Origin of the sequence: Flavobacterium shii (assembly GCF_025847235.1) — a bacterium.
Taxonomy (GTDB): domain Bacteria; phylum Bacteroidota; class Bacteroidia; order Flavobacteriales; family Flavobacteriaceae; genus Flavobacterium; species Flavobacterium shii.
The window spans coordinates 1-57,671 of sequence record NZ_JAOZEW010000019.1 but is presented as its reverse complement, the minus strand read 5'-3'; the positions used below and the strand labels follow the sequence as shown (position 1 = coordinate 57,671).

Sequence of the window (57,671 nt, the reverse complement as noted above, 5' to 3'; positions counted from 1 at the left end):
AGCATCTTTGCTAGTAATTCGCATATTCTATTTACAAATTATAGACGATTCTTTTAAATTAAAATCAGAGAATAACGCTATCAAGGTTAAATACGACTATCCCGAAAGAGGCTACATTTATGATAGATATGGAAAATTATTGGTTGCCAATCAGGCTTCTTATGATATCATGGTAATCCCTAGAGAAATAAAAAACATTGATACATTAGAGTTTTGCCAACTTTTAAATGTCACTAAGGAAGACTTTATAAAAAAAATCGAAAAGGCTAAAATATACAGCCCTCGATTACCATCTGTTTTTTTAGCACAATTAAACAAAAGCGAATTTGCAGCTTTCCAGGAGAAAATCAGAAAATTCGAAGGTTTCTATTTCCAAAAAAGATCATTACGTGATTACGAAGTCGATTATGGCGCTAATATTTTTGGTTTCATCACTCAGGTAAATGAAAAACTTGTAGCCAAAAATCCGTATTACAACAGCGGAGATTTAATTGGAAGACAAGGTGTTGAAGAAAGCTACGAAGATGTTTTACGCGGTATAAAAGGTGTAAAATACATTCAAAAAGACAAATACAACAGAGAAATTGGTTCTTATAAAGACGGAAAATACGATACGATTGCCGTACAAGGAGAAGACATCAACCTAACAATTGATGCCGAACTCCAAAAATACGGAGAAGAATTAATGATCAACAAAAGAGGTGGTATTGTTGCATTAGAGCCAAAAACAGGGGAAATCCTTGCTTTGATAACTGCACCATCTTATGATCCGGGAATATTAGTGGGGAGACAACGCTCAAAAAACTATACTTTATTATATCATGATTCGATTGCAAAACCATTGTATGACCGTGGTTTATTGGCCGAATATCCTCCGGGATCTCCGTTTAAAATCGTTACAGGACTTGTAGGATTACAAGAAGGTGTTATAAACGAGCAAACTACTTTCATGTGTCATCATGGCTTTAGTTACGGTAGAGGTCGCTTTATGAAATGTCACGGTTTTGGACCACACCAATTACATAACGGAATTTACAATTCTTGTAACACATACTTTGCCAATGTTTACATGTTGACTATTAACAAATATAATAATCCTGCATATGCTGTTGATGTATGGAGCAAACATGTAAAAAGCTTTGGACTAGGTCAATTTATGGGATATGATTTACCTACAGGTAAAAGAGGAAACATTCCAGACTCTAAAACATACAAGAAAATATATCCAAATGGCGGCTGGAGAAGTACGACTATTATTTCGAACTCTATTGGACAAGGGGAGGTTTTAATGACCCCTATCCAATTGGCGAATATGATGGCTACTGTTGCGAACCAAGGATATTATTTCACGCCTCATATCATTAAAAAAATTGAAGGTCAAAAAATAGACCCAAAATTCACTACAAAACACGAAACAACAATAGACAAAAAATATTATCCTCCTATGATTAGCGGATTATTTGATGTTTATAACAAAGGAACTGCCAGCAGACTTCGTGTTGAGGGTATCGACATTTGTGGGAAAACGGGAACTGCAGAGAATTTTGCTAAAATTAACGGAAAAAGAACACAGCTTAAAGATCACTCTATATTTGTTGCATTTGCACCAAAAGACAATCCTAAAATTGCGATAGCTATAATGATTGAGAATGGGGGATTTGGAGCTACAATTGCAGGTCCAATCGCAAGTTTAATGATTGAAAAATACCTTCGTAAAAAAATCACACGAAATGATTTAGAAATTCGTATTTTAAATACAAGCCTAAGAGATCAATATGCAAAATTAGGAGGAATGGCTGCAGCCAGTTTAATCGAAACCACTCCTAAAGATTCTGTTATGAGAGCTAAAATGATCAAAACCAAAGAGGTTATTAAACCTGTAAAAATAGATACAACCCAAGAAAATTAATAAAGAGATTCATTTCAAATGAAAAATCAAAGTATAAAAAATAATATTGACTGGATAAGTGTAATCATCTATATCACATTAGTGATACTGGGTTGGTTAAACATATACTCTTCTTCTCTATCTTCTACAGATGGTACATATGAGAAACAGTTCATTTTTATTTTACTAACAATACCTTTAATCTTTATTCTATTATTTGTTGATGGTAAATTCTATGAAAAATACGCCAGCATAATATTTGGCGTAGCATTATTATTATTGGCTGGTTTATTTTTATTCGGAAAAACTATCGCAGGACAACGTTGTTGGTACGCAATAGGAAGCTTTACGATACAACCTTCAGAATTTGCAAAAGCTGCCACAGCACTTGCATTAGCAAAATATTTAAGTGACACACAAATAAACTTAAAAGATGTAAATCGTCAGGTACAGGCATTAGCAATTGTCTTTTTACCTGTAATATTAATCCTCCCCCAACCCGATCCCGGAAGTGCCTTAATATATAGCATCTTCTTAATTGTATTATATCGTGAAGGTCTTCCGTCCTGGTATATATGGACTGGCTTTATAGCAATATTATTATTTGTACTAACTCTAGTTTTGGAGCCTGTTTATGTGATTCTTTTGGCACTATTAGTACTTATAGGGCTCCATTTTAAAGGCAGAGCTGTAGATCGAAATATAATCCTAAGCGGTATACTATTGGTATTGATATCAGGATTTGTACTATCTGTAGATTATGTATTTGATAATGTATTCAAGCAACATCACCGTGATCGTTTTAATATTTTACTAGGAAAAACAGTCGACATGAAAGGTATTGGATACAATACCAACCAATCTGAAATCGCTATTGGATCTGGAGGATGGATAGGGAAAGGCTTCCTTGAAGGCACACAAACCAAAGGAGGATTCGTACCGGAACAACATACAGATTATATCTTTACTACTGTAGGCGAAGAATGGGGATTTGCAGGATCACTCGTTGTCATTGCCTTATTTGTTGGCTTATTCCTAAGAGTTATATACTTGGCAGAAAGACAAAAAACAAAATTCAGTCGCGTATATGGATATTGTGTTGCTGGTATTTTATTTATACACTTTTTTGTAAATATCGCAATGGTTATTGGTATTTTCCCAACTATTGGAGTTCCACTTCCGTTCTTTTCATATGGAGGTTCCGGTTTATGGGGATTCACTATTCTGTTATTTATTTTCCTAAAAATGGATGCCAATAAAGTAAACGAATGGTAGCCAAATTAGGTTTAAACTAGAAAGCCCAAGATTTATAATCAGCACTTTTTTCTAAATTATTTTCTATTTTATCGTCTAAGGCAGGAAAGAAATCTATTCCGGTCAATTTCTCTATGCTATCAACAGAAACAACAAATTCATACAAAGGTTTATCACTTTTTTCATTTGGAACCAAAAAAGCGATCATTTTATATTCCCCATTCCCATTAGATTGATCAAGTAATACTTTATAGAAATACTTTGGAACCAATACTTTTTCTTTACCTATAGTCTTCTTAGAATCCGTAAGCACCCCACCAGTTACAACATAAAGACCATCATATTTCACAGCCCAATAACGCACTTTTTGCTCAAGCCTATTCCAAACGCCATCATTAAAATCATGGATTTGTGGTGAAATATTCGAAGTTAAGAAAGTATCATCATAAGCGCTTTTTGTAAATTCCATATCACCAGCTGGACAAAGATGCCCTTTATCATAACCGGATTGTTTATAATTACGCCAATCTGCAGAACCAGTAGTTACTTTAGGATCTGTGATAAAATAAGGTCTTTTAAAGCTATTATTCTTTACATAATCCTTTTTCAATTCATAAGCAACCCATTCCGCCTGTTCGTACTTCTCATTATAAGAAAGCGTGTAATAATCATGTTTCACGATTTGATTTGTAGTTGACGATGGTAAGTAATCAAACTCCGTTTTATCATCGCTAAATTGCGTTGATATACCATTTACAATGTCATTTGAATTCGCGACAGCAACTAAATCCTTTTTACACGAAAAAAGCGAAAAAACAGCCAAAAACATTAATACAACCTTATTTATAATCTTCATAAAATCATTCTTTAAATCTAACATTCGTTATATCAAACTCAATTTCAAAGTTAACAAAACGATTCCAATAAAAAATGCCCCAATGACTCGAGAAGAATCATTGGAGCATTTTAATTAATAAACTAAACTTTATAAGATATTACAATTTAGATGCTAATTTATCTTTCTTAGTTTTGCTATTTACAGGAGATTGACCTGCAACATTTTTTGATTGTAAATCATCTAATACATTTATAGCTTCTTCTACATAAATATCTTTTGATAATGCTTCATGCCAACTTTTTCTCTTCTCTTTTAAAGAAGGATCTTTCTCCATTTCTGCAACTTCATAGGGCAATGAATTAAATTGCAAATTATTTTTATAATCAGTAATTGGCTTATATTTTTTTGCCTCAGCCTCTACCTCTGTCTGAGTTTTCTTGAAATCAACAATATTCAAACTATACGTATTCTCTTTACTCTTAGTATCAATCCATTTTGCATTATCTTCTATTAATTGAAATTGAGGATTTTGTGCAATACGCATTCTACTGTTGGAAATGGCTTGATTAAAATTAGAATTATTATTCCAAACACTATAGTCAGCTGGATCTATCTTATCCCAAGGCATAGCGTTATCGATATCACGTTCTCCCATTTTTAAATAAGCATAACGATCTGGTGCAACAATATCACTTCGTACACCTTCTAATTGTGTAGAACCACCATTAATTCTATAAAACTTTTGGGTAGTAATTTTCAAAGCTCCTAAATCCCCAAAATCGCTGCTACGAACAAACTGATTCAAATCAATAACATTTTGAACAGTACCTTTTCCATAAGTTTGTTTACTTCCTATGATAATACCTCTTTTATAATCCTGAATTGCTGCTGCAAGGATTTCCGAAGCCGAAGCAGAGAAACCGTTAACCATGATTACTAAAGGACCATCCCATTCGATCTTCTTATCACGATCAAAAAGAACTTCTTTCTTTTTACCTGCAGATTTAATCTGTACAATAGGACCTTGCTCAATAAATAAACCAGCAATATCAACAACTGTAGATAAAGATCCACCTCCATCATCACGAACATCAAGGATAATACCATTGATATTTTCTTTCTTAAGTCTTTCTACTTCTAAGGCAATATCTTTTCCTGCATCTCTACCATCTTTATTTTCAAAATCGATATAAAATTTAGGCAAATAAATCACTCCATATTTCAATCCGTTTTTATTAACGATACTTGACTTAGCGTAAGTTTCTTCAATCTCAACGATATCTCTAATAATAGAAACTACTTTAATCGTTCCGTCTACTTTTTTAACTGTAAGTCGAACTTCTGTTCCTTTATGTCCTTTGATCTTTTTAACAACATCATCGATACGCATACCAACAACATCAACAGGCTCATCACTTCCCTGACCTACTTTTATAATTAAGTCTCCAGCTTCCAACTCTTTACCTCTCCAAGCTGGTCCACCAGAAATAAGTTCAGAAATTTCAGTAAAATCACTTTTCTTTTGCAAACGTGCTCCAATACCTTCGAGTTTACCGCTGATATTAACATCAAAACGTTCTTTTTCTTCTGGTGCAAAATAACTTGTATGTGGGTCAAAACGTGACATAATACAATTTACATAAACTGAAAACCAATCACTTCTGTTTAAATCTTTAACAAACCCAAAATATTCATCTAATGATTTAAGGGAATTATCTCTTGTTTCTTTTTCTAAAACATCAAAACTTTTCTCTTTATATTCAGCATCTTTTGTTTTCTTTTCTTTCTCAATATTCTCTTTGGTTACAAGAGAAGAAAGAGTAGACAATTTAATTTGTTTCCTCCATTTTTCAGCAAGTTCAGCCGGTGTTTTAGCATAAGGTGTATGCTCATAATCCGTGCTAAAAGTTTCATTTAATTTATAGTTAAATGGATGAGCCAAAATAAGTTTATATCTCTTTTTACCTTCTTCCATTCTTTTCATCAAACGTGCATAAGTAAGATTGAAAAAAGTCAAATCTTTATTTACAAATTGATCGTCTAATTGCAATTCATATCTCGCGAATTCATCAATATCCGATTGCAGAAAAAATCTTTTGGATGGATCCAGTGCTTCAATATAATCTTTGTAAACCCCCTTGGAGAACTCATCATTCATAGGTGGAGGATTATAATGGCCTTTCTCGATTACAAAAGCGAGTAATTCCAAAAGCATCTTATCTTTGTTCGGGTCTGGGTCTATTCCTTTATCGCTATTAATTTTAAATGCAAACAATGTAGCAGATAAACAAATAACGGCCAGGATAATTTTATAATTTCGTTTCATAAATTTAATAATAGCATTCATCAATTTTTTAATCTAATTTACGTTAAAAACTATGCCAACAAAATGCGCCTCGCATAATTTTTTGTTAAAGATATAAAATAGTTTTTCTTTGGATTAATTTAAAGGTGCAAGTTAGCAAATTTAAGACTTTTTGTTACTATTTTAAGAAATTCAGTTACTACATTTGCTAATAAAAACCCTACATACCGATTTTTCCATTATATTTTAAACAAAATGAATTCAAAAAAACCTTTGATCTTAGTAACCAACGACGACGGTGTCTCAGCACCTGGAATTAGAGCTTTAATTAGTGTAATGGCAGAACTTGGTGAAGTTGTGGTAGTTGCACCAGATAAACCACAAAGCGCAATGGGACATGCAATAACAATAAACAGTACTTTGTACCTAAATAAACTATCTAAAGATGGCGACCCAATTACAGAATATAGTTGTTCGGGAACTCCGGTAGATTGCGTAAAACTTGCTGTAAACGAAATCTTAAAACGCAAACCAGATTTATGCGTTTCGGGTGTAAATCACGGTTCGAACTCATCAATAAATGTTATTTATTCGGGAACTATGAGTGCAGCCGTTGAAGCTGGAATCGAAGGAATCCCTGCCATAGGTTTCTCTCTATTAGATTTTGATTGGAATGCAGATTTTGAAAGCATAAAATCGTTTATCAAAAAAATAACACTTGAAACATTAGAGAATAAATTACCCGAAGGTGTCGTTCTTAACGTAAACTTTCCTAAACTTAAAGAAGATGAAATCAAGGGAATAAAAGTTTGCCGCCAAGCAAAAGCACAATGGGTTGAGAAATTTGACAAGAGAAAAACTCCTTCGGGAAAAGATTACTATTGGCTTTCGGGCGAATTTGTGAATCAGGATAAAGGCGAAGACACTGATGAATGGGCGCTGGAAAATGGTTATATATCGGTAGTACCAGTTCAATTTGACTTAACTGCACATCATACAATGCAACAACTTAACAACTGGAAATGGAATGAATAATACAAGAAACAAAAAAGATTTACTTATAGGTTTTGTCATCGGACTTATGGCTTCAATATTAGGAAGCTATCTTTTCGTAAGGTTATTTACTGATTTTGATCTTTCAAATGGATTAGAAAGCATAAAAATCATAAAGAATTATGGTTATCTGGGAAAAATAATCACACTAGGATCTATTCTGGATTTGGTAGCTTTTGGAATATTTTTAAAACAAAATAAAGAATTTAGAGCTCGAGGAGTTGTTTTGGCAGTTATTGTATTAGCCATTCTTACTTTATTTATTTAATTTATCTTTGCAGATATAAAGGAATTTTGTCATTCTTAAATTTGGATGACACTTTAAATAATTTCCATTCTCAAAAACAAAAACATGAAATATTACATCATTGCAGGAGAGGCTTCAGGCGATTTACATGGTTCAAATTTGATGAAAGCGCTATATAAAGAAGACCCTAAAGCCGATATTCGCTTTTGGGGTGGAGATTTAATGCAAAAAACTGGCGGTACATTGGTAAAACATTATCGCGAATTGGCTTTTATGGGATTTATCGAAGTTATTTTTAACTTAAAAACGATCCTGAGCAATATTTCTTTTTGCAAAAAAGACATTACACAATTCAAACCCGATGTATTAATTTTCATAGACTACCCAGGTTTTAATATGCGTATTGCAAAATGGGCGAAAGCATTAGGCTATAAAACACACTACTATATTTCTCCTCAAATCTGGGCTTGGAAAGAAAATAGAATCACAGATATTAAACATGATATCGATAAAATGTTTGTCATATTACCTTTTGAAAAAAGCTTCTATGAAGACAAACATAATTATCCTGTAGAGTTCGTTGGACATCCACTTATTGATGCAATCCATAATCAACCTCCATTTGACGAAACTATCTTTCGAAAAGAAAATAACCTAAGCGACAAACCTATTATTGCGATCTTGCCAGGTAGTCGCAAACAAGAAATTACCAAAATGTTATCGGTAATGTTAAGTATTGTAAATGATTTTAAAGAATATCAGTTTGTAATTGCTGGCGCACCGAGTCAGGATTATTCTTTTTATCAACATTTCATAACCAATGACAACATAAAATTTGTATCGAACAAAACGTATGCATTACTACAATCATCGACAGCGGCTTTAGTGACTTCGGGTACTGCAACTCTCGAAACAGCACTTTTTAAAATTCCAGAGGTTGTTTGCTACAAAGGAAGTTGGGCATCATATCAAATAGCAAAACGAATTATTACGCTTAAATATATTTCTTTGATTAACTTAATAATGGATAAAGAAGTAGTTACCGAACTTATCCAAGATGATTGTTCACCAAAAAGAATTGCCGAAGAGTTAAATAAAATCCTTGAACCTAATTATCGCAAAACTCTTTTACACAACTATGATTTGCTGGAAGAAAAACTAGGCGGAATTGGTGCAAGCGAAAAAACAGCAAAATTAATCGTAGCCAACTTAAAGTAAACAATTCATAGGTTTAAAAAACATTATCTTGAAAAACACGATCTCTTTCATAGCACTAATATTGTTATTTGCATCTTGTAAATCAACATCTTCTATTACGACCACAAAAAAGGAAGAGAGTAAAAAATCTGTTGTTAAAGATTTAATTTACACCGCATCCGAAAGTCTTGGAGTACGTTATAAAGCCGGAGGAACCACAAACCATGGCTATGATTGTTCTGGCTTGGTATTTACAACATTCAATTCTGAAAATATTAAATTACCCAGAACCTCATTTGAGCAATCGAAAATTGGATATGTTATCAATCGTAATAAAGCACAAAAAGGAGATTTAATATTTTTTAAAACCAACAGAAGCTCTCAAATAAATCACGTTGGCTTAATAGTCGAAATAAATGATGAAGAAATAAAATTCATACATTCCTCTACTTCCAAAGGTGTAATTATCTCCTCAACCAAAGAGCCCTACTACCGTGATTCATACGCACAGATTAATCGGATAGTTGAATAATAAATTCATTTACCTTTGTAAAAATTTAAACCTTTTACAAAGGTAGCCACACATAGAACTCTCTTTATTTTATTCCAAGGTTTTATTCTTTTAAGACGGTTAAAACTAAAACATAAATAAGGTTATTTCTTACAAAATAATTATATCTTAGCTACATGAAAGTACTAAGATTCCCTCTAGTAAGAATAACAATTGGCTTTATTGCAGGGCTTTTATTAGCTTATTACCTCATTCTATCGGCAGAGCTTGTATTTATATCCCTTGGTATAACATCACTCTTATTTATAAGCACTTATTATTTCGCTATAAGAAATCCGAAGAAAACAACCTACTTTGGCATAACAACATATTTATTGGCATGCTCAATTGGTATGCTAACACAAACACTCCATACCGAATCGTTTCAAAAGAATAATTATACCAATTACAAAAATGTTTACAACAAACCACAATTAATAGATTTTATAATTAGCGAAAAATTAAAAACTAATAATTACAGTGATCGATATATAGCCACGATAAATCAAATCGATGAAAAAATAGTATCTGGTAAGATAATAGTAAATGTTCGAAAAGATAGTACAGTATTAAATCTTGAAATAGGAAATTGCGTTCGCGTAAAAGGGCTTTTAATAAAGAACTTACCACCCAAAAATCCCAATCAGTTTGATTACAGCAAATATTTAAACAACAAACACATCTACGCACAATTATACACGGAGAATAATCAAATAACAATTAGTCCTGAACTTGAGAAAAGTATCTGGTATTATGCAGCCAGAATACGAACAAAGATTATACGCAATTTAGAACAAAATCATTTCAACAAAACAGAAATGAATGTCGCTCTTGCTTTAATTTTAGGACAACAACAAGACATTTCTCCCGAGATTATCAAAGATTATCAATATGCCGGTGTAACACATATTCTATCGGTTTCTGGATTACATGTGGGTTATATATTAATCTTTATTACATATATTCTAAAACCAATTCCTAACACTAAACGAGGCTCAACGATAAAACTCATTGCAATAATACTCTCTTTATTTTCATTTGCAGTAATTTCCGGATTCTCTCCTTCTGTCTTGAGATCTGTAACAATGTTTTCATTTGTAGCGCTGGGAAATCATTTAAGACGAAGCGTAAATATTTATCACACTTTACTTGTTTCTATATTATTGTTGCTGCTTTTTGAACCTGCCTTTTTATTTGATGTAGGATTTCAACTAAGTTATTTGGCATTATTTTTTATCATATGGCTTCAACCAGTATTAAAAGCAATGTGGTCTCCAAAACAGAAGTTTACAATTGCAATTTGGAACGCATTAACAGTGTCATTTGCGGCTCAAATTGGCACTTTACCCCTTTGCTTATACTATTTCCACCAATTCCCGGTATTGTTCTTTGTAGCCAATATAGTCATCATACCATTTTTGAGTATTATCATGATCTTAGGAATTATAGTAATGGTTCTGGCAGCATTTGATATTGTTCCAATGTTTTTGGTGCAAATATTAGAGATAAGTATTTACTACTTAAACAAAATTATAAATGCAATTGCCTCCTTTGAGAGTTTTGTTATTCGGGATATTTCGTTCAATACATACTTATTAATCAGTTCTTATTTATTAATAATAACTGCAATTATATGGCTTAAAAAACCAAATTTCACTAAACTAGCTTTAACATTAATTTCAATAATGCTATTACAAATAACTTTTATAGCAAACAGAAAAAATACTGAGCAGCAAATAGAATGGATTGTTTATAATGTATCCAAAAATAGTATGATTACCGAACGCTCCGGCAAAGACGTGATACTTTTTGCAACGGATACAACATCAAACATGATAAAGAATAACTACGCATTGACGTCCTACTTGGTTGGTAATTTTGCTAGTTTAAAAAATAAAGAAAGACTGAAGAATCTAACCTATTTTAATGGCAAAAAAATCATGATAATAGACAGTTCGGGTATTTATTCAAAGAAAGTAAAACCAGACATTTTGCTAATAACCCAATCTCCGAAAATAAATTTTGAAAGATTATTAAAAAACACTCAACCAAAATTAGTTCTAACAGACGGAACAAACTATAAATCGATTCAACACTATTGGAAACAAACATGTGTAAATGAAAAAATCCCTTTTCATTCGACCAATGAAAAGGGATTTTATAAGCTAAATTAGAACAGATCTTAAAAATCACTCGGATGTAAAATAGCATTCGACTCGGTAATCCAAGCCTTTACTCCACCTGATTTATAAGCCATTTTTCCCAATGCCTGAAAAGTAGTTTTGTTTTTTCTAATTACAGCATTTGCAAAACATATTTCGGGTAAATCCTGAACTCCAAATGCGTTTTTAAGTTTCAGATTTTGTTCTTTATCACTGTCTGAAGCTTGACTATCGGACAAATCTAATTTTACCAAAATAACATTATCTCTTGACCAAAGCGCAAAATCTAAAGTTTTCATTATTTCGTTTTGCAGATTATCAGCCAGGTTATTTGCAGTAAACATAATCAGCATTGGTTTTTTCGATTGATTACTAATTTCAATAGCATCATTTATGTTTGTTTTCCAAATTAAGTTTTGCGCTTGCGTTGAAATAAATCCTAAGAAAAACAGAGATACAAGTAATTTTTTCATCATATTAATTTTGGTTTTGGTTAGTATAGCCTGACGAAATTAACATTTAATTTTAATTATCCAAATTATTTTATAACTTATAATAAGTTTTATGTTTTTTTATAACTTATATTTTATCAATACAGCAAAAACAAATATTTACATACAAAAAAAGAAAAAGAAATACCTTATAAATGAACTGCCCCCAAATAGTTAGACACTATCTGGGGGCATTTTTATGGAAAGAAAAGTCAAGTACAATTATGATTTTAAACTTCGCTGTGTAGAAGAAGTTTTAAAAAGGAATCGGTCAATTTGTTTAGTAGCGAAAGAGAATGATATTCGAACTTCTAATCTGAGCAGATGGATTGCATTTTATAGAAAGTTAGGTAAGGAAGGTCTTTTACCTAGAAAAAATCAATCTTATAGTGTTGATTTTAAGCAAAATGTATTAGATACAATTAAAAATAAGTCTTTATCTTTGGAAGAAGCCTGTATTGAATTTAATGTCCCCAGTGATTCTATTATTATTCAATGGCAAAAAAAGTACAAAGAACAGGGTACTTTGGGCTTAGAACTTAAACCTAAAGGAAGACCTAGATCTATGAACTTCAAAAGAACCAAAAAGAAAACCACCAAACCTCTGTCTAGAGAAGAAGAGCTTTTACTAGAGATAGAATCATTGCGATGCGAAAATGCTCTATTAAAAAAGTTCAATGCCTTAGTTCAAGCCGAAGAAATCAAGAATATAAAGCGCAAGCCATAATAGAATTAAGGCATCAATATGCTTTAGCAAGTTTGCTAAAGCATACAAATATGGCAAGAAGTAGTTATTATTACTATGAGAAAAAACATCAAGTAGTTGATAAATACAAGTATATTAAATTACTTATCGAAGAGATTTATCATCGACATAAAGGTCGATTTGGTTATAGGCGTATTACCTTAGAAATTAGAAATAAAGGTATATTAATCAACCATAAGACGGTGTTCAGTCTTATGAAACTTTTAGGTTTAAAAAGTTTAATTAGGGTAAAGAAATATAAATCATACAAAGGAGAACTAGGTAAAATAGCTCCAAATGTGCTAAAACGTAATTTTAAGACTGAAATGCCTAATGAAAAATGGGCAACAGACGTTACCGAATTTAAGGTGTCAGGAAAAAAATTATACCTGTCGCCAATAATTGATTTGTTCAATGGAGAAATTATCAGTTACGATTTATCAGAAAGCCCGAACTTTAATCAAATTCTATCTATGCTTAAAAAGTCTTTTGAAAAAATACCAGATAAAACTAATTTAATACTGCACTCGGACCAAGGGTGGCAATACCAAATGAAACAATACCGGCATCTACTAAAGCAGAAAGGAATTAAACAAAGTATGTCTAGAAAAGGAAATTGTCTAGACAATGCTATTATTGAAAACTTCTTTGGAATATTAAAATCAAAACTGTTTTATCTTAAAAAATACAGCTCTATCAATCAATTAAAACAGGAAATAATCGAATATATAAATTATTACAACAATGACAGAATAAAACTTAATCTAAAAGGAATGAGCCCGATACAATATCGAGCTCATTATTATCAAATTTAATTATAAATTCGTCCAAACTTTTGGGTGCAGTCCAAAACGACAAGAAGCTCTTTCCGTATAAACGAAAAGAGCTTCTTTATTTGTAAATAGTTAAACTATTTAAAACATTTAATTATTTCTTAACCGGATTAACAATCCCGTCTGCAACTGTAAGCCATGCCGATGGTCCACCTGCTACATAACCTGTAGTACCTAGTCCTTGAAAATTAACTTTCCCATCCTTACTTTCAGCTTTAGTAAAATAAACCGTTGGAAAACCTTGAATTCCAAAAACCTGTTGCAACTCATTATTCTGAGCTTTTACCTCAGGAGTTTGCGGCGTTCTTCTTGGAAAATCTAACTCCACCAAAACAACATTATCTTTTGCCCATTTATTAAACTCAGGTGTTTTTAAAACTTCACTTTGTAAACGAATACACCATCCACACCAATCGCTACCAGTAAAGAACAACAACATAGGCTTTTTCTCTTTATTACTCACAGCAATGGCTTCTTTTACATCTGTATACCACTTTAGCTCTTGCGCTTGAACCGCAAAAGAACCTAATACTAATAACAATGTAATAAATATCTTTTTCATCTTGTTTTATTTTTTTTCAAATTTAAGCAAAAACGGCTATAAAATATTTTCTATTTTACTTCTTGCATTAATTTTTTAATCAATGGAGTGCTCACTATTAAAACAATACCTGCAATAAGCGAATAAATTGCCAATTGATAATACCCATCTGTATAAGCAATTAACTTAGACATTAATGTAGTTCCTGTATTTGCATTCGACATTTCTGACCCAAGTTTACCGGCTGCAAATTGTCCAAAAGCACTAGATAAAAACCACAATCCCATCATCATTCCAAAAAGTCTTTTAGGAGACAGCTTAGTAATAACCGACATTCCGATTGGACCAATACATAATTCACCAATTGTGTAAACTAAATACCCTAGAGCAAAAACATTAAGAGAACTCAAACCGTTTGCATCAATAAAAAAACGAGCACTGTAAAATATAAAGAATCCTGCCGCAAGAAGAATAAATGAAAATCCAAATTTCACAACTGTATTAGGCTCTATTTTTCTTTTATAAAGGAATATCCACAACAAACCAATTAGAGGGCTAAAAATAATTACGTATAAGGAGTTTATACTATTATTAACTACGTTAGGATCAATATTGAAGAACAATAAATTACTAGATAAGTTATCTTTTGCAAACAATGACAATGACCCACCAGATTGCTCAGAGATAGCCATAAACATAAAATATCCAAAGATAAATATAAACGCAGCTAATAATTTATACTGCTGCTTACGATCTTTAATTCTCAACAACTCGTATAAGAAATACAAAAGAGCAACTGCACCAATTGTATACATGAAATATTCTGTGAAATCAGAATTTATAACCATTACGTAAATAAGCGGAATCGCTAATAATGAACCTACGTAAACTCCGATTTCATACGTATTACGCTTTTTAGGAGTATATTTTTCTAAAGGAGAATTACCAATAGGTGCTAAATGTTTTTTTGTTAAAAGAAAAGTAATCACACCAATAATCATCACTATAGCAGCCGAAAGAAAACACAGGCTCCAAGAATAATTTTTACCTAAGTAAATAGGAATTGCACCACCCAACATTCCACCGATATTGATACCTGCATAAAACATTCCGTATCCAGCATCTCTACGCCCATCATTTTCATGATATAATTCACCAACCATTGAAGAAACGTTTGGCTTAAAAAAACCAGTTCCAATAATAGACAACGTAATACCATAATAGAAAAAATCATGTGGAGAAGCAGCTATTATAAGGTTTCCAATGATCATGACAATACCTCCAAAAAGTAATGATTTTTTAAATCCCAAAATTTTATCGGCAAAAATACCTCCAATAAAGGTAAAAGCATATACAAATGCCTGTATGGCTCCATATTGCAAATTGGCCTTACCTTCCAGTAGTCCTAATTGGTCGACCATAAAAAATGCCAAAACACCTCTCATTCCGTAAAAGCAAAAACGCTCCCACATCTCTACTAAAAACAAATACCACAATTGCTTTGGGTACTTACCTTTAAAATTTTGTATTTGATCTAAAGTAATACTCTGTTCCATTTATATATAAATAATTAATTGATTCCTTTTTCTTTCATCACTTTATTGAGTTGTTTTACCAAAGCAAACATCAATACGGTTGCAAACATTAACAACGCAAAATTTACCCAAAAAAAGTTGACTTTATTATCGTAAGTATCCCACATACTAGCCAAAACTCCACTAAGTTTATTTCCTATCGAAGTTGATAAAAACCAACCTCCCATCATTAAGGAAGTAATATTAACAGGACTCAATTTGGACACAACCGATAATCCCATCGGACTTAAAAATAATTCTCCTATTGTTATGATTCCGTAATTTGCAACAAGCCACCAGGCACTAACTTTCTCTGTACCGTTCCCTCCTATTTTCACAGCAGCAATCATAATCAAGACTGACAATGCCGAAATCAATAAACCAAAAGCTATTTTCGTAGGAGTTGATGGTTCTTTTTTTCTCGATCGCAAAAAAGAAAAGAAAGCAACAATTAAAGGCGTTAATATAATTACCCAGGCCGGATTAATAGACTGACTTAAGTTTGTAGCCCAAAGATGTACTTTGGCTCCTTCGGCAGGTAATTTATCCGGAGCAACGTTTCTAAAATACAACGGATAGTTAACTTCTTTTTCTACAACACCATTCACTTTTTGTAAACGAAATTGATCATCATAAACCTCTATCGGCCCTTTTACATACTCAACTTCTTTTGCCAGTTTTAATTTACCTACAACCTGTCCGGATGTTCCGACAACTTCTCTATCTGTATAACGATCTGCCCATGTAGTAAGTGCCGAGCCGTTGAGTTTAAAGACTGCCCAAAATAAAATAACTACTCCAAAAATAGCCAACAAAGCGCCTATTGGTCGTTTATCTTCTATTTTGGCCTTAAAGTAAAGCGATCCATAAAAGAAAATTATCGGAATACAAGCAAAGATAAAAGCATCTGTACTATCCGAACCAAAAATATAACTATCCGGATTAGCATCTGAAGTTACCCCTTTTATCAACCAACCAATCGCTCCAAAAACAAAAGATGGCAATAAAATAAACAATGCAATTTTATAAAATGGCATATCTCCTTCTTGCACTCCCTTCTTTTGATCGTACCCTACATAATGTTTTGTACCCAGTAAAAATACAATAACACCTATAAGCATACCCACACCTGCAGACATAAAAGCCCAATGCCATCCTAAAAGGATTTGCAATGCAGCACCAAAGAAATTACAGATAAAAGCACCTACATTAATTCCCATATAGAAAATATTGTAGCCTTCGTCTTTTTTATCCTTATACTTTTCTTCTGAATAAAAACTACCCAATAATGTAGAAATGTTCGGTTTAAAAAAACCATTACCTACAATTACCAAAGTCATAGCAATATAGAGCGTCGTAAGATCATGAACACCCATTAAGAAGTAACCAATACTCATTAAAATTCCACCAAAAACAATAGATTTTCTATATCCCAAATACCTATCGGCAATTAATCCACCGATGAAAGGCGTAAGAAAAACCAAAGCGATAAAAGTTCCGTATAAATCGGCAGCTTCTTTTTCGGTCATTGCAAAACCAGACTCTACATCTTTTAAATACAATGTAAAAATCCCAATCATTAAATAAAAACCGAAACGCTCCCACATTTCAGATAAAAACAAAAAAGGAAGTGCTTTCGGATGTTTTTTCCACATAACTGCAAACTATTTAAAATTAAAATTACCTACAAGTCTAAACCTGTAGGTAATTTTTAATGTAATTTTTTTATTTTTTATCTAACTCCATGCATCATTCTCTTTAAAACTGGAGTCAAAGCAAACAAGACTAATGCTGCCAAACCAGTTAATATAACAAAGACCATGAAAAACTCATATAAGTTATGAATTACAAATCCTACAAATTTAGGATAAGAAACTGTGACAATATTCTTCTCTTTAATAACTTCTAACTCTTTCACTGTAAATGTTGTGTCTTTTGCAGTGAAATTATTTACAAATTTTATATTAGTTTTTGCTGCTAATTCTTTCTGACTCTTTATCTCAGCAATAGTTTCAATCTTTTTTTCTACATCTAAATTAAATTCTTTAGATTTTTCTTTATCAATTTTTGCTATCTGCAATTTTGCCAATGCAAATAATTCTGCTCCATTTGCAACAGTTTTATTCTCCAAGATTGATTCCAGATCAATATTTACCTTTTCGGCTGCTTTATATTTATCACCTGTAGGAGGTAAAATTGACCCCAAAGTTCCACCTAAAGCATAACCTGAAGCATTTGACAAAAAGAAAACACCAAATAATAAAGAAGCAAAACGTTTTGGAGATAATTTACCCACCAATGATAATCCTATTGGAGACAAACACAACTCTGCACAAGTGTTTAAAAAGTACAATAAAATAAGCCACTTAACCAACAATAAACCTGAAGTTCCGATATATGAAACCTGAGTAGCAATCATAAAGAAACTCACAGTAATCATTACTAAACCTATGGCTAATTTCACAGGCGATATTGGTTCTTTGCTTTTTGCTCTTAAATAATCCCACAATACACTAAAAGGAACAGCTAGAACGACAACAAATAAACCGTTGAAAATCTGAACCATTGAAGGAGGCATTTGCCATCCAAAGAAATTTCTGTCGGTTTGATTATTAGCAATAAAAGTTAATGAAGATCCAGCCTGCTCGAAAGCAGCCCAAAAGAAGATTATAAAAAACGAAACTATATAAATAACAAAAATACGATCTCTTTCGATTTTTGTTAAAGAGGAATCAGATATAATTAATCCTGCCAAAGCTAATCCACTCGAATATATCAAAGTATAAATTAAATTCTGCCCCACTACATAGTGAAAAAAGAAACCTAAAATCACAAAAGCAATTCCAGCACCAATTAAAGCTTTATTAGAAAAACTAGCTTTTTGAGCTTCTCCTTCTTCAAAATCTTCAGCTACATTTTTAGATGGCAATCCTCCTAATGGTCTTCCTTCCGGAGACACTACATATTTATTTTTCAAAATATAAAAAAGAAGTGTTCCTAAAAGCATTGCTACCGAAGCTGCCAAGAATCCCCATTTAAATGCATGAATATCTCTAACACCACCTCTATCAACAACATCTCCTAATAATGGACAAATAGACTGACCTAAAAAAGCCCCAATATTAATCCCCATGTAAAAGATAGTAAAAGCTGTATCTAGTTTTGTTTTTTCTTGTTTAGGATACAAACTTCCTACCATACTAGAAATATTTGGCTTAAAGAAACCGTTACCAAAAACGATAACTCCCAATCCGCAATACATTATAATTGTAGCAAACTTCAAATCAGAACCAAAAACGCTGGCACTTGTAAAAAGCAATAATTGCCCGACTGCCATCATTAAACCTCCAAGAAGAATACAGTTTCTGTTCCCGAAAAAACGATCTGCAATAAATCCGCCTAGCATTGGTGTAAGGTAACAAAGACCTAGAAAACCTCCATAAATTAATGAAGCATCTTCTTCCTTCATTAATAATGAATTTACAAGAAATAAAGTCAACAAGGCACGCATGCCATAAAAATTGAATCTCTCCCACATCTCCGTTCCAAACAATACCCAAAGCCCTTTTGGATGCGCCGTTTTTACTTGTGTTTCTTCCATATTATTCATTTATTTTATTTAGGTTTAATTAGATTTTAATTATAGGTTCTCTTTGATAAAGTTAGTCATTTTCTTATAAAGCTGAATCCTTGTTTTTCCTCCATAAATACCATGATCTTTATCTGGATAAATTTGAGAATCAAATTGCTTATCAGCCTGAATCAAAGCCTCCATCATTTGCATTGAGTTTTGCACATGTACATTATCATCCGCAGATCCATGAATCAAAAGAAATTTCCCTTTTAATTTCCCAACATGATTAATTGGAGAGTTATCATCATAACCACTTGGATTCTCCTGAGGAGTTTGCATATATCTTTCAGTATATACACTATCGTAAAAACGCCAGTTTGTAACTGGGGCTACTGCAATTGCCATTTTAAAAACATCATTACCTTGAAAAATACAGTTCGAAGCCATAAAACCTCCGTAACTCCATCCCCAAATTCCAATTCTAGAAGCATCAACATAAGGATACGCACCAATTACTTTGGCAGCATCAATTTGATCTTCTACTTCGTATTTCCCTAATTGCAATTGAGTTACTTTCTTAAAATCAGCACCTTTAAAACCAGTTCCTCTACCATCGACACAAGCAACAATATATCCTTGTTGTGTTAGCATATCGAACCAATATTCATTAGAACTACCCCATTGATTCACCACTTGCTGAGAACCAGGACCAGAGTACTGAATCATAAAAACTGGATACTTTTTAGCAGGATCGAAATTTTTAGGTTTTAAAATCCAGGCATTCAATTCGTTTCCTTTAGCAGTTTTTAAAACAAAAAACTCCTTTGTTGGCAAATCATATCCTTTTAGTTTTGTGGCTAAGGCATCATTATTTTCTATTACCTGTAATTCTTTTCCTGTTTTGGCGTCATTAAGAGTATACACCGTAGGTTGAGAAGCTGTTGAGAATGTATTGATATAATGTTCAAAATTCGGGCTGAAGGTTGCCTTACTTACACCTACGTTTTTAGATAAACGTATTTTATTTTTTCCGTCAATACCAATTCTGTATATATCACGATTGATTGACCCATTTTCTGTAGATTGATAAAAAACAGTTTTTGTTTTTTCGTCAAATCCGTAATATGAAGTTACTTCCCAATTCCCTTTAGTAACTTGATTTTTAAGCTTTCCTGTTTTATCATATAAATAAATATGATTAAAACCATCTTTTTCACTTGTCCAGATAAAACTATTATCTTTTAAGAATGTTAGGTTATCCGTAACATCTACATAAGCTTTATCTTTTTCATTTAGAACTACTTTCGAAGTTCCCGAAGTACCATCGATAAACAATAAGTCCAAATTATCCTGATGGCGGTTTAATACCTGTGCCGATAATGTATTATTATCATTTGTCCACTTCATTCTTGCGATATAGAAGTCGTTATAATTTCCTAACTTAACTTCTTTTGTGTCATTTGCAGCTACATCATATATATGTAATGAAACTACTGCATTTTTCTCTCCTGCTTTCGGATATTTGAATGTCTCAATTGTAGGATACAAATCTGTCTTAAAGATTGACATTGAAAACTCAGGAACCATGCTTTCATCAAAACGAATGTAAGCTACTTTTTTACTGTCTTTACTCCAGTCAAAAGCCCGGACAAAAGCAAATTCTTCTTCATAAACCCAATCCGTAACACCATTGATTATCGAATTTTTCTTCCCATCGGTTGTAATTTGAGTCGATTTCTTCGATGCTAAATCATAAACATATAAGTCATTTTCTTTTGCGTAAGCTATTTTTTGTCCATCAGGAGAAAAAGTCGGCTCTTGAATCTGGAAATCAAAAAGCTTAGTTAATTCTTTAGTCTCAATATTATATAAATAATAATCTGCTGTAAACGAGTGTCGGAAGATTTTAGTCGAATTACACGCCAACAAAATCTTTTTTTCTGATGCATCGAAAGTATAACTATCGATCATCGGTAAATTTTTATGATCCTTAGTATCGATCAATGTTGCTCCTTTTTTTAATGTAGCAAAATCGTACAAATCAATCTGCATACTCCTGCCTGCTTTGTCTAAATTTAAGACAGTATATTGATTAGTGTTGTGTAGTGACTGGAGTTTAAACATCTCTTTAGCTCGAAATGTCCCATTAAAGATATCATCTACAGTGATTTTTTGTTGACCAAAAACAGTAAAACAAAGAAATAAAAGTAATGCGGTAAATTTGCTTGTATTCATACAAATGAGTTAAATATAAAAAAGAGCCCAATTTTAGTGAAAAAAATACACATAATATACATTTTATGTGTTAAATGTTAAGAAATTGGTTTTGAAGATAATTTAATGTCCGTAAATACATTAAAAACAAAACCGTTAAAATCCTATCTTTGCAGCAATACTACCATTTAATCAATTGAGAATGAACAACGCGATTGCTGGATTTTCTAAATTATCCAAAGAAGAAAAAATAAACTGGATTGCAAAAAAGTACTTTTCTACACCTGAAGAAGCAGTTTTTTTGCTTAAAAACTACTGGAATTCTGACGAAAAAATACAGAAATTACATGATGAATTCATCGAAAACACCATAACCAACTTTTACATACCTCTTGGTGTGGCTCCAAACTTCTTAATTAACGACAAATATACAACGATACCAATGGCAATCGAGGAAAGTTCGGTTGTTGCAGCTGCAGCAAAAGCAGCAAAATTCTGGTCGACCCGCGGTGGGTTTAAAGCTACAGTAATAAATACCGAAAAAATTGGTCAGGTACATTTCACCTTTAATGGAGATGTATCAAAACTGGATTTATTTTTTGCCCAAACCAAAAGCAAGTTTTTTAGCGATACCGAAAGCATTACCAAAAACATGCAACAGCGTGGCGGAGGAATTCTTGATATTGTATTAAAAGATAAAACCAATTTATTACAAAATTACTATCAGCTTCATGCAACTTTTGAAACCAAAGACAGCATGGGAGCTAATTTCATAAACTCCTGTTTAGAGCAATTTGCTAAAACATTAAAAGAAGCATCGCAAGAATATCAATTATTTACAGAAGCCGATGAAGAAGTAAAAGTCATCATGAGCATCTTATCTAATTACGTCCCAAATTGTGCTGTAAGAGCAGAGGTTTCATGTCCAGTTGAAGAATTAACCGAAAAACACATACCAAATCCACAAGAATTTGCAGAGCGATTTGTTCAAGCAGTTCAAATTGCCGAAGTAGAACCATTTCGTGCCGTAACACACAATAAAGGAATCATGAATGGTGTAGATGCAGTTATACTAGCCACAGGAAATGATTTCCGCGCAGTCGAAGCCGGAGTTCACGCATACGCATCCCGTAACGGACAGTATTCCAGCTTATCACATGCCAAAATCGAAGATGGGATTTTTACATTTTGGCTTAACATTCCACTTGCAATAGGAACCGTAGGCGGATTAACATCCTTACATCCACTAGTGAAATTTTCATTACAAATGCTCGAAAACCCATCAGCTCCAGAGTTAATGCAAATCGTTGCCGTAGCAGGATTAGCACAAAACTTTGCCGCATTGCGTTCCTTAACCACAACAGGAATCCAGGAAGGACATATGAAAATGCACATCAATAACATCATCAATCAGTTTGCAGCCAATGACGACGAACGTCATTTAATCAAAAACCACTTTAAAAACAACACCATCTCACATAGTGCCGTGGTAGAATTTATCGAGAACTTAAGAAAATAATTCACTATCACCCTGAGTGGAGTTCAAGGGAGAACATTTTTTCTGGAAGCAATCTCCCGCTGTACACTATATCTTTATGTTTTTAAAGAAAAAACATAAAGGATACCGCTGCCATCGGGGCTAAAAATAAATGCATGAAAACAACCTTTTACAGTAACGGAAAACTTTTAATAACCGGAGAATATCTAGTCTTAGATGGCGCAAAAGCTTTTGCATTACCAACTAAATTCGGGCAAAATTTAATCGTGGCCAAAGGAGAAAACAACGAAATAGAATGGAAAAGTTATGACGCAAATGATACTGTTTGGTTCGAAGACACAATAACTTTTGCCGAAATCATAGACAATCCGGAAACTGAAACTGAAACGATTAAAAGCACTCTTATAAATATCTTACACGAAGCTTATGTATTAAATCCTGACTTTCTAAACGACTCTGATGGATATCAAATAAGCACACAACTTACATTTCCTAAAAACTGGGGCCTAGGCACTTCATCTACTTTATTAAACAATATAGCCCAATGGACAAAGATTGATGCTTTTACGTTGCTTAAAAACAGTTTTGGAGGTAGCGGATACGATATTGCCTGCGCACAAAACAATACACCTATTTTATATCACCTGCAACAGGATCTACCTATTATCGAAACAGTAGATTTCGATCCCGAATTCAGCCAGAATTTACACTTTGTATATTTAAATAAAAAACAAAGTAGCAAAGCTGCCATAACTGCTTACTACAACAACAAGAATAACAATCTTGCCAAGATAATTGCGAACAATGACAAGATAACACAAACTGTTATACAAGCCAAAAGCGGAAAAGAATTTGCAAAAGCATTAGCCATACATGAGGCTGAAATGAGTAATATACTCGAAATGCAAACTATCAAAGAAAGACTCTTTCCAGATTTTGAAGGTGTAATAAAAAGTCTTGGCGCTTGGGGAGGTGATTTTGTAATGGCAATATCCAAAGATGACCCAACCGAATATTTCACAAACAAAGGATACGAAACAATACTTACCTATAATGAGATGATATTCACTTAGTCTTGCCATCATAAAATCTCAATCAAATTTAAAACAAAAAAAATCCCGAAATATTTATATTTCGGGATTTTTAAATTTTATTTTTTATCTAAATCTTGATAGACTAGTAGCTAAAGTGAGCTCTGTTATCAACGATTTTAGCATTATCTTTCAATGCAGGAAGGATTCTGTTTACATCTTGTGCGCTTTGAGCTTTCACTTTAGCAACATAAGCAGCGTGGTCTGTTAAGGCTGGTGCTTTTACAGTACTAATGTTTTTAACAACATATACTCCTGTATTACCTTCGATTGGTGCAGAAAGTTTACCTGCAGCCAAAGCGAATGCATTACCTACAACTTTTGGCTCTTGACCAACACCACCTGGTAAAGTTGGGTTATCCATAGTTACATCTGCTGCTTGTTGTACAGTTACTCCAGCATTTTTAGCAATTGCTTCTATAGTTGTACCAGTCATTTTAGCTTTAAGTATTTCCGCTTTTTTCTTGTTTTTAAGAATTGGCTCAACATAAGGTCTTGCAACATCTACAGATACTAAACCTGTTTTGTTGATGCTTTTAAGTTGTGCAATAACGTGACCGATATTAGCAACTTCAAAACGTTTTACATCACCTTTACTTGTTTCTTTATCAAAAGCCCATCTTACAATAGTTCTTTGGTTTCCTAATGGTCCGAAATTTTCGTCCATAGCTTTTGCAGTAACTGGAGCAGCTACAGTCAATTTCATATCTTTTGCAACTTTATTAAAGTCTTTATCAGCAGCATCCATTTCAAATTTAGTTGCTTGAGTAAATACTCTATCAGATGTAGCTTCTGAAGCTTCGATTTTTTGAGCAATTGTAGCCAAACGAATTCCATCTTGTTTATCTGTAATTTTAATGATGTGGAAACCAAAAGGAGTTTCTACCAATCCAACTTTTCCAATTGGGTTATTAAAAACAAAATCATTAAATGGTTTTACCATTTGGTTTGGACCAAAATAACCTAAATCACCACCTTGTTGTGCAGATGAATCATCCGAAGCTGTAAAAGCTAACATTAAGAAACTATCTGGATTAGCATTAACCTGAGCCAAAATTTCTTCTGCTTTAGCTTTAGCTTGTTCTTTAGTTCTTCTTTCTTTTTGGTTTGGAACCTGAGTTCCTTCATAGCTAATTAAGATATGACTTGCTTTAGCATTAACTCCTGCTTTAAATCCTAAAGATTTAGAGATACAGTAGTATTTTCCAAAAACATAAGGTCCATAAATTTCACCTGGTGCAAGGCTAAACAATTTATCAGCATCAACAGCCGGTAAATCTTTTTTAGCTACATAAGTAGAATCATAAGGAACATCTGAATTTGAATTTACAAAGTCAGCAACATTTTTAGCCGATTTAAATCCTGCCAAAGTATCATTCTTACCCGTTTTTTGGTTGTAAACAACACTTCCAGATAATAGAGCAGTTATTTTTGCTTTGATTTCAGCTTCATCTTCTTTAGATGCTTTATCTTCAATTAAAACATACTGAACTTCACGAGTTTCATCTGCTTTAAATTTCTTTTCATCTTTTTTCATGAAATCAACGATTTCAGCATCAGTTACTTTTACATCACTGTCTTTAATAGAAGAATATAAACCGGCAGCATAAGCAAAATTAACTTTGTTTGCTTCCATTTCATATTTCAATTTACCTTCTGCTACAGTTGTATAAAGCCCAGCTTTAATCAATGTATTGTATATTTGATATTTTGCATTCAAATCTGCATCTTTTTCTCTATCTTTTAAATATTGGGCTTGCTCTGGATTTGCTTTAAAATATTCTTTAAATTTTGCTACGTCAAAAATTCCAGCTGCATTTAAGAACATTGGATTTTTTCCGATATTTTGGTCAGCTTTCAAAACTTCAAGTAAATGTTTTTCACCTACTCTTAATCCTAATTTATCAAACTCTGATGATAACAAAGCGATAGAAACCTCTTGATCCCAAACTCTGTTTGCAGCTTCAGTGGAAGTTATTCCTTGTCCACTTTTTTCAACACTACTAACTTTGATTCTAAAATCTTCAAATGAAATATCTTTCCCATTGATGCTTCCTACATCTTTTGAACTCTCACCCATTCCCCCTTTACTAAAAAGATCTTGTATGATAAATGCAAATAATGCAAGTGCAATAGCGCCTATCAATAAAGCGGAACGTTGTCTAATTTTTGCTAAAACTGCCATTTTTATTGTTGTTAATTTTATATTCAGTTTGCGAAAATACAATTATCTAGTTAATAATAATACTACTAGCAATTTATTTTCCAAGAATTTTCATATTTCTAAAAAAAATCACTCTTTAATAGTCAATTTTACCAATTCTATTTTCTTATTTGTCGCCTCTTCTATCACAAAATGATAGTTACTTATATTTATTTCTTCGCCTATCTGAGGGATCTCTTTTGTGTGATCTACAATAAAACCGCCCAATGTTCCATAGGAATCACTTTCGGGAATATCCAACTTATATGTTTCATTTAGATACTCAACATCCAATCGTGTCGAAAAAAGATATTTACCATCTCCCAATTCTTTTTCTATCAATTCTTCGTCCAGATCATCATGCTCGTCTTCAATCTCACCAAAGAGTTCTTCTACAATATCCTCAGTAGTAATTATTCCAGACGTTCCTCCATATTCATCCAACACAACTGCAACACTCTTTCGCTTTTTAGTAAGCAAATTCAAGACATCTTTAATGTACATTGTTTCTGGAACAAACTCCACAGGAATCAATACCGATTTTATAGTTTCAGGCTTTTTGAATAAATCAAAAGAGTGAACATATCCTAAAATATCATCTAAAGAATTTTGATATACCAAAATCTTAGAATACCCGGTTTCTACAAACAAGGCTTTCAGCTCTGCTACAGTATCAAATAATTCCACAGCATCAATTTCGGTACGTGGCGTCATGATATCTCTTGCTTTTACACCAGAAAATTCCAAAGCATTCTGAAATATTTGAATCTCCGAATCAACTTCTTCATCATCCTCTACGGTACTCATTTGCTCAGTAATATAATTACCTAACTCGATTTTACTAAAAAAAAGCTGTATCTGATCTCCTTCTGTCTTAAAAAATCTACGAAGAATAAAATCGGAAATCCAGATAAAAAAAGTAGAGATATAATAAAAAAACCAATAGAAGAAATAAGCTGGAATTGCAAAAAATTTAATCAACGAATTGGCATATATCTGAAAGAAAACTTTCGGAAAAAACTCTGCTGTGATTAAAACAAAAAAAGTAGAAAGCACTGTTTGAATAAGTAAACTGGTAACATCCGAGAAATGATACCCAAACCTAACCAGTACTTTTAAAAGCATATCACCCATAAAAAAACTATAAACAACCAATGCCATATTGTTCCCAATAAGCATAGCAGCTATAAATTTTGATGGTTTTTCGGTAAGCTTGGTAAGTATTTTAGAAAGGAAATTATCTTGTTTTTTTTCAATCTCAAGATAAATTTTATTTGAAGATATGAATGCTATTTCCATACCCGAGAAGAAGGCTGATAGTATTAAGCAAACTATTATAATACTAATCTCCATTTTTTATTATTTTTTATTATGATTGTCAAACTTCCTTGAAAACTTTCTTCTAAAAAAAAACATAAAGACTCCTACTCCTGCTATCAAAAAACTTAGCCAGGGAGTTTCTCCTCCAGCATTCATTTTCATTATTGCATCATAAATAAACAGAACTGCAATTACTAAATAAGCGTATTGCGTATATTTCAAGTAACCCATAATTTTTTTATTCTTTGGTTTCTATCTCTCCCGTTATTCGCTGAGAGTTTATTATTTTAAAATCTTTACTAAAATCAATTCCCTGACCATTAGAAACTCCTTTTACATCTGTAAATTTAAACTTCCTCTCTGTATAAAACCAATCATTTTTTTGATCAAAGTACAACTGTTCTGTTTCCAGCATCTGCCCGTCATCAGTGGTGATTTTCACTCTTCCCTGCAAATCAATGATCCCGGTTTGCTTATAAGAAATGGCGTAATTTGATTTTATAAATGTACGTTTTCGATTTTTATCATACATCGTAACATCTATTCCTTTTGGAAAATCGGTAAAAGGAAACGCAACATTAGAATAATCTAACATTTTAGGACTTATTAAAATCCCCGAAATACGTCCTGAGTCAGTATATTTTATATTAACATTGTCGGCATCACTGGCTGGAATAAACTCCGTAAAATTACTTCTTTGCACATCTTTAAAATTACTTTCGCATCCTAACAAAGACATTGCAACAACAATTATGACTACAGGAATTGCACTATATTTTTTGAGTAAATTCATTCGCTAAACAAGATAAATCGAACTCTAATTACGAGCTCACTTAATTTGGATTAATTAAACTTGCTTCTTTCGAACCATCTATCGTTTAATGAGAAACCAATACTAAAATTAGCATAATTCTCCTGAACTAAACCTGCTGATGTAGTTCCTTTTTTTCCAAACTCCATCCCAAAATTGATATTAGAAAAACTTCCGGTAATTGGAAATCCAGCTCCCAAAGTAATCCCCATATCATTTATACGTTCTGAATTAATTATTAAACCAGTTTTCTCGTATTTAAGACCTGCTCTATAAGTAACTCTATTAAAGTAACCGGAAAAAGAGCTATGATTAGGAACATAATAACCTCCTAAACTCACACTTCCGTATCTACCATAACTAACATTTGATGCTGCATTATACAAATTTGACTGATCAACAGAATTTTGATACGAAATTTTACCACCTACAAGCCATTTTCTAGCTTCTCCAATACCAGCACTTAAAGCCAGTTTATATGGCATATTTACTTTACCAGTTGTCGTTACATCTCCAAAGGTGTCCAAAACATTAAAATTAAGTCCTCCACCAAGTAACCCAGTAGATATATTCTGTGTATTATCAGAATTTAATTTACTCTGTAAAGTATATGTCGCACTAGTAAAGATAGACAGTTTTTTGTCAATTTTATATTGATACATCGCACCAAAATTAAAATTAACTCCTGATAAGTGTGTCGTATTTAATTCTCTTGTACCAATTGGCACATCTGTTATAAACTCTAAACTAGTAGTTTCAACTTTACCAAAATTATAATGAACATCTGCCCCAATACTAAAGTTAGGTTTAATTTTATATGAGAACCCTAAATACACTTTATTCAATCCTCCAGTACCATCAAATCTTTTATTATTATCTCCTGTAGTTGCAGCAAGTGATTCGATTTGATACCCAACAGATGAATATGGAATTAATCCAAAACCAAAACCAAAACTTTTCCCTATAGGCATTCCTACAGCTAGGTAATCCAAGGCAGTTCTCTTTGCAGTAGCCGATTGTGTATCCGTTTTCAATGTACTCGAATTATAAGTCCCTCCTAATGAGAAGGCAGTAAGCTTTAAATTTGAGTAACTCGCTGGATTTTCCAAATTAATATGGATACTATCTTGCTCAACTACAACACCGGCCATAGATCGACTATCTATAGTTCCTTTAAATCTTACATCTCCAATTCCGTAAAAAGAATAAGGAGAAGATGTTCCTTGCTGAGCAAAGGAAACGAATGATAAAAGTAAGCAAGCGCTTATTATAATTTTTTTAATCATTGTTGATTTTATATTGAAATGTTTGGTTCAAACTTTCTAATAAGAAATTTGAATTGGCAAATATGGTATTTTTTAATCGTTTAGCCAAAAAAAGTGCATCCCCACCCGTTAAAATTATTATAAAGTTTGAGTAGTGTGCTCTGTATTGATCGATAAAACCGTCTATTTCATAGACGAATCCATTTACAACTCCAGAATGCATCGATTCGGGAGTAGAATTACCAATATATGATTTAGGCTCTTCAAACATCAATAACGGAAGTTTTGCAGTATAATTGTGTAACGCCTCATAACGCAATCTCAACCCTGGCGAGATAGCTCCACCCAAATAATTATCATTTTCGTCGACAAAATCATATGTAATACAAGTTCCGGCATCGACAACCAATCTATTTTGGTTTGGATATTGTAAAGTAGCTCCACTTGCAAGTACCATCCGGTCGATGCCTAAAGTTTTTGGTGTGGCATAATTATTTTTAAACGGAAAATGGTCTTCATTTGACAAGAAACAAACTTTTACGTCATTATTAAAATTTAAAAACGCCTCTTTTCCGACATTTCCGACTGACGCAACAACCAGATCAGTTACTTTTTCAAATTTTTCTAAAATTTTTTCAATTTTTTTTTCGAGATCCTTTTTGTCAAAAACAAAAAATTCCAAAACAGTATTCTTCTCAAATACAGCACCTTTAATGCGCGTATTCCCAATATCGATTGTTAAAACCATAACTCCTTATTTACTGCTGCGAAGATACGAATTGATTTTTTTTAAAAATTGTTTTGGATAAACTAAAAAACATTCTATATTTGCACCCGCAACAAGCACGGTACCTTAGCTCAGATGGTAGAGCAATGGACTGAAAATCCATGTGTCCCTGGTTCGATCCCTGGAGGTACCACGAAACCCACTCAAACGAGTGGGTTTTTTGTTTGAACTATTTTACTGTAAAGATCACTAAGATTTACACAAAGTCCGCAAAGCTTGATTATTAAGCTTTGCGGACCTTGTTTTTTTTTAAACTTTTCGATTCTTTGCGGTTAAATCCTGGATCTCTTCTGTTTTGGGTTATACAGCATCGCTGTACATAAACAGTTTTTTCTTTCTTTACTCATTAATATTGGGCAATTAACACAGGACTTACAACTCTCCCAAAAAACCCCATCGGTTGTTAACTCTGAATAAGTGACTGGCTCAAAACCGAGTTCATGGTTCATCTTCATTACAGCCAATCCAGTAGTTAGACTAAATATGCTTGCCTCAGGGTATTTTTGACAGCTCAACCTGAAAATTTTTGTTTTAATCCTTTTCGCAAGACCAGTATGTCTGAATTCTGGTGCGACTATTAATCCCGAATTAGAAACATAACGACCATTACCCCAAGAAGAGAGAAAAGCAAAACCTGCCCATCTCCCATCTGATGCAAAAGCAATAACCGCTTCGCCTTTTTTCATTTTTCCCTCTAGCGATTCAGGAGAGCGCCCAGCGATACCTGTTCCTCGGGCTAAAGCAGATGATAAGGTTACATCGCAAATTTCTTTTACCCAAAGAACATGCTCGGCGTTGGCGACTTCAATTATAAAATCCGGTAATTCCTCTGTCTTTTGACTATTGAGTAATACGCTTATTTTTCCAGGCAATGGGTCTGGAAATGGCTCAGGCAACAAAAAATCTTTACCTGAAAAATCTATGGTACTTTGTTGGGTTCTCATATTTGATTTAACGCATTTCCTATTTTATTAATAATGCTAAATATCTAATGGACTGGAAATACAAAATATTATATCCAAATCATATACCAATATCAACATTGCAGTCAACCTTTAATTCCTGCAACCTGTTTATCCACGATTTGCAACAACAACAGAATATTCATAACCTATTTATATACCTATCAAAATGATACCATTTTATCATTTTGATATAAGTTAAATACTTTATTTAAACTAGAAAATTCTAATTTCAGAATTTAGAAGTCCTAAAAAAGGTATCATTTACTTTCGTAGGAGATCAATCTTAGCTTTCTCATGTCTCTAAACTGACTTTTAAAAACTTTTATTTCAACATTAAAAGCACCTATCTGAGAGATTAACACTTTTATTATCAAAATAATTTAAAACTAATTATCAATCCAACTTAATGATATTAAAGTTTTTAAAGTACGATACCCGAACTCTTCCCAAACAATTAGCTAATTTTATTATGGTAACCTGCTTATAAACTAAAAAAACATGCTATATTTGCACCCGCAACAAGCAAGGTACCTTAGCTCAGATGGTAGAGCAATGGACTGAAAATCCATGTGTCCCTGGTTCGATCCCTGGAGGTACCACAAAAACCACTCAACTCGAGTGGTTTTTTTGTTTTATATACTTTTCAAAAATGCATTATTTATACATCATTTACTCCGATTCATGTCAGAAATTCTATATTGGAGAAACTAATGATATAGACAATAGAATTTCAAAACATCAAAAACATTTCTATTCAAATTCATTTACTAAAGTAGCTGATGACTGGAAAATTGTTTTAACTTTTAATTGCGTTGATAAAAAAGAAGCTATTTATTTAGAACAATTTATTAAAAGAATGAAAAGCAAAGTATTTAACAATAAAATAATTGCTGACCCATCTATTTTAAAAGATATCCTATCTAAAAGAAAATCATAATTTATCCCTGGCTCTCCCGAAGCCTCGGGACTGGAGGTACCACAAAAACCACTCAACTCGAGTGGTTTTTGTGTTTTTATTTATTTCCGAATTACTTCTTTAATATTTTAATACACAAAGTCTCTTAAGTTCTAAGATAAAAAAGATAACAGATAAGAACTAAAACCAGAACTGAGTCCAAAACCTCCCCACAATACAGCCACAATATTGTCTTTCTAAGCAGAGTCAAAGAATTTCCACTAATAACTTGACAATTTAAGAATACCGTATATAGGTTTCTTGAAAAAATTCCTCGTACCTCAAAAACTTAAGGTTCAGGAAAAAATAAACTTCACGATTAAACTATCTGTAATCCCCATATTTCCCAGCACATTTACCACAAAAAATCAAAAGCAATAAATTAATTACTTTTTGTTAAAAAAGTGCCGAATAATAATCTTTTTATATTCTATTTTAGTAAAATAATAATCATATTGATTTTTAAAGCACAAATCAACAGACACTTTAATACTAATACATGAGTAATACATCTACAAAAGGAATCTGGAAAGTTATCTCTGCCTCTTCTATGGGCACAATGATTGAATGGTATGATTTTTATATTTTTGGGAGTTTAGCGGTAGTTATCTCGACTAAATTCTTTCCTTCCGACAATCCAACAGCATCTTTTTTGGCCACTTTAGCCACATTTGCAGCAGGATTTGTTGTTCGCCCTTTTGGCGCTCTATTCTTTGGACGCCTTGGAGACTTAATCGGAAGAAAATATACTTTTATGGCAACCTTATTATTAATGGGCTGTTCTACTTTCTTAATTGGATGTATTCCGAGTTATGAAACTATTGGTTTCATGGCACCATTATTAGTTTTGATTTTACGTTTACTTCAAGGTCTTGCGCTTGGTGGAGAATATGGTGGCGCAGCTACTTATGTTGCCGAACATGCCCCTGTAGGTCAACGTGGTTATTGGACTTCCTGGATTCAGACTACTGCAACTGTTGGGCTTTTTATTTCTTTGATGGTTATTTTAATCACAAAAAATACCCTTTCGTCAGAAGCATTTGATACTTGGGGATGGCGTGTTCCTTTTTGGGTCTCTATTATTATGGTTGGTGTTTCCTATTTAATTCGAAAAAATATGGATGAATCTCCTGTTTTTGCTAAAGCGAAAAAAGAAGGAAGTATAAGTGTAAATCCATTAAAAGAAAGTTTCGGAAACAGATATAACTTAAAGTTTGTATTACTTGCTCTATTTGGCGCAACAATGGGTCAAGGTGTTGTTTGGTATACTGGTCAGTTTTATGCCATGAGTTTTATGAAAACAGTAATGAGCATTGAATCTTCTCAGGTAGATGAACTACTAGGAATTGCATTATTACTCGGAACTCCGTTTTTTATAGTTTTCGGATGGCTGAGTGACAAAATAGGGCGAAAATACATTATGATGGGCGGAATGCTATTAGCAATTTTACTCTACAGACCTATTTACAAACAAATGTATGAAACAGTAAATCTGAAAAATAAAGTTATCTCGAAAACATCTAAAAACGAATCTACGAACACCGACAAGAAAGAATTCTATGTTATTACAAACAATGAATACTCAGACGGCACAATCTCAACAGAAAAACTGATAAGCCATATTGAAACTAAAAAAACAGATCTCGAAACTCAGCTAACGATTACTATTAACTCCCACGACAAATGGATATTGGTATTTCTTGTATTCGTTCAGGTTATTTTTGTTACTATGGTTTATGGTCCTATTGCAGCATTTTTAGTAGAAATGTTTCCGGCAAAAATTAGATATACATCCATGTCTTTACCCTATCACGTTGGCAATGGAATTTTTGGCGGTTTACTTCCCGCAATATCAACCTATTTCGTTACTCATTCGAAACAAGCAGGCAAAACCGATTTTTATCTCGATGGTCTTTGGTATCCCATTATTATCGCTTCGGTATGTTTTATTATCGGAATGATTTACATTGACAACAGTAACAAAAATACTCACATTTAATCTTCACAAAATGAATCTACTAAAACGTATATTAGGAATGCTTTGGATTATGCTATCTATCGCAGCAGCTTATTTTTGTGTTTTTGAATTTGGATTACCTAAACTGTTCTCAGAAAAACAAGATGATTTGGTTTTCGGAATTATAATTCTTTTCATTCTTACCCCATTAATTGTTCTGGGGCTTGGTACTTTTGGTTATTTTTCTTTGATTGGAGAATATGATAAAAAGGAATAAAGAATACTTTATTATAACAAAACAAAAAGCTGCCTATAATTACTTATAGACAGCTTTGAGCTAATTAACAAAACATTTTATGTAATCTATTTTCTGTTCAATGTACTCTAAAGTACTTGGAACTATATGAATGTATATCTCACACCAAACTGCGCTTGAAATCTTGAAGCAAATTGATCAATTGTATATGGTGTTGTTGTTGGTTTACTAAATGTGTAAGTTGGATCTCCTGTTGCTGCTCCTCCAATATTCCCAGATTTTGTAAGACCTACACTTGAAGTTGAGTTAAATGTATTTGGTACAAAATAACTTCTTCCCCAGTTTTTATTAATCGCATTTCCAACATTAATAATACTTAATGAGAATTGTAAATTGTGATTAAAATCTCTTTTATCACGAATATTAAACTCATCCATTATTCTAAAATCTGCTTGGATATTCCAAGGAGTTTCTGCTCCATTTCTTTCTGTAAACTGACCTCTTCTACTTTTTAAATATGGATTACCGTTTACGAAACTCTCATAATCTGCTACTTGTTGTCCTGCCGTTGCGCTTGGAACTCCTGCATTGCTTACACCGATATATTTTGCTGCTTCGGCTGCATCTTTAAATACATAAGCCAACCCTGCTGCCTGACCTGTTCCAGCAATTGTAGAATTTACAAATCCCCAAGTAAATGGATTACCCGATTGTGCATTAAAATACAAACTGGTTGTTAGTCTATTATTTTTGGCAAGGTTAAAAGAATACCCAACATTCGATACAATTCGATGTTTTATATTAAAATTCGATGTTGCAAGCTGTGGATCATTCGGAGTCAAAGACTGATTCATTTGCCAGTTACTTTCCATAGAGTTTCTAATTCCGTTTGTAATATCTTTTGCTTCTCCATAAGTATATGCAGCAAAGAAATTTAAACCAAAGTCATACGTCTTAGAAATTTGCGCTGTTAAACTATAACGGTATCCTTTATTTGTGTTTGATAACATATAAGCATTAGAGAAAGCACTATTTATATTAGCCGAGTAAATAGGCATTTGATGATTTACATCATAAGAAAAATAAGTAGGATTATCTGTCTTATTCACTTGTTGGAATAATAAATCCTGAATTACTTTAGTATAAATTCCTTCTACTGTAAATTTATATCCAGATACTGTGTAATCAAATGCCAATGAATTCCTCCAAATTTGTGGCATTTTAAATTTATTATCGATAAGATCCGCCTGTACTTTTGGCGTAGCATCATGATAATTATTTAATCCATTTGTTGCCAATGGATCTCCTAAAGTACCTACTTGGGCAGGAGTTAAATTATTTTTGTCATAACTTCCAAAACCTACTCCATCATTATAATAAGCATAACCTAACCATGCAAAAGGAATTCTTCCTGTAAACACTCCAGATCCACCTCTAATAACAAGTGATTTATCATCAAATACATTGTAAGTAAATCCAAATCTAGGAGAAAATGATACTGTGCTGAAATAGTTATTTTTTATTTCGCTTAGTGGCGTATAAGTATATGTTGTACCGTAATTAGGATCGGCAGGGGAGTTTTGTACTTTATCGCTTAAAGTTGGTTTATTAGGCAAATTGGCATAATCTAATCTTATTCCCGGAGTTATTTTAAGCTTTGTTCCTACTTTAATTTCATCTTGCAAATACAAACTATGAAGACCAATCTTAAACTTTGCATAAGGATTATTAAACAAATCATCTCTTGAGGAATTATCAAAAGGATATGTTCCCCGAACTCTTGAAGGTAATGCGTTATAGAAATCGGCAAGCGATTTATAAGAAACCCTTCCATTTAATGAATTTACAAAACCATAATTAATATCATATATCTCATTATGAGTTCCTATTAAGAAAGTATGATTATTTACTTTATAGGTAAGATTATCTGTAAACTCTATTGTGTTTTGCTTCATATTGAAAACAGTAGCCTCTCTATCATTTCCTAAAAATATTGTTCCTCCATTATATCCTATTTCAACTTGTGGAAACATATAATTATTAGAAGTAGGCTCACGGTAATCTTTTATAGTAGAATATCCTGCAATAAATGAGTTAGACAAATTATTATTAAAACGAGTCTTAAACTCAAGAACCGTACTAATAGAATTATTTTTCTGGATAAAGTTCATGCTAGAAAACCTAAAGTTTGCAGCATCTCTTTCTAAGTTTGAAGCTTCAGAAAAAACTGAGTTATTTCTTAATGAAATCGAATTGTTAGCATTTATTTTCCAATCTACTTTATTGAAAAACTTTTTACTTTTTGCATAATTATTAAAAGAGTCAAAGCTACCGGCATCAAAGCCGTATTTGTTTTTCACAAAGCTAGCTATTGATTGTGCTGTTGTGGCATCTACTAAAGCTCCTAAATTACCATTTGCATCTTTATCGCCTGCATTGTAAAAAATAGGATCTGTTCTTTCTGCATATTCTGCATTTGTAAAGAAGAATAATTTATCCTTGATAATAGGAAATCCTACTCTAAAACCTGATTGATAATCTTGAAACGCATTTGGCATTTTAGCATTATCACCTGCCGTATTCCTACCAGTCATATCGGCATTACGACCATAACTGTAAACAGAACCTGTAACTCTGTTAGATCCGCTACGAGTAACTGCATTTATACTTCCGCCTAAGAAATTACCCAATTTTACATCATAAGGAGCAATATAAACCTGAACATCCTGTATAGCATCTAAGCTAATAGAGTTAGAACGCGTACTACTTCCCGGCATTCCCGATGTTCCTGATTGCCCACCTAATGAAGGACTAAATCCTATTGCATCATTATTAATAGATCCATCGATAGTAACGTTGTTGTATCTGAAATTTGTTCCTGCAAATGAATTATTAGAACTCTGTGGAACTAATTTTGTAACATCCTGAATCCCTCTATTTATAATAGGTAGATCATTTATTTGCTTCTCGTTAATATTGGTAGACCCTCCTTTTCCTGAAGATTTTTTTCCTATAATAGTAACCTCTCCAAGGGCGATTTCAAGGGTTTGAACCGAAATAAGTGGCAAATCATTAGTCCCTAATGCCAATTGAATTGATGAAGCCGAATAATCCTTTACTCCCAAACTAGATATTGAGATAGTATAAGGTCCACCAACATCCATGTTTTCGATACTATACTGACCCTTTGCATCTGTAGTAGTTTCGTAAACTGTATTAGTTGGTACGTGTCTCATTTTAACAATTGCATCAGATAAAGGCCTCGACCCATCTGATATTTTACCTGAGACTGAAGAAGTTGTAATTTGCGCAGATAATGCACCAAATACAAGTAAGAGAATTCCCGTTGAAATAACTTTTAACATAGCCTTGTTTTTTTTGTAAAATAAATTCATAATTAAAAGACCAAGACAAATCTATTGTTACTAAAAAGCCGCAATAATATTATATAATTATTAAGGAAAAAAGGCTTACAAACTCTAAATAGTTATTTTTATAATAAAAAACCTATGAATATAAATTCAACTGTTAAGGTAATGTTGCTTTATGATCAAAAAGAATGATTAAATCTCTAAAAAAATAAAGCAAAATGGTTCTAACTATTGTATCATTTACCAAACTATCCTGATAAAAAAACTGTTAAAATATAATCACAAAAAAAGCTGCCTATGACGAATAACTCATAGACAGCTTTTAACTAACTAACCAAAATTATTTTTTCAAGAACTTCATTACTTGAATCTTGTTATTTTCATCTATTGCCTTAACGATATACAATCCTGTATTTAATTCACTCACTGAGAATTCATAAGTTATTTTTCCGCTTCCGCTAAAGCTTTTCACGAACTGTCCAGTCAAAGAATAAATCTCTACTCTTGAAACCTGAGTATTTAAAGTAAAATAATCCGAAACTGGATTAGGATACAAAGTAATCCTACTGGGTTTCTCAAAATTTTCTATAGCTAATAGTGCTTGTTGATTTCCGTAAATTCGAAATTCTCCCGCAGGAATGCTTATCGGAGCATTTACATTTGCAACAACAATAGGTGTATTATCCATTAAATTATACCAAACTCCTGCATAAGGAAAACCTGTAGCAACACTTTGAGTAGTTACATCAAAATTAGCCAAAACCAATACATCCTTTAATTGTGTTACTTGCAAGGCTCCATTGGTAATTTTTATATTTGGAAATAATGAATTCGTATTCGACAAGGTAGCCGTTCCAGAAAAAATAGGCTCTACGATTTTCATGGTAATCATTTTTGCCCAATCATTGTAAATTTTACTGCGGCTTGAATTCCCTAACCAATTACCAGTCCATTGTGGCTGCTGCTTTGTATCTAGCTTACAATCACCCGGAATTGTTCCTGATTCATCATTTACGGTTCCGTTGTTACAAGTAAAAATAGACGAATCCCATCCAAGCTCTCCAAAATGCCAAATCATTTTTGGTCCCGGAACCAATAAAGATACTGCTCCAATAGCCGACATTCTAGACAATGCAATATTTAAGTTTTTTACATCATGTGCAGCATTGTCACTATTACCATATTTGATATTTTTATACATCAATCGCTCCTCATCATGACTTTCGGCATAACCCATTAATCGATTTTTAGTAAAACCTCTGCTGGAACTATTCATTCTATAAATATTATTATCTGTAGTATATCCCATTGACAACTGATTGTATTCATTGGTCATTTTCCCCCACATCATAATACCTTTACTAGGACTTTCATTTATTTTATAATTAGCCCAGAGTTGCTCTTCGGCATCACTGCCTAAATGTTCAAAAATTGTATAATGCGTAGGATCAATACTCCAGGAATAATCGGCATACGTTTTTAATACATCTACCCTGTCTTGCTGCAAACTATTTGTGCACGATTCATCGCCGGCGGTACAATTTTGCGTAAAGCCTTTGGTTAAATCCCAACGGAAACCATCTATTTTATACTCTTCAATCCATTGTTTAATTACTCGTTTTACATAATTCTGAGTTCTGGCTTGCTGATGGTTAAAATCTTCTCCCACACTATAACTATGTTTGGCAACGGTATTAAAATAAGGATTCTCTGCCGATGGCGATCCCCAACCATCATTATCCGGATCGTTCATCCACATTCTCACCATAGGATTGCGTCCAAAAGCATGATTTAAAGCCACATCAAGAATAACGGCAATTCCGTTTTGGTGACATAAATCGATAAATTCTTTAAGTTTATCCGAAGTACCATAAAATTTATCCAAGGCCATATGAAAAGAAGTATTATATCCCCAACTTTCATTTCCTTCAAACTCCATTACGGGCATTAACTCAATAGCATTTATTTTTAAGTTTTTGAAATAATCAATCTTATCGATCAAACTCTGATAACTTCGGCTTGCATCAAAATCACGAACCAAAACTTCATAAACAACCAATTTCTCTTTTTCGGGTTTAACAAAGTTTGTTACTTGCCAAGGGTATGGCGTTTGTCCCGTTTTTAAAACCGTTACTTCTCGTTCTTGCCCTGCTGGATAAATGGGCATATTAGGGTAACTTGTCGATGGAATTCCCGGATCGTCAAAAGGAGATAAAACCAACGTAGAATAAGGATCGGCGGTTTTTACCAATGATGGTGAGTTAGCAATTGGCGAATTTGCAACAACCCAATATTGATAGGTATTATTTACACCTGAAACTAATCCTGTTAACTCTAGCCAAAACTTACCCGAAGCAGGATCTTTCATCATTGCATAAGAACTTGTAGGCGCCCAATTATTGAAGCTTCCAGCAACGTAAACAAAATCTTTTAATGGAGCATCAAGAACCAATGTTGCTTTTGTAACATCTGTCGTATTATAATTAATTCCATCTACTAAACCTGTAGGCATTGCTGCCAATACGGTTCCGGGATTAACTACTGCTGTAAATTTCTTAACAACAGTTGTCCCACCCTGAGCTATACTCAATTCATAACTTTGGTTACCAGTAATATTAGTGTGATTAAACACATAACTTGTTGAACTTGTATTTGCATCAATCACAACCCCATTTGATTTCAAGCTATAACTTGCAACTCCATTTGTATTTGTAGCAGTAATATTTAAGCTTCCGCCACTAGTAACAATTGTATTACTGTTTTCTACCGGAGAAGTTAAAGTAGCTTGAAAAGCTCCCACCTTAATAAAGAAGTCCGAACAAGATGGCGCTAGTTTTAATGTTTGCGAACCATTTGCATTCCTAAATACCAGACCCATTTTTGTAGCCTCTTCTTGTTGTGTAATTGTCAAACCAAAATAAGTACTTGGTGTAATAGTAATACTCCATGTACCATTTCCATTATTGGTCATTAAACCAACATTGTCATCTGCGCCCCAATTTCCTTTTGCGCTTGCCCAAGGATTTGCTTCAGTACCAATTCCGGAATGCATATATACTTTCGCGGGGTTTGCACCCATTTCATTACAAGTTGGTGATGTAAATGAAGCAGTAATAGTTATAGATTCATTAACCTGAAATACTGCTGGTGATACTGTTATTTGCTGAGCACTGACAGCAATAAACAGTAGAAATAAAAATAATAGTAAAGTTTTTTTCATAATATGGTTGGTTGGTTAGTTTGCATTAAAAAAGGGCTACCTCATAGATAGCCCTTTATTTTATTTCAAGAAAAATTACTCTTGATTTGGAATCATTAAGTAGCTTCCGTCTAAATCATTGAAGTAAATTACATATTTAGATTTTGCAACAGGAATATTATCACCATTACCACCTCCTGAGAAAGCAGTATTTCCTCCCCAAGAAACATCCCAAGTATCATTTGCTCTAAATTTAAGTCCACCATCTTTCAAAGCAGTTACACCTAGACTCCAGGCATGTGCATTAAAAGAAGATTTATTCATAGCTGTTGAAACATCCCAACTACCTGTACTGTCTCCAATAATACCAACTGTTCCATTAGTTTTTGCTGCAGATGCATCGTAAATCGCTAATGTATATTTTAAAGTCTGAGTATTAAATTGAAAAGTATAATATCCGTCTGTAGGAATTGTAAATTCACCTGCATTATTATTTATTTCGATAGCTCCACCCCCAGCATTACCTAATTGAGAGACCCAGCTCCCTTTTACAGAGATCAATTTAAAATTACCTGCTTTAAAATACCCAACAAATTTATATTGACTTGCATCTTTTCCGTCTCTAAACATTGGTTGATGCTTAGTGTCGGCATTATTTTCCCACTCACCGGCTACAGCAGCACCTATTAAATACCAATCTATAAAATCATAAGCTACTCTTCCTGAATAAGGAGTTACACTAATTGTAATTAATGTTTTGGACAGCTGAGGGAATCCTCCTGAAACATTAGAAGCAATTTTCACATCAAACTCTGAAGCTATTCCTGTTGGTCCTCCAAGATCAATTGCTGCCTGATTTAAATCTTTAACAAGAATTGAAGCTTCTAGAATATTACTAGTTGTCGCAAGAGTTATTGCTTTTGCAAAATCGCCACCTTTTTTATCAATTAACAAAGTATATTTTGGCGCTACAGCAATAGAATATTTTGCAGCCGACCATGTGAATTTCGCAGCTTCTTCTGAACCTTTGTCTTCTTCGAGAACAAATACTTTACCTGTTGCAGGTGCCGTTATTTCTGGTGCTGAAACAGTCTCTAAAATTGTTCTATTATCTACAGCATCAGCATTACATGACACCGCCAATACACCAATAAATGCGATTAAAATTTTATATATATTTTTCATTTTACTGTTTTATAAAGGTGTTAGTATCCTGGATTTTGCTTCAATGTTGGATTTGCCTGAATATTTGTTGATGGAATAGGCATTAAGTCTCTAAATGATGCCGTTGTACCACCATTTTGCGTTCCACCTTTCCATTGCCAATTTTTAGAACTACCTGTAAATTTTCCAAAACGGATTAAATCAGTTCTTCTGTGACATTCCCAATACAACTCTCTTCCTCTTTCATCCAAAAGAAAATCAAGAGTTAATCCTGCTGTTCCAATAGGTGCCGCATTTGCTCTGGCTCTAATCTGGTTTACATAACCCAAAGCAGTTGCTATATTTCCTGTTGATGCTCCTCTTACAGTTGCTTCAGCATACATTAAATAAGCATCTGATAATCTAAACATAGGAAAATCAGTATCTGGGATATCACTTCTTTGTGCTGCAGATCCATCAGAATTAACATTAACAAATTTTGTTATAGCATATCCATCTTTAAAAACTCCAATATTATTAATATCCAAAGATTGACCTGGTGTGTAAGAAGAAATTCTTTTATCAGTCCAGGTAACTTGTTTTCCTAATGAAACTGGTTTATTATTTCCGTTTGGAACTGCAACTGGCAAACCGTTTAAAGTTATTGTACCATCTGTTAAACTAAATAAATAAGTACTATTAGGATTAAATCCAGGTTCTTTCTCATTTTTATCATTTGAATCAAAAATCAAACCGTCTTTATTAACCAGAATTCCTGTTTTAGTAACATTGCTTTTACCCTTACTTTGGTAAAATTCAAATTGACCTGAAGGTGTACCAAAACTAGCTACAAACTCTTTTCGGGTTCTTGTACCTTCCCATCCACCTGTTAAACCCAGATAAGGAGCATCCATACTACCACCAATAGCAGCGTGAATAATAAAACTCATTCCTCCACCTGCAGCTCTAATAGCATTACCATCGCTTATAATTGGGAAAATAAATTCACTTTGAGCACCATTTCTATCATTATCTGCAGAGAATAAATAACTGTAAGGAATATTTGCAAATGTGTATCCTGAATTAATAACCTCACTACACAATGTTGCAGCTTCATTATTTCTGTCTACTCCTGTATATACTTTGGAATTCAAATAAATCTGAGCCAATAAAAATTTGGCTGCCGTTTTATCAACTCTACCATATTCATTTGCTTTCGAAGCAACCATGCTCTTGTCTAAATCTTTTAACTCCGATTCAATAAAAGCAAAAACTTCTGCTCTTGTTCTTTGCACCGGATAAAACAATCCAACTGGATCCGCTTCAGTCGTAATTGGCACATTCCCGAACAAATCCATTAAATTATAGTATGAAAATGCTCTTAGGAAACGAGCTTCTGCTCTAAAAGCAGCAATCTCAGTTTTCAAGTTAGCATCAACACCTCTTGCGGTTAACTTTTCATCTGAAGTTTGTCTCAAAAACTCATTAGCAATACTAATTTCGTAGAATGCTCTTGAAAAAGTTCCTGATAAAAATGCATTATCAGGTGCCCAGCTCTGTGTGTTCAATGTAGGCAAAGTACCATCGGCCCAACCGATGATTGCTTCATCTGTAGGAAGCTCTTGTGTTACAAAAAGTAATCTTAAGTAACTACTAAAGTCTCCCCCAAGTCCGCTAATATCCGGTTTACCATCTCCGTCATTACCTCCCACATATAAACCTGCGTATAATTTTGCTAATACTTGTTTGTACGAAGTTGGATCTTTAAAAAAGTCCTCCGATAAAAATTCATTTTTATCACGCGGAGTCACATCAAGGTCGCTCGTACACGAAGTAAGTGTCATATTTAATCCTAAAATGAATAGGAGAAAATAAGATATATGTTTAAATGATATTTTCATTTTGTATATTTTAAAATTTTGTTTTTCAGTGTACTACTAGAAATTTGCATTTACTCCAAACAAGAAAGTTCTGGCTCTTGGATAAACATTATTATCGATTCCATTGAATTTCTCAGGATCTAAACCATCATATTTCGTAAGAACAAAAACATTTTGAACTCCTAATGTAAATCTCAAAGAAGCAGCTTTTATTATTGATTTATCGAAAGTATAACCAAGGGTAACATTATCTAATTTTATAAAAGAAGCATCTTTTATATAATAATCAGATAAATAACGCATTGTACCATTATCTTCATAAGTAAAACCAGTGTTAAGATAATCTGAACTTACATTGGACAAATCGCTTTGTCTTCTTAAACCTGCATCCGAGTATCCTAAATTTGAATTTACGTTATCAAAAATATAATTCCCTAAACTTGCTCTCCAGTTCATTGTAAAATCAAACTTTTTATAGTTCAAAGTAGTGAAGAAACCAAAAGTGTAATCTGGTGTAGGTTTATGAGCTCTGTAACGATCTCCATCATCAATTTTTCCATCACCATTTCTATCTACGTAAGCTCCTGCAACTGGTTTATTATTAGCATCATATAATTGCTCATATACTAAAAATGAATTTGGCGCATATCCTACCGAATTAATTTGGATTTTATTTTGCCCACCTCCAGCAATATTATCTCCTGCTAAATATCCTTGAAAACCATCAACAGTCGTTCCTAGATTAGTGATTTTTTGGTCTATATAAGTCGCATTAAAGGCAACATTCCAAGTTAGGATATCATTTTTAATAATATCTGATTGAATACTAAATTCAACCCCTTTGGTTCTAACGCTACCAACATTATATATCCCAGAATTTCTTATGTTTGCTCCGTCCGGAACTACAACCTCTGCCAATAAATCACTTGATTTTTTATCAAAGTAGTTGATTGTTCCTGTAATTCTATCATTAAAGAAACCATAATCAACACCTAAATTCATCTCTGTCAATTCTTCCCACTTAATGTTTTCATTATACCCTTCTGGTCTCGCCGTTCTATAAACAGTATTTCCAAAAAGATATTGAGAATTAATCGTACCAAGAGTTACCCTTCTTAAGTAATCATATTGAGCTGGAATATCTTGTTGTCCGGTTGTACCATATCCGAATCTTAATTTTAAACTTGACATTGTTTCATTCCCTTTTAAGAAAGATTCTTCGGCTACGTTCCAAGCTAGAGCAACACCTCCAAAGTTACCCCATCTGTTTTCTTTAGAAAAACGTGAAGTACCATCTCTTCTATAATTCAATGTTACTAAATAACGACTGTCATAATTTAAGATCAAACGACCAAAATAAGATTGTAAGTTAACATCCGGATCAATAGTAGTTAACTCATTAGGAGTTGGCTGTCTAGTCTCTCCCGATTCGTATTTTTCTTTTTGAAACATCTGGTAGTTATAACCTGCAGTTGCATCAAGTTTAAATTTTCCTAAATCCTTAGTATAATTAAAATACGCATTTAAGTTTTTATTCTGAAGCGCATTTGTATAACTATTATAGTTTCCAAAATTTGCATAACCTACCTCATTAAAAGCTTTTGGCTGGTATCCTAAAGCACTTAGTGTACTTTGTTCATTATATCCGCTGCTATCAAATCTATCAATACCCGCTTCTACAACAGCTCTCAAATCTTCAAGGAAATGGAATTTATAATCTATTCTAACGTTACCCCATTTTCTGGTAGAAGTAGCTCTTTTATCTTCTTGATTTAATCTCGCCACAGGATTTCTCGCTGGCAATAATGGTAAATTCCCTGTAGGATCCAACCATTCAAAATATCCTCCATAACGAGAACCTGCCTGATAAACAGATTGCGTAGGATCAAAACTAAGTGCTCCACCTATAACTGCTCCTTCATCTTGAAATTGGTTTTTACCAAAAGATAAATTACCGTTAATATCAATTTTTAAATGATTATCAAATAAAACCGGATTTAACGATATCGATGTCGTAGTTCTTTCAAAAGAAGTGTTTCTTAGGATTCCTGGATTATTAACATTTCCAACAGATAATCTTACTGGCAATTTATTGAATAAAGCACCACTTACAGATATATTATTGTTGGTTGTTAAAGCAGTATGGAAAATTTCATCTTGCCAATTTGTGTTTGCAGTTCCTAATAACGCTTTTTGCGCAGGAGTACCTTTTGTATTTACCAATTCACGAAACTGGTCTCCGCTTAATACATCAACTGTATTAGCGACAGTGTTAACTCCCACCTGAGAACTAAAATTAACTTTCACACCACCTTTAGTACCTTTTTTAGTAGTAATAACAATTACACCATTTGCTGCTCTGGATCCGTAAATCGCTGCTGCAGATGCGTCTTTTAAAATCGTAAACGACTCTATATCATTAGGGTCAATAGTAGATAATATACTCGTAGATCCACTAGGAACGGCATTACTTAAAGGAAGACCGTCCAAAACGATTAATGGCTCATTAGAAGCTGTTAGTGAAGATCCTCCACGAATTCTAATATCTGCTTTTGCACCCGGTGCACCTCCACCTGTTACATTAACACCCGAAATACGACCGCTAATTAAACTTTCTGGAGTTACGTTAATACCTTTGTTAAATTCTTTCGCCGAGATTTGTGATACAGAACCTGTTGCATCTTTTTTCTTAACAGTACCGTAACCTACTTGTATTACAATTTCCTTAAGCTGATTTGCATCCTCTTCTAAAGAAATACTTACATTTTTTTGGCCTGCGAAAGTGATAGTAGAACTAGCATATCCAATAAAAGAAACAATGATTTTATCACCATTCTTTACATTTCCAAGCTTAAACTTTCCATCAAAATCTGTCGAAGTACCATTGGCACCCCCTTGTACATTTACATTTACTCCTGGTATTGGCTGAGCTGTTGCTTTGTCCAGAACAATCCCGTCTAATGTACTCTGAGCAAGTACACTAAAAGGCAAGAGTAACAATAAAAATAACAACTTTTTATAAATTGTTTTCATACTTTTTGTTTAAATTAAAATTGAGTTTTGGTTTATTATTTTACTTTTATTTTTACTTCGAATTTCAAAATTAAGGATTTATTAACGTGCCCGACACATGGCAATTTTTATTGGTTTACGAAAACGTGATAGTGTTGAAAACTTTCTATATTATATAAGTTTTTAGGCATAATACTGTCATTTTTAAAAATAAACCATATCTTTATTAACAAAACAATTTTTTCCATATCAACAGTATGAAACGCAAAATAACCCTTAAACAAATTGCGAAGGAGCTTGATGTATCTATTTCTACCGTCTCAAAATCACTTCGAAACAGTCTGGAAATCGGAGAAGATACCCGATTAAAAGTGCAGGCTTTCGCCAAATTCTACAATTACAAACCCAACAATATTGCACTCAGTTTAAAGAATCGTAAAACCAAAACAATTGGTATTATTATTCCCGAAATTGTACACCATTTTTTCTCAACAGTCATTAATGGAGTAGAACAAGTAGCCAACGAAAATGGCTACAGTGTTATCATATGTCTATCTGATGATTCATTTGATAAAGAAGTACTTAACATGGAAATGCTAGCCAACGGAAGTATCGATGGATTCATCATGTCTTTATCCAAAGAAACGCAATTTAAAGGCGATTTTCATCATATAACCGAAGTTATAAATCAAGGAATGCCAGTTGTCATGTTCGACCGCGTTACAAATGAAATTTTATGTGACAAAGTAATCATCGATGATAAAGCGGCAGCCTATGAAGCCGTTCAAAGTTTAATTGATAAAGGGCGCAAAAAAATCGCCTTAGTTACAACAGTGGATTATGTAAGTGTTGGAAAACTCAGAACAGATGGATACACAAAAGCATTATTAGACAACGACATACCTTTTAACGAAGACCTTATTATTAAAATAGAAGATGTAGATACTTGCGAAATAATCATTAGTCGGTTATTAGAAGATCGCGCTATAGATGCCGTTTTTGCTGTTAATGAACTTTTTGCCGTAACTATAATTAAAACAGCAAACAAAATGGGACTTAGAGTTCCTGAAGATGTAGCTGTTATCGCATTTACAGATGGAATTATATCCAAATATTCGACTCCAACTATTACTACTGTAAGCCAGAGTGGGAACAAAATGGGGAATAAAGCTGCAAAAATGTTAATAGATCGCCTGGAATCAGAAACCGAAGAAGGCGAGGAAGAAGAAGAGAACTACAAAACAGAAGTCATTGAAACCCACCTTATAGAAAGAGAATCTACCGACTAAAAAAGCTTTTATAAAACATCCAAAAAAGAGTTCCTAACTTAAAAACTGTCTATAAAAAGAACGCAGATAATATGGATTTTCTCTCTATTGTTATTAAAAATCCGTTTTTAATCCGCGTCATCTGCGTCCCTTTGACAAAGAGTTAGATAACATTAATACTCTTATATATTTAGGCACTAAAACACATTAATTAATTTTAATGTGTTTTTATTTGTTTCTTTAGAAAAATAATTTATAAATTTACGCCAGCTCAAAACTTTTACTTTTACTTCGAAAAATAAGTTAAGTTTTGATAAGCAAAGCGCTTATCGTACATTCATTAAATTACGATAATGGAAAAGCGTAAATTAAGTTTTTGGGAAATCTGGAACATGAGTTTCGGTTTCTTAGGAATACAAATGGGGTTTGCTTTACAAAATGCAAATGCCAGTAGAATTCTTCAAATTTTTGGTGCCGACGTACACGAACTTTCATGGTTTTGGATAATTGCTCCTTTAATGGGATTAATTGTTCAACCTATCATTGGACATTATAGTGATAAAACCTGGGGAAAATTTGGTCGAAGAAAACCATTTTTTCTAGTAGGCGCTATTCTAGCTTCGGTTGGATTAATATTAATGCCACAAGCAAACATATTTATTTCTGTTTTACCTGCATTATGGGTTGGAGCCGGAATGCTTATGATTATGGATGCTTCATTTAATATTGCCATGGAGCCATTTCGTGCTTTAGTTGGTGACAACTTAAGAACAGATCAGCGTACAGCAGGATTTAGTATCCAGACAGCTCTTATTGGTTTTGGAGCCGTAATTGGTTCGGCATTACCGTATGTATTAACCAAATGGTTTGGGGTTTCTAACAGTACCGTTCCTGGTAGTGTCCCTTTAAATCTTACACTTTCCTTTGTTTTGGGAGCTGTTGTTTTAATTGGATCTATTCTGGTAACTTTATTTACAACCAAAGAATATTCTCCCGAAGAACTAGAACTTTTTGAAGATCCTCAAAGTGAAGTTGATATTCCTTCTGAAGAAAAATCAAAACTTACAGACATTTTTACCGACTTTGCAAAAATGCCAACCACTATGCGCCAACTTAGTTGGGTGCAATTTTTCTCTTGGTTCGGGCTTTTCGGTATGTGGGTATTTAGTACCCCTGCAATTGCACATCATATTTACGGATTACCATTAAACGACAATTCAAGTCAAACCTATCAAGATGCTGGGGATTGGGTTGGAATTCTTTTTGGAGTTTACAATCTTGTTTCGGCAATTATAGCCTTATTTTTTCTTCCGATGATTGCAAAAAAAATAGGACGAAAATCTACTCACGCCCTTTCATTAGTGATTGGCGGAATAGGTTTAATCTCTATTTATTTCATGCCCGATGAAAACTGGGTTATCCTCTCGATGGTATTAATTGGTGTGGCTTGGGCTAGTATTCTGGCAATGCCATACGCTATTCTGGCTGGATCTATTGCGCCTAAAAAAATGGGAGTTTACATGGGGATATTCAACTTCTTTATTGTAATTCCACAAATAATAAACGCAATAATCGGAGGACCAATCGTAAAATATCTTTATAACGGTGATGCTATGTACGCCTTAATCACGAGTGGAGTCAGCTTTTTGATAGCCGCAGTTTTAGTGTACAAAGTAAAAGATGTAGATGACGTTAAAATCTAAAAATCTCATCTAAGAACTTTCTCCTTCTGATGAAATAGAAGTGATTTCCTGACAATCAAAATTTAAATACTTTTTCGAAAGAAATACAAAATAAGCATATTATTAAATGAATACAAAAGCGTTTATATTCGACCTAGACGGCGTAATTGTTGACACGGCTAAATATCATTATTTAGCGTGGCAAAAAATTGCAAATGCATTAAACATTGACTTTACACACGAACACAACGAACTCTTAAAAGGAGTGAGTCGTGTACGTTCTCTAGATATTATTCTGGAATTAGGAAACATTCAAGCTTCACAAGAAGATAAAGATAAATGGCTCATCCAAAAAAATGAAGACTATCTTACTTATTTAGTAGATATGGATCAAAGCGAAATCCTTCCTGGAGTCTTAACTATTCTACAATTTTTAAAAGAAAAAAATCAAGCTATTGCATTAGGTTCAGCTAGTAAAAATGCCCGTCCGATTCTAGAAAAAACAGGAATCATATCCTATTTTGATGTTATTGTAGACGGTAATGACGTTACAAATGCCAAACCAGATCCAGAAGTTTTCTTAAAGGCAGCTCGATTATTAAACATAAACCCAGAAGACGCTATCGTTTTTGAAGATTCAGTTGCAGGAGTTCAAGCAGCCAATATCGGAAAGATGACAAGTGTTGGGATTGGTTCTAAAACGGTCTTGCATGAAGCAAAATACATCTTTGAGGATTTTACCTTAATAGACGAAAGCTTTATTAACGACTTAATTAGTCAATGAGAAAATTTGATAATTAGATAATTCTTAAAATCAATATCATCTAATTAAAAAATCATTACAAATCATCTAATCAACAAAACAGTAAAACAATCAGCAATTAAAGATAAAATCAAATTAGAAACGTCAAACAATAATTATCAGATATCAAATTATCTGATTGACACATTATCTAATTACCCTTAATTGCCTAATTATCTAATTAAAGAAGAAATGAATCAAGATTATATAAAACCAGACAATTGGTCAATAATAGAAGAAGGCTTTGATGTCGAAAGAGTTAAATCATCTGAAAGTCTTTTTAGTATCGGAAACGGTGCTATGGGACAACGCGCCAATTTTGAAGAAAAATACTCCGGAGAAACTTTCCAGGGAAGTTATATTGCCGGAATCTATTATCCAGACAAAACCAAAGTAGGATGGTGGAAAAACGGATACCCAAAATATTTTGCCAAAGTACTTAATGCTCCAAACTGGATTGGTATCAATATTGAAATTAACGAAGAAGCTTTCGATTTAAATTCTTGTACTGAAGTAAAAAACTTTCGCAGAGAATTAAACATGAAAGAAGGTTGGTACAATCGTTCATTTGAAGCAACATTAAAAAACGGAACTGAAATTGCTGTTAACGTACGTCGTTTTCTTTCTTTAAACCTGGATGAAGTTGGTATTATCAAATACGAAATTACCCCATTAAACAAAGATGCAAAAATTCTTTATAAACCTTATTTGGATGCTGGTGTTACCAATGAAGATGCCAACTGGGAAGAAAAATTCTGGGAACCACTTGAAGTAAAAAAAGGAACAAACGAAGCTTATGTAACAGCTCAAACTTACAAAACGCACTTTAAGGTTACGACTTTTATGCACAATAGTATTTTTGCTAATAACGAAAATATAAACATTTCGCCTTCTACAATAGATTCTTCATCAGATAAAGTAGAATATACTTATGGTGTAATCATTGCAAAAGGACAAACCTCATCTATACAAAAAATTGGTGGTTATACGGTTTCATTAAACCACACCAACACACTTGCTGCAGCCGAAAAAGCAATTAAAGAAGCATTAAGCAAAGGATATGACCAATTATTGCAAGAGCAAATCGAAGCTTGGGCAAAAATTTGGGAAATGTCAGACATTACCATCGATGGAGATGTAAAAGCACAACAAGGAATTCGTTTCAATATCTTTCAGTTAAACCAAACCTATTCAGGAAAGGACAACCGATTAAATATTGGACCAAAAGGTTTTACTGGAGAAAAATACGGCGGATCTACCTATTGGGATACCGAAGCCTATTGTATTCCGTTTTACATGGCTACCAAAGACCAACAAGTTGCCCGAAATTTATTAACTTATCGTTACAACCAGTTGGATAAAGCTATTGAAAATGCCAAAGATAATTTGGGTTTCAAAGATGGAGCTGCTTTATACCCAATGGTAACCATGAATGGTGAAGAATGCCATAACGAATGGGAAATCACGCATGAAGAAATCCACAGAAACGGTGCGATAGCTTTTGCCATTTTCAACTATAACCGTTACACAGGAGATTACTCTTATATTCCAGAAAAAGGATTAGAAGTATTAATTGGTATTGCCCGTTTTTGGCACCAAAGAGCTTCATTCTCTACAGCCAAAAATCAATATGTGATTTTAGGAGTTACAGGTCCTAACGAATACGAAAACAACATCAACAATAATTTCTATACCAATTATGTTGCTAAATGGTGTATAGATTATGCCGAAGAACAAATTACAAAAGTCACAGCCGAATATCCTGCTGACCACAAAAGAATTATCGAGAAAGTACAACTTACTGAAAACGAAATTCAGGAATGGAAAAAAGTAGCTAATAATATGTACTTCCCATTTTCAGAAGAACATAATGTTTACTTACAACAAGACGGATTTTTAGATAAAGATTTAGTTCCTGTAAAAGATTTAGACCGTTCGCAACGTCCAATAAACCAAAAATGGTCTTGGGATCGCGTATTACGTTCGCCATATATTAAGCAAGCCGATGTATTGCAATGTTTTTACTTTTTTGAAGAGCACTTTTCAAAAGATGAACTATTGCGTAATTTTGAGTTTTATGAATCTTTTACCGTACACGAAAGTTCACTTTCACCTTGCGTACACTCCATTCAGGCAGCAGCTCTGGACAAAATGGATATGGCATATACATTCTACCTAAGAACTTCTCGTTTAGACTTAGACGATTACAATAAAGAAGTGGAAGAAGGTTGTCATATTACATCTATGGCAGGAACCTGGATGAGTATTGTAGAAGGTTTTGGAGGAATGCGTGTAAAAGATGACACCTTACATTTCTCTCCAAAAATTCCGAAAGAATGGACTGGATATTCATTTAAAATCAATTTTAGAAATCAAATTCTAAAAGTATCAATAAACCATGACGAAACTACGTTTTCTGTAGATGGAGATGCCGACTTAGCCATTATCGTTAATGGCCAAACCGTAGTTGCTACTAAATATGCTTTGGCATAAATAGTAGTTCCTAATATATTTTTATAACATTTTTTAATTAAACAACATGAAGAATTTCATTTTCACAGCCTTCATTCTGGTTGCATTTTGTAACATTACAAAAGCACAACAACTAAAATCGCCAGAAGGAAAATTTGTCATGGAGTTTTCGCTACAAAGCGATGGAACTCCAACTTACAATCTTAAATACAAAAACAAAGAGGTTGTAAAATCTAGTAAGTTGGGACTTGAGCTTAAAAACGATAAAAAATCGTTACTAAATGACTTTACGGTTATTGATACAAAAACTACAACTTTTGACGAAAACTGGAAACCAGTTTGGGGAGAAGTAGCTTCTATACGCAATCATTACAATGAACTTGCAGTAACCTTAAACCAAAAAGGAACAGACAGACAATTGTTAATCCGTTTTCGTTTGTTTGATGATGGACTTGGATTCCGTTATGAATTCCCTACTCAAAAAAACCTTACGTATTTTGTAATCAAAGAAGAAAGAACGCAATTTGCAATGACGGGCGACCATACTGCATTTTGGATTCCTGGTGATTACGATACACAAGAATACGATTATACAAAATCGAAACTATCTGAAATTCGCGGATTATCAGAAAAAGCATATACTGCAAACGTATCTCAAAAGTCTTTTTCTCCTACAGGAGTTCAGACTTCGCTTATGCTAAAAACTGCCGAAGGTGTATATATCAATCTTCACGAAGCTGCATTAATCAATTATTCATGTATGCACTTAAACCTTGATGATAAAAACATGGTTTTTGAATCTTGGTTAACTCCAGATGCAAAAGGTGATAAAGGATACATGCAAGCACCAAGTCACTCTCCTTGGAGAACAATTATTGTTAGCGATGATGCAAGAGAAATTCTTAATTCAAAAATGACATTAAACCTAAACGACCCTTGTAAAATTGAAGATACATCTTGGATAAAACCAGTTAAGTATGTAGGTGTTTGGTGGGAAATGATTACAGGAAAAAGCTCTTGGTCATACACTAACGATTTCCCAACAGTACAACTTGGAGTATCTGATTACGCTAAAGCAAAACCAAACGGAACACACGGAGCAACTAATGCTAACGTAAAAAAATACATAGACTTTGCTGCTCAAAATGGTTTTGATGCCGTACTTGTAGAAGGTTGGAATGAAGGCTGGGAAGACTGGTTCGGACATTCAAAAGATTACGTTTTTGATTTCGTAACTCCTTACCCAGATTTTGATGTAAAAGGATTGCACGCTTACGCAAAATCTAAAGGTGTAAAAATCATCATGCACCACGAAACTTCAGGTTCAGTTCGTAACTACGAACGCCATATGGATAAAGCATACCAATTCATGAAAGACAATGGATACGATGCTGTAAAAAGTGGTTATGTAGGTGACATCTTGCCTAGAGGAGAAAACCATTATGACCAATGGATTGTAAACCATTATCAATATGCTTTAGAGAAAGCTGCTGAATATAAAATTATGGTTAATGCGCACGAAGCAGTACGCCCAACAGGTATTAGCAGAACATATCCTAACTTAATCGGTAACGAATCTGCAAGAGGAACAGAATACCAAGCATTTGGTGGTTCTAAAGCAAATCACGTAACAATCTTACCATTTACAAGATTAATTGGTGGACCAATGGATTATACCCCTGGTATTTTCGAAATGGATATTAGCAAACTTAATCCAGATAACAAGTCACATGTAAACAGTACAATTGCTAATCAATTAGCATTATACGTTACTATGTACAGCCCATTACAAATGGCAGCCGATCTTCCTGAGCACTATAACAAATTTGCAGATGCTTTCCAATTCATCAAAGATGTTGCTATCGATTGGGATGAAAGTAAATATATTGAAGCAGAACCAGGTGATTATATTACTGTAGCTCGTAAAGCAAAAGGCACTAACAACTGGTTTGTAGGTAATGTAAACGGAGATGTTAGTCGTACATCAAACATCAACTTTGATTTCCTTGAAAAAGGAAAAAAATACACAGCAACAATTTATGCTGATGCAAAAGATGCACACTACAAAACAAACCCACAAGCTTACACTATCAAGAAAATAGTAGTAACAAATAAATCTAAATTATCACAGTTATCTGTTCCAGGTGGTGGTTATGCAATTAGTATAATCGAAACTAAATAATTTTTTAAAGACAAGTGATTCCCTCAGAATTACTTGTCTTTTTTTCATAACTCTCTTTTGTCACATCGAGAATAATTACATTTAAAATTATGAATGCAACAACACTCAACCATTCAATCTATAAAATAATCCTATTAGTTTTATTGTTTTCTGCTTCCGCGAAAGCGCAAGTACAAAAAACAGAGCCACCTTTTTGGTATGCTGGCATGAACAATCCAGAACTACAGATTATGTTCTACGGGAAAAACATTTCCCAATACGAACCTACTGTTTCTAATAATATAACTATTAAAGACATTAAAAAAACCGAAAATCCTAACTACATTTTCGTAACAATTGACACTAAAGACATTCCTGCATCTGAGTTAGTTTTTTCATTTAAAAACAAAAACAAAGTTGCATTTACACAAAAATACTCTTTAAAAAAAAGAAGAGAAAATTCTGCTCAACGCAAAAGTTTTGATGCCTCCGATGTGATGTATTTAATCATGCCAGATCGTTTTGCAAATGGTAATCCTAAAAACGATAGCGATGCTTCTTCAACAGAAAAAGGAAACCGTCAAGATCCAAGCGGACGTCATGGCGGTGATATCGAAGGAATCATCAAAAACTTAGATTATATTTCATCTCTAGGCGCAACAACTATTTGGAATACGCCTTTAAACGAAGACAATGACAAACAACATTCGTATCACGGCTACGCCCAATCGGATGTGTATAAAATAGATCCTCGTTACGGAACAAACGAAGATTACGTGCGCTTGGCTGCCGAAATGCATAAAAAAGACATGAAACTGGTTATGGATTATGTAACCAATCACTGGGGAATCACACATTGGATGATAAAAGATATGCCAACAAAAACTTGGTTTAATCAGTTTGAAACCTTCACACAAACACACCACCGTCGCGAAGTAATTACAGATATTCACGCTTCAAAATTAGATCAGGAAGTTTGTATTGATGGTTGGTTTGTACCTTCAATGCCAGATTTAAACCTAAGAAATCCTTTAGTAGCAAAATACCTAACTCAAAACGCAATTTGGTGGATTGAATATGCAGATCTTGACGGATTTAGAGTAGACACTTACAACTATTCAGACCCTGCTGCAATGGCAAATTGGGCAAAAGCGATTACCAATGAATATCCAAACTTTAATATAGTTGGAGAAATCTGGATGCACAATCAGGCTAATTTAGCATTCTGGCAAAAAGACAGTAAAATAGGCGCAATCGAAAACTACAATTCGAATTTGCCAAGTGTAATGGATTTTACATTACATAATCAAATTGGGTCTGCTTTTAACGAAAGTGAAGCAACTTGGGACAATGGTATGATTAAATTCTACAATAATTTTGCTTTAGATTATTTATACCCGAACCCAGACAATATTTTGGTCTTTGCCGAAAATCACGACACAAACAGAATCAATGATGTTTATAAATACGATTTCGCTAAATACAAATTGGCAATGACTTTAATGGCAACCGTTCGTGGAATCCCACAATTGTATTATGGCTCAGAAATCGGAATGGGTGGCGATAAAGGTAAAGGCGATGCCGATATTCGACAAGATTTCCCTGGCGGATGGAATGGCGATAAAAACAATGCTTTTACCGCAGCAGGAAGAACTACTGAACAAGCTAAATATTTCGATTTTACTTCAAAATTATTCAAATGGAGAAAATCAAATGAAGCAGTTCATTTCGGGAAAATGACACATTATATTCCCGAAAACAACACCTATGTTTATTTTAGATATACAGATGCAAAAACAGTGATGGTAGTTTTTAATAATAATGCAAAAGAGCAATCGCTTAAAACAAATCGTTTTAAAGAAAACATCAAAAACTTTAAATCAGGCAAAGACATCCTTACAGGAAAAACATTCGATTTAACATCTGAAATTACTTTAGAACCAAAATCTGCAATAGTATTAGAACTAGAATAAAAAGCTAAGCTTTACATTATTTGTAGCTAGAAATATATTTAGCCACAGATTATAATGATTAAATGGATTTAAAATCTGTACGAGTCATTATAATTTGTGGCTTTTTTTATAAAGCTTTGCGAACTTTGCGTAAG

The 57,671-nt window shown here is 33.3% G+C and carries 39 protein-coding genes and 2 tRNA genes (1 of these 41 running past the window's edge); 22 read left to right on the top strand and 19 right to left on the bottom strand.

The genetic code is table 11. From position 1 onward, the window contains the following. Both mrdA and rodA read left to right on the top strand, forming a co-directional pair. Nucleotides 1-1,909: the 3' portion of a penicillin-binding protein 2 gene (gene mrdA / locus OIU83_RS17105; RefSeq protein ID WP_264207477.1), read on the top strand. Its footprint begins 38 nt before the window's first position; 1,909 of the gene's 1,947 nt are visible here — the last part of the coding sequence; its start codon lies beyond the left edge, outside the window; its stop codon occupies nt 1,907-1,909. Nucleotides 1,910-1,927: 18 nt separating this feature from the next. Beyond that, nucleotides 1,928-3,163, top strand: coding sequence for a rod shape-determining protein RodA (rodA, locus tag OIU83_RS17100; RefSeq protein WP_264207476.1), 1,236 nt, complete (start codon nt 1,928-1,930; stop codon nt 3,161-3,163). Between the two features lie 16 nt (nt 3,164-3,179). Here the strand turns inward: rodA and OIU83_RS17095 are convergent, their stop codons facing one another. Further along, entirely contained in the window at nt 3,180-3,998 is an 819-nt protein-coding gene (locus OIU83_RS17095) for a DNA/RNA non-specific endonuclease (protein ID WP_264207475.1), read from the bottom strand. Between the two features lie 139 nt (nt 3,999-4,137). Beyond that, nucleotides 4,138-6,327, bottom strand: a complete 2,190-nt coding sequence (locus OIU83_RS17090; RefSeq protein WP_264207474.1) for a carboxy terminal-processing peptidase — start codon at nt 6,325-6,327, stop codon at nt 4,138-4,140. A gap of 213 nt (nt 6,328-6,540) precedes the next feature. On the opposite strand from OIU83_RS17090, the gene surE reads away from it, so the two are divergent. The 5 genes from surE (at nt 6,541) to OIU83_RS17065 (ending at nt 11,506) form a co-directional block, all read left to right on the top strand. After that, nucleotides 6,541-7,320, top strand: coding sequence for a 5'/3'-nucleotidase SurE (surE, locus tag OIU83_RS17085; RefSeq protein ID WP_264207473.1), 780 nt, complete (start codon nt 6,541-6,543; stop codon nt 7,318-7,320). Beyond that, entirely contained in the window at nt 7,313-7,606 is a 294-nt protein-coding gene (locus OIU83_RS17080; RefSeq protein ID WP_264207472.1) for a hypothetical protein, read from the top strand. The genes surE and OIU83_RS17080 overlap by 8 nt, the downstream gene beginning before the upstream one ends. A gap of 84 nt (nt 7,607-7,690) precedes the next feature. After that, nucleotides 7,691-8,803 (top strand): lipid-A-disaccharide synthase, encoded by a 1,113-nt coding sequence (lpxB, locus tag OIU83_RS17075; RefSeq protein WP_264207471.1) that lies wholly within the window; start codon nt 7,691-7,693, stop codon nt 8,801-8,803. Nucleotides 8,804-8,831: 28 nt separating this feature from the next. Beyond that, nucleotides 8,832-9,314 (top strand): C40 family peptidase, encoded by a 483-nt coding sequence (locus tag OIU83_RS17070; protein ID WP_264207470.1) that lies wholly within the window; start codon nt 8,832-8,834, stop codon nt 9,312-9,314. Nucleotides 9,315-9,469: 155 nt separating this feature from the next. After that, nucleotides 9,470-11,506, top strand: a complete 2,037-nt coding sequence (locus tag OIU83_RS17065; protein WP_264207469.1) for a ComEC/Rec2 family competence protein — start codon at nt 9,470-9,472, stop codon at nt 11,504-11,506. 8 nt (nt 11,507-11,514) lie between these two features. Here OIU83_RS17065 and OIU83_RS17060 read toward each other — a convergent pair whose 3' ends face one another. Further along, entirely contained in the window at nt 11,515-11,970 is a 456-nt protein-coding gene (locus OIU83_RS17060) for a thioredoxin family protein (RefSeq protein WP_264207468.1), read from the bottom strand. A gap of 214 nt (nt 11,971-12,184) precedes the next feature. On the opposite strand from OIU83_RS17060, the gene OIU83_RS17055 reads away from it, so the two are divergent. Further along, nucleotides 12,185-12,712: a transposase gene (locus tag OIU83_RS17055; protein ID WP_264207467.1), complete on the top strand. Its 528-nt coding sequence runs from the start codon at nt 12,185-12,187 to the stop codon at nt 12,710-12,712. After that, the gene (locus OIU83_RS17050) at nt 12,634-13,545 is read left to right on the top strand and encodes an IS3 family transposase (RefSeq protein WP_264207466.1); all 912 of its coding nucleotides are present in this window, start codon (nt 12,634-12,636) and stop codon (nt 13,543-13,545) included. Before OIU83_RS17055 ends, OIU83_RS17050 begins: the two co-directional genes overlap by 79 nt. 112 nt (nt 13,546-13,657) lie before the next feature. Here OIU83_RS17050 and OIU83_RS17045 read toward each other — a convergent pair whose 3' ends face one another. The 5 genes from OIU83_RS17045 to OIU83_RS17025 all read right to left on the bottom strand — a co-directional run bounded on the left by OIU83_RS17045 (nt 13,658) and on the right by OIU83_RS17025 (nt 21,487). Then, on the bottom strand, nt 13,658-14,125 hold the full coding sequence (locus OIU83_RS17045) for a thioredoxin family protein (RefSeq protein WP_264207465.1): 468 nt from the start codon (nt 14,123-14,125) through the stop codon (nt 13,658-13,660). Nucleotides 14,126-14,175: 50 nt separating this feature from the next. Further along, nucleotides 14,176-15,660, bottom strand: a complete 1,485-nt coding sequence (locus OIU83_RS17040) for a peptide MFS transporter (protein ID WP_264207464.1) — start codon at nt 15,658-15,660, stop codon at nt 14,176-14,178. A gap of 14 nt (nt 15,661-15,674) precedes the next feature. Continuing rightward, a complete protein-coding gene (locus OIU83_RS17035; protein WP_264207463.1) occupies nt 15,675-17,333 on the bottom strand; it encodes a peptide MFS transporter in 1,659 nt (552 codons plus the stop codon). 77 nt (nt 17,334-17,410) lie between these two features. Further along, nucleotides 17,411-19,279: a peptide MFS transporter gene (locus OIU83_RS17030; protein ID WP_264207531.1), complete on the bottom strand. Its 1,869-nt coding sequence runs from the start codon at nt 19,277-19,279 to the stop codon at nt 17,411-17,413. A 39-nt stretch (nt 19,280-19,318) separates the two neighbouring features. Next, a complete protein-coding gene (locus OIU83_RS17025) occupies nt 19,319-21,487 on the bottom strand; it encodes a S9 family peptidase (RefSeq protein WP_264207462.1) in 2,169 nt (722 codons plus the stop codon). 181 nt (nt 21,488-21,668) lie between these two features. Here OIU83_RS17025 and OIU83_RS17020 point away from each other — a divergent pair, with 181 nt between their 5' ends. Both OIU83_RS17020 and OIU83_RS17015 read left to right on the top strand, forming a co-directional pair. After that, nucleotides 21,669-22,985 (top strand): hydroxymethylglutaryl-CoA reductase, degradative, encoded by a 1,317-nt coding sequence (locus OIU83_RS17020; protein ID WP_264207461.1) that lies wholly within the window; start codon nt 21,669-21,671, stop codon nt 22,983-22,985. Between the two features lie 134 nt (nt 22,986-23,119). Beyond that, nucleotides 23,120-24,037, top strand: a complete 918-nt coding sequence (locus OIU83_RS17015) for a GYDIA family GHMP kinase (RefSeq protein ID WP_264207460.1) — start codon at nt 23,120-23,122, stop codon at nt 24,035-24,037. A gap of 103 nt (nt 24,038-24,140) precedes the next feature. On the opposite strand, the gene OIU83_RS17010 is transcribed toward OIU83_RS17015, so the two are convergent. From OIU83_RS17010 to OIU83_RS16985, 5 genes are all read right to left on the bottom strand, one after another. Continuing rightward, complete coding sequence (locus tag OIU83_RS17010) at nt 24,141-26,240, bottom strand: peptidylprolyl isomerase (protein ID WP_264207459.1); 2,100 nt, start codon at nt 26,238-26,240, stop codon at nt 24,141-24,143. Nucleotides 26,241-26,348: 108 nt separating this feature from the next. Further along, the gene (locus tag OIU83_RS17005; protein ID WP_264207458.1) at nt 26,349-27,611 is read right to left on the bottom strand and encodes a hemolysin family protein; all 1,263 of its coding nucleotides are present in this window, start codon (nt 27,609-27,611) and stop codon (nt 26,349-26,351) included. Between the two features lie 205 nt (nt 27,612-27,816). Continuing rightward, the gene (gene lptC / locus OIU83_RS16995) at nt 27,817-28,371 is read right to left on the bottom strand and encodes an LPS export ABC transporter periplasmic protein LptC (protein ID WP_264207456.1); all 555 of its coding nucleotides are present in this window, start codon (nt 28,369-28,371) and stop codon (nt 27,817-27,819) included. 50 nt (nt 28,372-28,421) lie between these two features. Continuing rightward, nucleotides 28,422-29,675 carry a hypothetical protein gene (locus OIU83_RS16990; protein WP_264207455.1) on the bottom strand — a complete coding sequence of 418 codons (1,254 nt, stop codon included), beginning with the start codon at nt 29,673-29,675 and terminating at the stop codon, nt 28,422-28,424. Then, nucleotides 29,668-30,402, bottom strand: coding sequence for a type III pantothenate kinase (locus OIU83_RS16985; protein ID WP_264207454.1), 735 nt, complete (start codon nt 30,400-30,402; stop codon nt 29,668-29,670). The genes OIU83_RS16990 and OIU83_RS16985 overlap by 8 nt, the downstream gene beginning before the upstream one ends. Nucleotides 30,403-30,501: 99 nt before the next feature. Here OIU83_RS16985 and OIU83_RS16980 point away from each other — a divergent pair. Continuing rightward, nucleotides 30,502-30,574: transfer RNA gene (locus tag OIU83_RS16980), tRNA-Phe, on the top strand. Nucleotides 30,575-30,713: 139 nt separating this feature from the next. Here OIU83_RS16980 and OIU83_RS16975 read toward each other — a convergent pair. Further along, nucleotides 30,714-31,385, bottom strand: coding sequence for a GNAT family N-acetyltransferase (locus OIU83_RS16975; protein ID WP_264207453.1), 672 nt, complete (start codon nt 31,383-31,385; stop codon nt 30,714-30,716). Nucleotides 31,386-31,932: 547 nt separating this feature from the next. On the opposite strand from OIU83_RS16975, the gene OIU83_RS16970 reads away from it, so the two are divergent. The 4 genes from OIU83_RS16970 (at nt 31,933) to OIU83_RS16955 (ending at nt 34,595) form a co-directional block, all read left to right on the top strand. After that, a tRNA-Phe gene (locus OIU83_RS16970) sits at nt 31,933-32,005 on the top strand. 50 nt (nt 32,006-32,055) lie between these two features. Next, the gene (locus tag OIU83_RS16965) at nt 32,056-32,343 is read left to right on the top strand and encodes a GIY-YIG nuclease family protein (protein ID WP_264207452.1); all 288 of its coding nucleotides are present in this window, start codon (nt 32,056-32,058) and stop codon (nt 32,341-32,343) included. Between the two features lie 517 nt (nt 32,344-32,860). Beyond that, a complete protein-coding gene (locus OIU83_RS16960; RefSeq protein ID WP_264207451.1) occupies nt 32,861-34,360 on the top strand; it encodes an MFS transporter in 1,500 nt (499 codons plus the stop codon). Between the two features lie 10 nt (nt 34,361-34,370). Continuing rightward, on the top strand, nt 34,371-34,595 hold the full coding sequence (locus OIU83_RS16955) for a DUF6814 family protein (protein ID WP_264207450.1): 225 nt from the start codon (nt 34,371-34,373) through the stop codon (nt 34,593-34,595). 122 nt (nt 34,596-34,717) lie between these two features. Here OIU83_RS16955 and OIU83_RS16950 read toward each other — a convergent pair whose 3' ends face one another. From OIU83_RS16950 to OIU83_RS16930, 5 genes are all read right to left on the bottom strand, one after another. Then, nucleotides 34,718-37,939 (bottom strand): TonB-dependent receptor, encoded by a 3,222-nt coding sequence (locus OIU83_RS16950; protein WP_264207449.1) that lies wholly within the window; start codon nt 37,937-37,939, stop codon nt 34,718-34,720. Between the two features lie 346 nt (nt 37,940-38,285). Then, complete coding sequence (locus OIU83_RS16945; RefSeq protein WP_264207448.1) at nt 38,286-41,165, bottom strand: alpha-amylase family glycosyl hydrolase; 2,880 nt, start codon at nt 41,163-41,165, stop codon at nt 38,286-38,288. Between the two features lie 75 nt (nt 41,166-41,240). Next, nucleotides 41,241-42,329, bottom strand: coding sequence for a SusE domain-containing protein (locus OIU83_RS16940; protein WP_264207447.1), 1,089 nt, complete (start codon nt 42,327-42,329; stop codon nt 41,241-41,243). Between the two features lie 20 nt (nt 42,330-42,349). Then, the gene (locus OIU83_RS16935; RefSeq protein WP_264207446.1) at nt 42,350-44,188 is read right to left on the bottom strand and encodes a RagB/SusD family nutrient uptake outer membrane protein; all 1,839 of its coding nucleotides are present in this window, start codon (nt 44,186-44,188) and stop codon (nt 42,350-42,352) included. Between the two features lie 36 nt (nt 44,189-44,224). Continuing rightward, nucleotides 44,225-47,200 (bottom strand): SusC/RagA family TonB-linked outer membrane protein, encoded by a 2,976-nt coding sequence (locus OIU83_RS16930; RefSeq protein ID WP_264207445.1) that lies wholly within the window; start codon nt 47,198-47,200, stop codon nt 44,225-44,227. 236 nt (nt 47,201-47,436) lie between these two features. Here OIU83_RS16930 and OIU83_RS16925 point away from each other — a divergent pair, with 236 nt between their 5' ends. From OIU83_RS16925 to OIU83_RS16900, 6 genes are all read left to right on the top strand, one after another. Then, on the top strand, nt 47,437-48,468 hold the full coding sequence (locus OIU83_RS16925; protein WP_264207444.1) for a LacI family DNA-binding transcriptional regulator: 1,032 nt from the start codon (nt 47,437-47,439) through the stop codon (nt 48,466-48,468). A 332-nt stretch (nt 48,469-48,800) separates the two neighbouring features. Then, the gene (locus OIU83_RS16920; RefSeq protein WP_264207443.1) at nt 48,801-50,150 is read left to right on the top strand and encodes an MFS transporter; all 1,350 of its coding nucleotides are present in this window, start codon (nt 48,801-48,803) and stop codon (nt 50,148-50,150) included. Between the two features lie 106 nt (nt 50,151-50,256). Beyond that, the gene (gene pgmB, locus OIU83_RS16915; RefSeq protein WP_264207442.1) at nt 50,257-50,913 is read left to right on the top strand and encodes a beta-phosphoglucomutase; all 657 of its coding nucleotides are present in this window, start codon (nt 50,257-50,259) and stop codon (nt 50,911-50,913) included. A 210-nt stretch (nt 50,914-51,123) separates the two neighbouring features. Continuing rightward, the gene (locus tag OIU83_RS16910) at nt 51,124-53,424 is read left to right on the top strand and encodes a glycoside hydrolase family 65 protein (protein ID WP_264207441.1); all 2,301 of its coding nucleotides are present in this window, start codon (nt 51,124-51,126) and stop codon (nt 53,422-53,424) included. Nucleotides 53,425-53,470: 46 nt separating this feature from the next. Next, entirely contained in the window at nt 53,471-55,585 is a 2,115-nt protein-coding gene (locus tag OIU83_RS16905) for a glycoside hydrolase family 97 protein (protein WP_264207440.1), read from the top strand. 89 nt (nt 55,586-55,674) lie between these two features. Continuing rightward, the gene (locus OIU83_RS16900; protein ID WP_264207439.1) at nt 55,675-57,537 is read left to right on the top strand and encodes a glycoside hydrolase family 13 protein; all 1,863 of its coding nucleotides are present in this window, start codon (nt 55,675-55,677) and stop codon (nt 57,535-57,537) included. Nucleotides 57,538-57,671: the final 134 nt, after the last annotated feature.

What these genes read in the sequence shown, in the direction of transcription:
- rodA (WP_264207476.1), top strand. Translation starts at nt 1,928, where the DNA reads ATGAAAAATCAAAGTATAAAAAATAATATTGACTGGATAAGTGTAATC.
- OIU83_RS17095 (WP_264207475.1), bottom strand. Translation starts at nt 3,998, where the DNA reads ATGAAGATTATAAATAAGGTTGTATTAATGTTTTTGGCTGTTTTTTCG.
- OIU83_RS17090 (WP_264207474.1), bottom strand. Translation starts at nt 6,327, where the DNA reads ATGAATGCTATTATTAAATTTATGAAACGAAATTATAAAATTATCCTG.
- surE (WP_264207473.1), top strand. Translation starts at nt 6,541, where the DNA reads ATGAATTCAAAAAAACCTTTGATCTTAGTAACCAACGACGACGGTGTC.
- OIU83_RS17080 (WP_264207472.1), top strand. Translation starts at nt 7,313, where the DNA reads ATGAATAATACAAGAAACAAAAAAGATTTACTTATAGGTTTTGTCATC.
- lpxB (WP_264207471.1), top strand. Translation starts at nt 7,691, where the DNA reads ATGAAATATTACATCATTGCAGGAGAGGCTTCAGGCGATTTACATGGT.
- OIU83_RS17065 (WP_264207469.1), top strand. Translation starts at nt 9,470, where the DNA reads ATGAAAGTACTAAGATTCCCTCTAGTAAGAATAACAATTGGCTTTATT.
- OIU83_RS17060 (WP_264207468.1), bottom strand. Translation starts at nt 11,970, where the DNA reads ATGATGAAAAAATTACTTGTATCTCTGTTTTTCTTAGGATTTATTTCA.
- OIU83_RS17055 (WP_264207467.1), top strand. Translation starts at nt 12,185, where the DNA reads ATGGAAAGAAAAGTCAAGTACAATTATGATTTTAAACTTCGCTGTGTA.
- OIU83_RS17050 (WP_264207466.1), top strand. Translation starts at nt 12,634, where the DNA reads ATGCGAAAATGCTCTATTAAAAAAGTTCAATGCCTTAGTTCAAGCCGA.
- OIU83_RS17045 (WP_264207465.1), bottom strand. Translation starts at nt 14,125, where the DNA reads ATGAAAAAGATATTTATTACATTGTTATTAGTATTAGGTTCTTTTGCG.
- OIU83_RS17040 (WP_264207464.1), bottom strand. Translation starts at nt 15,660, where the DNA reads ATGGAACAGAGTATTACTTTAGATCAAATACAAAATTTTAAAGGTAAG.
- OIU83_RS17035 (WP_264207463.1), bottom strand. Translation starts at nt 17,333, where the DNA reads ATGTGGAAAAAACATCCGAAAGCACTTCCTTTTTTGTTTTTATCTGAA.
- OIU83_RS17030 (WP_264207531.1), bottom strand. Translation starts at nt 19,279, where the DNA reads ATGGAAGAAACACAAGTAAAAACGGCGCATCCAAAAGGGCTTTGGGTA.
- OIU83_RS17025 (WP_264207462.1), bottom strand. Translation starts at nt 21,487, where the DNA reads ATGAATACAAGCAAATTTACCGCATTACTTTTATTTCTTTGTTTTACT.
- OIU83_RS17020 (WP_264207461.1), top strand. Translation starts at nt 21,669, where the DNA reads ATGAACAACGCGATTGCTGGATTTTCTAAATTATCCAAAGAAGAAAAA.
- OIU83_RS17015 (WP_264207460.1), top strand. Translation starts at nt 23,120, where the DNA reads ATGAAAACAACCTTTTACAGTAACGGAAAACTTTTAATAACCGGAGAA.
- OIU83_RS17010 (WP_264207459.1), bottom strand. Translation starts at nt 26,240, where the DNA reads ATGGCAGTTTTAGCAAAAATTAGACAACGTTCCGCTTTATTGATAGGC.
- OIU83_RS17005 (WP_264207458.1), bottom strand. Translation starts at nt 27,611, where the DNA reads ATGGAGATTAGTATTATAATAGTTTGCTTAATACTATCAGCCTTCTTC.
- lptC (WP_264207456.1), bottom strand. Translation starts at nt 28,371, where the DNA reads ATGAATTTACTCAAAAAATATAGTGCAATTCCTGTAGTCATAATTGTT.
- OIU83_RS16990 (WP_264207455.1), bottom strand. Translation starts at nt 29,675, where the DNA reads ATGATTAAAAAAATTATAATAAGCGCTTGCTTACTTTTATCATTCGTT.
- OIU83_RS16985 (WP_264207454.1), bottom strand. Translation starts at nt 30,402, where the DNA reads ATGGTTTTAACAATCGATATTGGGAATACGCGCATTAAAGGTGCTGTA.
- OIU83_RS16975 (WP_264207453.1), bottom strand. Translation starts at nt 31,385, where the DNA reads ATGAGAACCCAACAAAGTACCATAGATTTTTCAGGTAAAGATTTTTTG.
- OIU83_RS16965 (WP_264207452.1), top strand. Translation starts at nt 32,056, where the DNA reads ATGCATTATTTATACATCATTTACTCCGATTCATGTCAGAAATTCTAT.
- OIU83_RS16960 (WP_264207451.1), top strand. Translation starts at nt 32,861, where the DNA reads ATGAGTAATACATCTACAAAAGGAATCTGGAAAGTTATCTCTGCCTCT.
- OIU83_RS16955 (WP_264207450.1), top strand. Translation starts at nt 34,371, where the DNA reads ATGAATCTACTAAAACGTATATTAGGAATGCTTTGGATTATGCTATCT.
- OIU83_RS16950 (WP_264207449.1), bottom strand. Translation starts at nt 37,939, where the DNA reads ATGTTAAAAGTTATTTCAACGGGAATTCTCTTACTTGTATTTGGTGCA.
- OIU83_RS16945 (WP_264207448.1), bottom strand. Translation starts at nt 41,165, where the DNA reads ATGAAAAAAACTTTACTATTATTTTTATTTCTACTGTTTATTGCTGTC.
- OIU83_RS16940 (WP_264207447.1), bottom strand. Translation starts at nt 42,329, where the DNA reads ATGAAAAATATATATAAAATTTTAATCGCATTTATTGGTGTATTGGCG.
- OIU83_RS16935 (WP_264207446.1), bottom strand. Translation starts at nt 44,188, where the DNA reads ATGAAAATATCATTTAAACATATATCTTATTTTCTCCTATTCATTTTA.
- OIU83_RS16930 (WP_264207445.1), bottom strand. Translation starts at nt 47,200, where the DNA reads ATGAAAACAATTTATAAAAAGTTGTTATTTTTATTGTTACTCTTGCCT.
- OIU83_RS16925 (WP_264207444.1), top strand. Translation starts at nt 47,437, where the DNA reads ATGAAACGCAAAATAACCCTTAAACAAATTGCGAAGGAGCTTGATGTA.
- OIU83_RS16920 (WP_264207443.1), top strand. Translation starts at nt 48,801, where the DNA reads ATGGAAAAGCGTAAATTAAGTTTTTGGGAAATCTGGAACATGAGTTTC.
- pgmB (WP_264207442.1), top strand. Translation starts at nt 50,257, where the DNA reads ATGAATACAAAAGCGTTTATATTCGACCTAGACGGCGTAATTGTTGAC.
- OIU83_RS16910 (WP_264207441.1), top strand. Translation starts at nt 51,124, where the DNA reads ATGAATCAAGATTATATAAAACCAGACAATTGGTCAATAATAGAAGAA.
- OIU83_RS16905 (WP_264207440.1), top strand. Translation starts at nt 53,471, where the DNA reads ATGAAGAATTTCATTTTCACAGCCTTCATTCTGGTTGCATTTTGTAAC.
- OIU83_RS16900 (WP_264207439.1), top strand. Translation starts at nt 55,675, where the DNA reads ATGAATGCAACAACACTCAACCATTCAATCTATAAAATAATCCTATTA.